This is a genomic window from Lyngbya confervoides BDU141951 (assembly GCF_000817775.3).
Classification (GTDB): Bacteria; Cyanobacteriota; Cyanobacteriia; order Thermosynechococcales; family Thermosynechococcaceae; genus Lyngbya; species Lyngbya confervoides.
Window position 1 is genome coordinate 1 of the sequence record NZ_JTHE03000091.1, and the last position, 57,671, is coordinate 57,671.

At 54.0% G+C, this 57,671-nt stretch carries 47 protein-coding genes and 2 rRNA genes (1 of these 49 running past the window's edge); 22 read left to right on the plus strand and 27 right to left on the minus strand.

Features of this window, described 5'->3' with window-relative positions:
* Both QQ91_RS15595 and rrf read left to right on the plus strand, forming a co-directional pair.
* Positions 1-465, plus strand: a 23S ribosomal RNA gene (locus tag QQ91_RS15595); the annotation flags it as partial.
* 116 nt (positions 466-581) lie between these two features.
* Positions 582-698 (plus strand): 5S ribosomal RNA (rrf, locus tag QQ91_RS15600).
* Between the two features lie 69 nt (positions 699-767).
* Here rrf and QQ91_RS21860 read toward each other — a convergent pair.
* Both QQ91_RS21860 and holA read right to left on the minus strand, forming a co-directional pair.
* Entirely contained in the window at positions 768-1,268 is a 501-nt protein-coding gene (locus tag QQ91_RS21860; protein ID WP_166275967.1) for a DUF4168 domain-containing protein, read from the minus strand.
* A gap of 156 nt (positions 1,269-1,424) precedes the next feature.
* Positions 1,425-2,429, minus strand: a complete 1,005-nt coding sequence (holA, locus tag QQ91_RS15605; protein WP_166275969.1) for a DNA polymerase III subunit delta — start codon at positions 2,427-2,429, stop codon at positions 1,425-1,427.
* Between the two features lie 110 nt (positions 2,430-2,539).
* Here holA and QQ91_RS15610 point away from each other — a divergent pair, with 110 nt between their 5' ends.
* A complete protein-coding gene (locus QQ91_RS15610) occupies positions 2,540-3,154 on the plus strand; it encodes a precorrin-8X methylmutase (protein ID WP_166275971.1) in 615 nt (204 codons plus the stop codon).
* Between the two features lie 7 nt (positions 3,155-3,161).
* Positions 3,162-4,427, plus strand: a complete 1,266-nt coding sequence (cbiE, locus tag QQ91_RS15615) for a precorrin-6y C5,15-methyltransferase (decarboxylating) subunit CbiE (protein ID WP_166275973.1) — start codon at positions 3,162-3,164, stop codon at positions 4,425-4,427.
* On the opposite strand, the gene QQ91_RS15620 is transcribed toward cbiE, so the two are convergent.
* Entirely contained in the window at positions 4,406-4,780 is a 375-nt protein-coding gene (locus tag QQ91_RS15620; protein WP_166275975.1) for an AbrB/MazE/SpoVT family DNA-binding domain-containing protein, read from the minus strand. The two genes, cbiE and QQ91_RS15620, sit on opposite strands and share 22 nt — an antisense overlap.
* A 540-nt stretch (positions 4,781-5,320) precedes the next feature.
* Between QQ91_RS15620 and QQ91_RS15625 the strand changes: the two genes are divergently transcribed.
* The gene (locus tag QQ91_RS15625) at positions 5,321-5,524 is read left to right on the plus strand and encodes a CAB/ELIP/HLIP family chlorophyll-binding protein (RefSeq protein WP_166275977.1); all 204 of its coding nucleotides are present in this window, start codon (positions 5,321-5,323) and stop codon (positions 5,522-5,524) included.
* A 99-nt stretch (positions 5,525-5,623) separates the two neighbouring features.
* Positions 5,624-6,967 (plus strand): helix-hairpin-helix domain-containing protein, encoded by a 1,344-nt coding sequence (locus QQ91_RS15630; RefSeq protein ID WP_166275979.1) that lies wholly within the window; start codon positions 5,624-5,626, stop codon positions 6,965-6,967.
* A gap of 11 nt (positions 6,968-6,978) precedes the next feature.
* Here QQ91_RS15630 and QQ91_RS15635 read toward each other — a convergent pair whose 3' ends face one another.
* A complete protein-coding gene (locus QQ91_RS15635) occupies positions 6,979-7,446 on the minus strand; it encodes a tetratricopeptide repeat protein (protein WP_166275981.1) in 468 nt (155 codons plus the stop codon).
* 54 nt (positions 7,447-7,500) lie between these two features.
* Positions 7,501-8,211: a rhomboid family intramembrane serine protease gene (locus tag QQ91_RS15640; protein WP_166275983.1), complete on the minus strand. Its 711-nt coding sequence runs from the start codon at positions 8,209-8,211 to the stop codon at positions 7,501-7,503.
* Positions 8,212-8,389: 178 nt separating this feature from the next.
* Between QQ91_RS15640 and QQ91_RS15645 the strand changes: the two genes are divergently transcribed.
* Positions 8,390-10,294 carry a DUF3685 domain-containing protein gene (locus tag QQ91_RS15645; RefSeq protein WP_166275985.1) on the plus strand — a complete coding sequence of 635 codons (1,905 nt, stop codon included), beginning with the start codon at positions 8,390-8,392 and terminating at the stop codon, positions 10,292-10,294.
* Here QQ91_RS15645 and QQ91_RS15650 read toward each other — a convergent pair.
* The 8 genes from QQ91_RS15650 to folD form a co-directional block, all read right to left on the minus strand.
* Complete coding sequence (locus tag QQ91_RS15650) at positions 10,291-10,743, minus strand: hypothetical protein (RefSeq protein ID WP_166275987.1); 453 nt, start codon at positions 10,741-10,743, stop codon at positions 10,291-10,293. The two genes, QQ91_RS15645 and QQ91_RS15650, sit on opposite strands and share 4 nt — an antisense overlap.
* A gap of 152 nt (positions 10,744-10,895) precedes the next feature.
* Positions 10,896-12,020 carry an RNA polymerase sigma factor RpoD gene (gene rpoD / locus QQ91_RS15655; RefSeq protein ID WP_166276262.1) on the minus strand — a complete coding sequence of 375 codons (1,125 nt, stop codon included), beginning with the start codon at positions 12,018-12,020 and terminating at the stop codon, positions 10,896-10,898.
* Positions 12,021-12,550: 530 nt separating this feature from the next.
* Positions 12,551-13,219, minus strand: a complete 669-nt coding sequence (locus QQ91_RS15660; RefSeq protein ID WP_166275989.1) for a polysaccharide deacetylase family protein — start codon at positions 13,217-13,219, stop codon at positions 12,551-12,553.
* Positions 13,220-13,221: 2 nt separating this feature from the next.
* Positions 13,222-15,822: a DNA polymerase III subunit alpha gene (locus QQ91_RS15665; RefSeq protein ID WP_166275991.1), complete on the minus strand. Its 2,601-nt coding sequence runs from the start codon at positions 15,820-15,822 to the stop codon at positions 13,222-13,224.
* A 145-nt stretch (positions 15,823-15,967) separates the two neighbouring features.
* Entirely contained in the window at positions 15,968-17,026 is a 1,059-nt protein-coding gene (gene fni, locus QQ91_RS15670) for a type 2 isopentenyl-diphosphate Delta-isomerase (RefSeq protein WP_166275993.1), read from the minus strand.
* A 71-nt stretch (positions 17,027-17,097) separates the two neighbouring features.
* Positions 17,098-17,562, minus strand: coding sequence for a divergent PAP2 family protein (locus QQ91_RS15675; RefSeq protein WP_166275995.1), 465 nt, complete (start codon positions 17,560-17,562; stop codon positions 17,098-17,100).
* A 42-nt stretch (positions 17,563-17,604) separates the two neighbouring features.
* Positions 17,605-18,495, minus strand: coding sequence for a geranylgeranyl diphosphate synthase CrtE (gene crtE, locus QQ91_RS15680; RefSeq protein ID WP_236095914.1), 891 nt, complete (start codon positions 18,493-18,495; stop codon positions 17,605-17,607).
* Between the two features lie 155 nt (positions 18,496-18,650).
* Positions 18,651-19,523 (minus strand): bifunctional methylenetetrahydrofolate dehydrogenase/methenyltetrahydrofolate cyclohydrolase FolD, encoded by an 873-nt coding sequence (gene folD / locus QQ91_RS15685; protein WP_166275999.1) that lies wholly within the window; start codon positions 19,521-19,523, stop codon positions 18,651-18,653.
* A gap of 399 nt (positions 19,524-19,922) precedes the next feature.
* Between folD and QQ91_RS15690 the strand changes: the two genes are divergently transcribed.
* Positions 19,923-21,992, plus strand: coding sequence for a bifunctional serine/threonine-protein kinase/formylglycine-generating enzyme family protein (locus QQ91_RS15690; RefSeq protein WP_201277138.1), 2,070 nt, complete (start codon positions 19,923-19,925; stop codon positions 21,990-21,992).
* Between the two features lie 532 nt (positions 21,993-22,524).
* On the opposite strand, the gene QQ91_RS15695 is transcribed toward QQ91_RS15690, so the two are convergent.
* Positions 22,525-24,153: an NAD(P)H-quinone oxidoreductase subunit 4 gene (locus QQ91_RS15695; RefSeq protein WP_201277139.1), complete on the minus strand. Its 1,629-nt coding sequence runs from the start codon at positions 24,151-24,153 to the stop codon at positions 22,525-22,527.
* Positions 24,154-24,572: 419 nt separating this feature from the next.
* On the opposite strand from QQ91_RS15695, the gene QQ91_RS15700 reads away from it, so the two are divergent.
* Together QQ91_RS15700 and mrdA are read left to right on the plus strand one after the other, a co-directional pair.
* On the plus strand, positions 24,573-26,951 hold the full coding sequence (locus QQ91_RS15700; protein WP_166276271.1) for an endonuclease MutS2: 2,379 nt from the start codon (positions 24,573-24,575) through the stop codon (positions 26,949-26,951).
* A 124-nt stretch (positions 26,952-27,075) separates the two neighbouring features.
* Positions 27,076-28,902: a penicillin-binding protein 2 gene (gene mrdA, locus QQ91_RS15705; RefSeq protein ID WP_166276001.1), complete on the plus strand. Its 1,827-nt coding sequence runs from the start codon at positions 27,076-27,078 to the stop codon at positions 28,900-28,902.
* Between the two features lie 85 nt (positions 28,903-28,987).
* On the opposite strand, the gene QQ91_RS15710 is transcribed toward mrdA, so the two are convergent.
* Positions 28,988-29,329, minus strand: a complete 342-nt coding sequence (locus QQ91_RS15710) for a cell division protein SepF (RefSeq protein ID WP_166276003.1) — start codon at positions 29,327-29,329, stop codon at positions 28,988-28,990.
* A 512-nt stretch (positions 29,330-29,841) separates the two neighbouring features.
* Here QQ91_RS15710 and hflX point away from each other — a divergent pair.
* Positions 29,842-31,440: a GTPase HflX gene (hflX, locus tag QQ91_RS15715; protein WP_349306871.1), complete on the plus strand. Its 1,599-nt coding sequence runs from the start codon at positions 29,842-29,844 to the stop codon at positions 31,438-31,440.
* A gap of 541 nt (positions 31,441-31,981) precedes the next feature.
* Here the strand turns inward: hflX and QQ91_RS15720 are convergent.
* The 8 genes from QQ91_RS15720 to lepB all read right to left on the minus strand — a co-directional run bounded on the left by QQ91_RS15720 (position 31,982) and on the right by lepB (position 39,694).
* Positions 31,982-33,544, minus strand: coding sequence for an endo-1,4-beta-xylanase (locus tag QQ91_RS15720; RefSeq protein ID WP_166276005.1), 1,563 nt, complete (start codon positions 33,542-33,544; stop codon positions 31,982-31,984).
* A gap of 203 nt (positions 33,545-33,747) precedes the next feature.
* On the minus strand, positions 33,748-34,554 hold the full coding sequence (locus QQ91_RS15725) for an energy-coupling factor ABC transporter ATP-binding protein (RefSeq protein ID WP_166276007.1): 807 nt from the start codon (positions 34,552-34,554) through the stop codon (positions 33,748-33,750).
* Positions 34,551-35,339 (minus strand): cobalt ECF transporter T component CbiQ, encoded by a 789-nt coding sequence (gene cbiQ, locus QQ91_RS15730; protein ID WP_166276009.1) that lies wholly within the window; start codon positions 35,337-35,339, stop codon positions 34,551-34,553. The genes QQ91_RS15725 and cbiQ overlap by 4 nt, the downstream gene beginning before the upstream one ends.
* An 11-nt stretch (positions 35,340-35,350) precedes the next feature.
* A complete protein-coding gene (cbiM, locus tag QQ91_RS15735; protein WP_166276011.1) occupies positions 35,351-35,995 on the minus strand; it encodes a cobalt transporter CbiM in 645 nt (214 codons plus the stop codon).
* Positions 35,995-36,438, minus strand: a complete 444-nt coding sequence (locus QQ91_RS15740) for a carboxypeptidase regulatory-like domain-containing protein (RefSeq protein ID WP_166276013.1) — start codon at positions 36,436-36,438, stop codon at positions 35,995-35,997. Before QQ91_RS15740 ends, cbiM begins: the two co-directional genes overlap by 1 nt.
* On the minus strand, positions 36,435-37,238 hold the full coding sequence (locus tag QQ91_RS15745; protein WP_250833377.1) for a DUF4382 domain-containing protein: 804 nt from the start codon (positions 37,236-37,238) through the stop codon (positions 36,435-36,437). Before QQ91_RS15745 ends, QQ91_RS15740 begins: the two co-directional genes overlap by 4 nt.
* Positions 37,239-37,842: 604 nt before the next feature.
* Entirely contained in the window at positions 37,843-38,910 is a 1,068-nt protein-coding gene (locus QQ91_RS15750) for a D-alanine--D-alanine ligase family protein (protein WP_166276017.1), read from the minus strand.
* 148 nt (positions 38,911-39,058) lie between these two features.
* Positions 39,059-39,694 carry a signal peptidase I gene (gene lepB / locus QQ91_RS15755; RefSeq protein ID WP_166276019.1) on the minus strand — a complete coding sequence of 212 codons (636 nt, stop codon included), beginning with the start codon at positions 39,692-39,694 and terminating at the stop codon, positions 39,059-39,061.
* Between the two features lie 346 nt (positions 39,695-40,040).
* On the opposite strand from lepB, the gene ilvD reads away from it, so the two are divergent.
* The 4 genes from ilvD to QQ91_RS15775 all read left to right on the plus strand — a co-directional run bounded on the left by ilvD (position 40,041) and on the right by QQ91_RS15775 (position 45,220).
* Positions 40,041-41,729 (plus strand): dihydroxy-acid dehydratase, encoded by a 1,689-nt coding sequence (gene ilvD / locus QQ91_RS15760; RefSeq protein WP_166276021.1) that lies wholly within the window; start codon positions 40,041-40,043, stop codon positions 41,727-41,729.
* A gap of 57 nt (positions 41,730-41,786) precedes the next feature.
* Positions 41,787-42,926: an FAD-dependent oxidoreductase gene (locus QQ91_RS15765; RefSeq protein WP_166276023.1), complete on the plus strand. Its 1,140-nt coding sequence runs from the start codon at positions 41,787-41,789 to the stop codon at positions 42,924-42,926.
* A gap of 109 nt (positions 42,927-43,035) precedes the next feature.
* Entirely contained in the window at positions 43,036-43,917 is an 882-nt protein-coding gene (locus QQ91_RS15770; protein WP_166276025.1) for a M48 family metallopeptidase, read from the plus strand.
* Positions 43,918-44,335: 418 nt separating this feature from the next.
* On the plus strand, positions 44,336-45,220 hold the full coding sequence (locus QQ91_RS15775) for a hypothetical protein (protein ID WP_236095915.1): 885 nt from the start codon (positions 44,336-44,338) through the stop codon (positions 45,218-45,220).
* A gap of 70 nt (positions 45,221-45,290) precedes the next feature.
* Here QQ91_RS15775 and QQ91_RS15780 read toward each other — a convergent pair whose 3' ends face one another.
* The 3 genes from QQ91_RS15780 to ubiE all read right to left on the minus strand — a co-directional run bounded on the left by QQ91_RS15780 (position 45,291) and on the right by ubiE (position 48,539).
* The gene (locus tag QQ91_RS15780) at positions 45,291-45,761 is read right to left on the minus strand and encodes a phosphate-starvation-inducible PsiE family protein (protein ID WP_166276027.1); all 471 of its coding nucleotides are present in this window, start codon (positions 45,759-45,761) and stop codon (positions 45,291-45,293) included.
* A 111-nt stretch (positions 45,762-45,872) separates the two neighbouring features.
* Positions 45,873-47,576, minus strand: coding sequence for a bicarbonate transporter BicA (gene bicA / locus QQ91_RS15785; protein ID WP_166276029.1), 1,704 nt, complete (start codon positions 47,574-47,576; stop codon positions 45,873-45,875).
* 198 nt (positions 47,577-47,774) lie between these two features.
* A complete protein-coding gene (gene ubiE, locus QQ91_RS15790; protein ID WP_166276031.1) occupies positions 47,775-48,539 on the minus strand; it encodes a bifunctional demethylmenaquinone methyltransferase/2-methoxy-6-polyprenyl-1,4-benzoquinol methylase UbiE in 765 nt (254 codons plus the stop codon).
* Between the two features lie 126 nt (positions 48,540-48,665).
* Between ubiE and QQ91_RS15795 the strand changes: the two genes are divergently transcribed.
* The 5 genes from QQ91_RS15795 to QQ91_RS15815 all read left to right on the plus strand — a co-directional run bounded on the left by QQ91_RS15795 (position 48,666) and on the right by QQ91_RS15815 (position 53,778).
* Positions 48,666-51,212 carry a cyclic nucleotide-binding domain-containing protein gene (locus tag QQ91_RS15795; RefSeq protein ID WP_166276033.1) on the plus strand — a complete coding sequence of 849 codons (2,547 nt, stop codon included), beginning with the start codon at positions 48,666-48,668 and terminating at the stop codon, positions 51,210-51,212.
* Between the two features lie 9 nt (positions 51,213-51,221).
* Entirely contained in the window at positions 51,222-51,581 is a 360-nt protein-coding gene (locus QQ91_RS15800) for a YkgJ family cysteine cluster protein (protein WP_166276035.1), read from the plus strand.
* A gap of 15 nt (positions 51,582-51,596) precedes the next feature.
* On the plus strand, positions 51,597-52,031 hold the full coding sequence (locus QQ91_RS15805; protein WP_250833378.1) for a TMEM165/GDT1 family protein: 435 nt from the start codon (positions 51,597-51,599) through the stop codon (positions 52,029-52,031).
* 88 nt (positions 52,032-52,119) lie between these two features.
* Positions 52,120-52,410 carry a TMEM165/GDT1 family protein gene (locus tag QQ91_RS15810; protein ID WP_166276037.1) on the plus strand — a complete coding sequence of 97 codons (291 nt, stop codon included), beginning with the start codon at positions 52,120-52,122 and terminating at the stop codon, positions 52,408-52,410.
* A gap of 24 nt (positions 52,411-52,434) precedes the next feature.
* Complete coding sequence (locus QQ91_RS15815; RefSeq protein WP_166276039.1) at positions 52,435-53,778, plus strand: glycosyltransferase family protein; 1,344 nt, start codon at positions 52,435-52,437, stop codon at positions 53,776-53,778.
* A 102-nt stretch (positions 53,779-53,880) separates the two neighbouring features.
* Here the strand turns inward: QQ91_RS15815 and QQ91_RS21680 are convergent, their stop codons facing one another.
* Complete coding sequence (locus tag QQ91_RS21680) at positions 53,881-56,397, minus strand: EAL domain-containing protein (RefSeq protein ID WP_166276041.1); 2,517 nt, start codon at positions 56,395-56,397, stop codon at positions 53,881-53,883.
* A 244-nt stretch (positions 56,398-56,641) separates the two neighbouring features.
* Here QQ91_RS21680 and QQ91_RS15835 point away from each other — a divergent pair, with 244 nt between their 5' ends.
* Positions 56,642-56,941, plus strand: a complete 300-nt coding sequence (locus QQ91_RS15835; protein ID WP_166276043.1) for an acylphosphatase — start codon at positions 56,642-56,644, stop codon at positions 56,939-56,941.
* Between the two features lie 98 nt (positions 56,942-57,039).
* Positions 57,040-57,671 carry the 5' portion of a class I SAM-dependent methyltransferase gene (locus QQ91_RS15840; RefSeq protein ID WP_166276280.1) on the plus strand. The gene runs 88 nt beyond the window's last position, so the window shows 632 of its 720 coding nt (coding positions 1-632); its start codon is at positions 57,040-57,042; its stop codon lies beyond the right edge, outside the window.

A 57,671-nucleotide genomic window follows, 5' to 3' on the forward strand; every position in this document is an offset into this window, starting at 1 on the left:
GTTACTCTAGGGATAACAGGCTGATCTCCCCCAAGAGTTCACATCGACGGGGAGGTTTGGCACCTCGATGTCGGCTCATCGCAACCTGGGGCTGAAGTAGGTCCCAAGGGTTGGGCTGTTCGCCCATTAAAGCGGTACGTGAGCTGGGTTCAGAACGTCGTGAGACAGTTCGGTCCATATCCGGTGTAGGCGTAAGAGTATTGAGAGGACTCCTCCTTAGTACGAGAGGACCGGGAGGAACGCACCGCTGGTGTACCAGTTATCGTGCCAACGGTAAACGCTGGGTAGCCAAGTGTGGAGAGGATAACCGCTGAAAGCATCTAAGTGGGAAGCCCACCTCAAGATGAGTACTCTCATGGCGATAGGCCAGTAAGGTCACGGGAAGACGACCCGTTGATAGGCGTCAGGTGGAAGTGCAGTAATGTATGAAGCCGAGGCGTACTAATAGACCGAGGGCTTGACCTCAATCATTGCAACAGATGACTTGGTGTTTGTGAGTAAAAACCAGAGCGAGACTTTCGATAAAGACTAGCTATGCAGCCTTCAGGGTTCTGGAAAGAGAGAAGGAATCCGAAAAGATTCCTGGTGTCAATGGCGTCATGGTCCCACTCCGACCCATCCCGAACTCGGATGTGAAACGTGACAGCGGCGACGATAGTTGGGGGGCAGCCCCCTGTGAAAATAGCTCGATGCCAGGGTGTTTTTAAATAAAAGGAAGTGAAAAATGTTGTTCACTTCCTTTTATTTTGCTTTCTCCCTCCTGTTCTTTAAAAGCAGCTTGGAAAAGAGAGGCCTTGCTGCTGGCATTTCATGGCAGTGATGATCCGATTTCTGAGATTGCTGTCAGTTTGGATTCTTGAGGTGATTGAGTTGTAAACCCCGAGAACTTGATACTTATTGAGGATGTTTGCAGACTGACTTTTATAGCGATCGCAGATACTCTCGACTGAAGAGGGAAGGTTGCTTTGGTTGCAAACCTGGGGAGGTTTGCTGCTACCCATAATACGCTTTACCTCATCCAAGAGTTGTTCTCGAATGGGGTCAATTTCTAGAACCGCCGCCGCATATCGCCAAACGATATCGTTTGTAAAACTCTGTGCATATGCTTGCTGAGAAAAGGTAAGTTGAGTTTGATGTCGGGAAAAGGATAAAGAAGGGATAACGCCTGAGAGGAGGCCAGATAGACTGAAACTGCTGATCAATAGCGCTTTAATCCAGGGTTTCAGTGGAGAGTTTTGATGATGGCTGGTGTTCAGTGCCCTGGTCATAAATGTGCATACCCCAAACAAGTCTTGTCAGACAGTGGTCACTGCTGTCTGATGTGTATTTAAATTGATTTGCTTTCTGCCATAAAAGTTCCAATGGGCCACTAGGTTTTTGAGAGAGCCAGGACCAGTAGGCTCTCTTGAAAGTGCAATTGAGACCTATTGGCATTGAATTGCCACCTCAATCACGGCGGTTTGGAAGGTACTTTGGGTCGGGGCACCTTGCTTGAGGTTTAGTTCAAGTTGGTGTAGCCGGATCAAGCTCAGCTTTAACTGCCGTACGCTTAAGTGTTGGATTTCGCGACGTAAGAAATATAGGCGTTTGGGATTCTGGATTTCAGCTGCCTTGGCAATAACTGTATTTTCTCGCTCTCCCCTGGCCTCCAATGCTTTTATCCAAGTCCAGGTCCGAAACTGACGAACGAGGGTGGCGATAATCCGAAGCGCTGGTTCGTTATGGCTCAGGAGCGATTCTAAAACGAGGAGGGATGTCTCCACATCTCCATCTCGGAGTGAGTTTGCCAGCTCTAGGCTGGATTGGGCAGAGCTAGGAACTAAATCCTTGACCTCTTCTAGGGAAATTGTGGAGCTAGGGTGAGGGCTGATCCTAGAAGCTATGAAGAGCTGAATTTTCTGAAGTGCATTGTGCAGTTGACGGGTGTCATTTCCCAGCGCCTCCACCAGGTAGTCGACTATTTCAGAGGAAAGGGGGATATGGACGGCTTTAGCACTGTCTTGGACCAGTTGCGCAAGCGAATCGGTCTGCCAAAGGGGAATCGGAGAGAATTCTTTGATTTGTGCATATTTCTGCAAGAGCTTAAAGATTTTGCTGCGACCATCAGGCTTGCTTGAGCAGGTTAGCAGTAAGTGAACGTCGTCTCGGAGAACGGGCAGCGTCCGTTCCAGTTCCCCCAGAAAGTCCGAAGCCTGTTGCGAAAGTGGAGGATTCACCAGCCACACGACGCGCCCACCGTTCCCTAAGGGGGGGGTGACGGCTTGGTTCAGTCCCTGAATATAGGCGGTAACTCCATCACCACTTTTGTTCTCTTCAATGGTGTCAAAGTTGAAGGTTTTCCAGTTGGGATCTAGGGCCTGACGGCATAGGGACTCAACGGCCTGATGGAGACGAAATTCATCAGCTCCCCAAAATACGGAAACCGGCATGGCGTTAATCAATGGGGTTCTAGATCTATGCAGCGTGGCGACGGGAGGGAGACAAGGTAGGATAGACTGAGGCGTTTGAGCGCGTTGAAGACAGGCTTAGGGCGAAACTATTGCAACTGCATCCGATTGTTCAGCAAAGCTTTGCGATCATTGATCGTGAATTTGGCGATCACCATTTTAGTGCAGCGGAATACAGGGTAGTGCAGCGAATTATTCACAGTACCGGAGACTTTGAGTTTAAGCATCTCACGCATTTCAGTCAATTTGCAATTTCTCAGGCCATTGCGGCTCTAAGCTCAGGAACCCCTATTGTGACGGATGTCAGTATGGTGGCCCAGGGAATTCGCACCATGGTTCAAGCCACCTTCAAAAACCCAATCATTAATGCGATTGCCGGGGTGCAAACCCCGCTACCGGGGCGAACCCGTTCAGAAACCGGAATTTTACAGACCTATGGCCAGTATCCCGATGCTGTTTATGCGATTGGGAATGCCCCCACTGCTCTGCTGAGTCTGTGTCATCAGCTCCAGTCAGCGTCCGGAGGGCTGCCAGCGGTGGTCATTGGAGCCCCGGTGGGATTTGTTTCGGTGCTGGAATCAAAACAATGCCTGGCCCAGACGCCAGTGGAGCAAATTCGGATTGAAGGACGAAAGGGTGGATCGGCGGTGGCCGCTGCGGTGATCAATGCGTTGCTCCACCTGGCCTGGAATGAACAGTCGCGCTAATCTGGCAATGACTCTTATCCATGTGGTTGGACTTGGCCTGGCTGGCCGCGAAGATTTATCTCCAAGGCTGCAGGTGCTGATCCAGCAGGCAGACTTACTCATTGGGAGCAAGCGTCACCTTGCCAACTTTCCAGATGTTGCTGCGGAGCAATGGTGTTTTGGCGATTTATCAGAGGTATTGTCGCGGCTAAAGACCTATCTTCAGCTCCACTCCACTCGAACAGCGGTCATTTTGACCACCGGAGATCCCTTGTTTTTTGGGTTGGGCCGATTGCTTTTAAGCTTTTTTTCCGCTGATCAGTTAAGCTTTTACCCGGCGCTGACCTCGGTGCAGCTAGCCTTTAGTCGTCTCAAGATTCCTTGGCAGGATGCCTGCTTTGTCAGCGTGCATGGACGATCCTTTGAGGAACTGGCAAACGCAATTCAGCAGGGACGGCAGAAAATTGCCATTCTAACAGATCCAGTTCATTCTCCCTCCGCAGTTGCGGCATTTATCGCATCTTTAGAGACTCCCGTGTGCTATCAAGGTTGGGTCTGTGAAAACTTGGGATCGGCAGAGGAAATCGTTCGGCCATTGGAGATATCCCCTGGATTAACGGGGGCCTATGCTGCACTGTCTGTGGTTATTTTGCTACGCCAAGGAGAGGCTGTTTCTGGTGAGAACTTGCCCCTATTGGGCATCCCAGATCATCAATTTTTGAGCTTTGCAGATCGTCCTGGTTTAATGACCAAACGCGAAGTGCGGCTATTGGCTGTAGGGGAGCTAGAGCTGCAAGCACAGCAAATTTTCTGGGATATTGGGGCGGGAACGGGATCGCTGTCGGTGGAGGTGGCGCGTACTCTCGGCTCAGGTCAGGTCTATGCCATTGAAAAAAGCGCTGCGGGAGCGATGCTGATCCGCCAAAATGCCCGGCGCTTTGGGATTGAAAACCTGCACTGTATTCAGGGGCCGGCTCCTGAGGTGTTGCGCAATCTCCCCAAGCCGGATCGGGTGTTTATTGGCGGCAGCGGTCAGGCCTTGACTGAGATTCTACGGTGCGTTGCGGATCGGCTTAGCCACGACGGGCGAATGGTGTTGGCAATTGCCACCCTCGAGCACCTCAGTCAGGCCAGCCAGTGGTGTCGCCAGAATCAGTGGCCGGTTCGAATTTTACAGGTTCAGCTGTCGCGGTCGGTGCCCGTTGCTCATTTGACACGATTTCAGCCCCTAAACCCCGTGTACTTACTGCAAGCTCGCCCTCCTGATTTCCCCTACTCTTCCGCACCCACCTGAATGAGGTGGATGTGCTTGTACCCCAGCTTAATCTCAAATTCATCGCCCGGTGCCAGGTTCATCTCTTGGGTATAGGTCGAGCCGATGACAATCTGGCCGTTTTTATGGACGCTGACGCGGTAGGTGGCCTCCCGCCCCCTCCCGTCTTTACCTGACTCCGGGTTGAGGGTTATCCCGTTTGCCTCAATAACGGCATTTAAAAATTCTCCTATATTGACGCGAATCCCATTATCTTTTGTGACGGCATAGTACCCACATTCCCGAGCCTTTTCACGGCGAGATAGGTGACTTAACTCTTTAACTTTATTGATTAACGCTTTACCCGTTAGCTTTGGTTTTTCTTCAGCAGTCATGAACGATCGATTCCTGTTTTAGGCAAATATACTGAGTAAAATGGAAGTTCATAAAGAGGCTGATCCACTCAGACTTTCAACTTATGATTCCCAAACCACAGTGTATCAAACTCTAGAAAGCTGAGAATATTTTTATTGAAAACGCTTGATACAATTCGAACAAAATGCGATTTTTCTGAATGATTAACCTGTTGGATCTGAAGGCGTTAGGATTAGTTGACCGCTTCGTCAAGAATTGAGTTTGACGATTTTTTGTTGGTCGCTATATTTTGGGTGGAACAGAAGATCGCCCAGCAGATTGAGATTACACGGACCTTACAGAGTTTATCCTTGTTCGCAATTCCCCTCCTGAATCTGGAGAGAGCATGAAGCAAGGGGCAGGAGAGGCGGGTTATCCGGCATGGAGATTGGCCCCTAGCCCCATTAACGAGGTTGGAGGTGTGGGAACGGGGATGATTCTGATCGCTCCAAAACGCCAGTCCATTTTCTGGATCCTAAGCGATAGGATAGGTGAGAGAAAATCTATGCCGAGGTTTCCCCATGTCTGAGCTGCCTGTGATCCCTGAACTGTCTGCCCAAGATAGTCCTCTAGAACCCCACGATGAGTTGGCGACGCCTTCATTCGGCTGGAATCCTTATGCGGAAGTCATCAACGGTCGGTTTGCGATGCTCGCAATTTTAGGGTTGATCTCCATCGAACTATTCACAGGCCAGGATTTTTTCTCCTGGCTAGGAATTCGATAGTCTCCGGCTTCCCCAAGCCTGAAACCGGTGCTTGGGACCTTGTTTTTCCTGCGGCGTTCAGGCTTTTGTAAATTTCAAACTGTAGGACAGAAACGATCTGTGAAAATTATCTGTCGACGATCCCTCGGTCAGCAGCCGGTCTACGATATTGGTGTTCCGGTACTTCATAATTTTCTGGTGCGCGGAGGATGGGTTGCGGCCAATTGTTTTAATAAGTCTCACTCCACCGCCTATGGATATGTGACTTATCAAACCGCCTATTTAAAGGCCAATTTTCCCGTTGAATATATGGCAGCCCTCTTGACGGCTAATAGCGGAGACCAGGACAAGATTCAGAAATATATCGCAACCTGCCTGAGCATGGGAATTGAGGTGGAATCGCCAGATGTCAATCGTTCAGGGGTGGATTTTACCCCCACCGACGACCGGATTTTGTTTGGATTATCTGCGGTTCGAAATGTTGGGTTAGGCGCCATTGAGGCGATTTTGCTGTCTCGGGAACAGGAAGGACCGTTTCATTCCTTGGCTGAGCTGTGCGATCGCGTGGATCCGCGTATTGTGAATCGCCGCGCCCTTGAGGCACTGATACACAGCGGTGCGCTAGACGTATTAGAGGCCAATCGGAATCAACTCATTCACGATTTGGATTTGGTGCTGGACTGGGCACAGTCTCGAGCAAAGGACCGGGCGGTGGGGCAGGGAAATCTGTTTGATCTTGGCACGCAAACGGGAGCCAGATCCCCCCAGGGGTCCTATGAATCTGCGCCAAAGGCGCCTCCTGTGGAAGATTTTCCAGAACCTGAAAAGCTCAAGCTAGAAAAGGAACTCCTGGGGTTTTATATCTCGAATCATCCGCTGCGAGAAGTTGAGAGACCGGGGAAACTCATGGCGCCTATGGGTTTGGCTAATCTTGAGGAGGTGCCGGAGGGAGTCACCCTGAGCGCGATCGTTCTAATTACAGAGATTAAACCCATCGTGACTAAAAAAGGGGATCGCATGGCTATTGTGCAGCTGGAAGATTTGACGGGTAAGACAGAAGCCGTGATCTTTCCCAGGGTATTTGAGCGAATTGGGCACTACATCGAAACGGATCGGCGCTTGATGATTTGGGGAAAGGTGGATCGTCGAGATGAACAGCTGCAAGTGATTGTTGAAGATGCCGAACCCATTGAAGATGTGCGGCTAGTGATGGTGGAAATCCCGGCCCTAGAGGCAGCAAACATTCAAAAACAGCAGCAACTTAAGGAAATTCTGCGAAGCCAAGCGGGGGATCACTCCGGAAAAGTGGCCGTTGTGGCAAAAATTGTGGCGCAGAACCAGTCCCAGCTGGTGCGTCTAGGAATTCAGTTTCGCGTTGAAGATGAACAGGCAACGGTTCAGGCTCTCAAATCCCAAGGATTTGAAGCGAAGGCTGCCGTGCTCTTAGACGCGACAGCATCCTAGCCTGGTTCCCCCTAGAGCTGTGCCATACACTCCAAGAGCAGCTTTTGGTTAATTAAGGCGTGGGGTTGTATTTCTAAAGCGCTTTGAAAGGCCTGAATGGCCGCTGGGATGTTTCCAGTTGCCGCGTAGGAAAGCCCCAGACCATGGAGCGCTCCAAAATGATAGGGAACGAGAGCAAGGGTGGCTTTGCAGTCCTCAATGGCTTGCTGAAAGTCTTGTCTTAGATAGTGAAGGACAGCGCGCCGATTCCAGGCCTCAGCAAAATCTGGGTGAATGTCAATCAGATCATTGAGAATCGCTTCGGCGGCTTTAAAGTCACCCCTGTCCAGATGGGACTGGCTGCGCTGGAGTTGTTCCATCCCTGTTAATCCTTTTTGCCAAAACCAGGTTTCCCACAGCGACTCGGTGGCTTGATTGCGAAGATCGGCATCGGAGCTCTGGAGTTGTGCCAAGAGCGTGGGAATTTTGGAGAGGTTCATAAACGATGGAGAGGCTTCGGCTTAATTAAAAAACTTAAAACTATTACAGACCGGTCAATCGCGCGATCGTCGATGGTCTGAAAACAGACCCAGCAGGGGGCCAAGGACCGCACCAAAAACAAAACCGCCAGCATGTGCCCAGTAGGCAATGCCCCCCCCAGACATGCCAACATTGGTGGTGACCTCAAGACTGGCAACGCTATAAAAGGCCTGCTGAATAAACCAGAATCCCAAAAAGAAAATGGCCGGGACTCGCGCCGTCCAGAATAGAAAACCAAGGGGAATGAGGGTGGTAATTTCTGCCTGAGGGAATCGGAGGATATAGGCTCCCATCACGCCAGCAATGGCACCGCTCGCGCCCAGAGAAGGGGTGGTAGAAAGCGCACTAAAGTACCACTGAGCGAGTCCTGCCAGAACGCCACAGGTCAAATAGAACACAATGAATTTTAAGTGGCCCAGCTTATCCTCAACATTGTTGCCAAAAATCCATAAAAAAAGCATATTCCCGGCGATGTGGAGGAACCCGCCGTGGAGGAATTGGGAGGTGATCAGGGTAATCCAGGCAGGGAAGGGGAGTCCAGTGGGTAAGCCCTGGAAACTACGGGTAAGAAGCTGAGGAACTACGGCCCAGACCTGGAAGAAACTATTCAATTCCTCGCCAGTCAGGCTTAACTCATAAATAAACGCCAAAACATTGAGGCCAATGAGACCGTAGGTGACAACTGGAACAATATGAGTGGGGTTGTTATCGCGCAGGGGAACCACAGGTGCTTTTATCTCAGATTAAGGGGCGATAGAGAGGGGAGAAACACGAAAATGCCTGAATGCTGAATGCTCCAATTGAAAGTCTATGGTGTAGTTTTTGGAGAGGGCGTAATTTTCCTTACACTATATAGCAATCTCAAAAAGCCGATCCTGTCCTGTCTACTGGCCTGTGTGTTGAATGCCGCGATCCGTTTCTGAAGCTTCTGTTCCGCTGCCCATTCGCATCATGCTGGTTGATCGAGATGTGACCTTTCGACTGGGCCTGAAAACCTGTCTAGATTCAGCACCTGAACTGCAAGTTGTCGCTGAGTTTGGACGAGCCAGCGAGGTGCCAGGGCGTCTAGAGGCACTTTCTGGCAATGGGAACACAGTCCCTGTGGATCTTCTGGTTTGGGCCATTGATGTGCGACAGGGGGCGGCTTCAAGCTATTTAGGGCTGCCCCAGTTGCTGCAATCGCGCTATCCGACCTTACCCATTTGTGTCTTACTCACCCATATCGATGACCAACTGCTGGGGGACCTCTGGCAGCTTGGAGTGGCGGGTTGCTGGCTCAAAGATGCCAGTCCGATGGCTCTGGTGGAGGCAATGTGTCAAATGACGCTGGGCCAGTCTGTCTGGGACGTGCGGCTTCTGCAGCGGATTCCCCTATCTCGTGCGGATCAATCGCAGCGATCGGCACAACGGCCTGCCGGGATCCTGCGTCAAGCTTGGATACGTACGGGAAACAGGGGTCTTCGCGAGATTAACCGGGAACTGGCTGATCTCGATCAGCTTTTGGCTGGACCTGGGTTGGGCGTGTGGGAACGACTCGTCCTGGAGGGGCGTTTTCGAGAAATGAAAGCTGCCCGCTGGTGGATGCAACAGATGTTGGGGACGCCGCCACCCGTTGACCGGACGGCGGAGCTATGGGACTGGCCCACGAGTCGATCGGGAGAGCCGCTGACGGGGGCGGCGGATCTGCGTGGGAGGGAGTCGCTACAGGGGGAGGGAATCATCCTGCCGCCACAGACAATGGGAAACCCTGAGTCTGAACTGGATCTATCCATAGATAGAATGGGAGAAAAAAGATTAATCTCTGAAAATCAGTTCCAAAAAACTAAAAATACGCTGATATCAAATGTTGTGGCAAAACTTACTGGCGCTCTCCTAAATCTGACCTCTGAGCCACTAGAGGTGGACATACTGATGCTGTCTAAGCGACAGGAGCTGCTGGTTATTATTTTGCGGGGAATTGAAGAGGCCTTGGAGGATCTCCGCTACTCCCAAGTGACCCCGGAGCAGCTGGCCCTGCAGCGATCGCGTATCCTTCGAGAACTGTGGCAACAGGCGGTTGCTGATTTCTACGGGAAATATGCAATCCTGCCTCAGGGGAATGCACCGTTGACCCGTCGCGAGCAGGTGCCACTGGTGCCGCAGTTGCTGGAAAGTTTGACTCAGGTGGAAGCGGTGTTGCTAGATCGCATTCCGATGGTGCTGGAACTGCTGGCCCATCTACTCTTTCAAGTACCGCTGCTTGTTGAGACCCGCCAACTGCCCATGGGATCTCCAGAGGCATTGGCCCAGGCCCAGGCCCTCCTGGAAAATTGGATTCTGCGTCTAGCCAATGCAGTGGTTGCGCCCCTCCTGAATCAATTTGGAACCTCCGAGTATGTGAAGCAAAACTTTTTCGACCCTCGCTGGATTTCCACCCGTGAGATTGAGCGATTTCGCAATGCCCTGGCTTGGAAATATCGGATGCAGTCCCTATTCACGGAGCCGAAATATATCTTTGAAAGTCAGGTCCCGCTTTTGGTGCTCAGTGAAAGTGGCATTCGAGATCAAGATCTCTACAGTCCCCGAGATGAAGAATTGCGTCAGCTGCGGGGCGTTCCGCTGCTGGTCACCCTGGCCTTGGAAGCCAGAGATGCGATCGCTCCTCCCCTGCGGGCGACCGTGACCTGGGTGGGTCGAGGCGTGGTTTATCTTTTGACTCAGGTTGTGGGTCGAGGCATTGGTTTAATCGGGCGCGGAATTTTGCAGGGAGTTGGCACCGCCTGGCAGGAAACCCGCGACAGTCGGCGATCTCCAGGGCGCCATCGCTAAGATGCGGGCTTTTGGTAAGAAATACCGCGATATTTGTAGACGATTGTGGCCATATCCTGGCGGGAGGCCTTTGGGGCTGGCTGGGAACCTTGCTGAACTGACAAGGAAGCAACAGTATGCTCTGCCACAGGTTCCAATTGAGCCTGAGGTAACCCCTGAGTTGGAGAATTGACGGGAATCCAGGGGGTAGCCTCCACCGCTTCGGCTTGCACATCAAGGGTCACCACCTTTTGCTGCGTCAAGGGGGCAAGATGACGGTGATGCTTGCTGGAGGCGCGGTTGATCACAAAGACCAGTAGAAGACAGACTTGTAATTGCCAGGGCGATTGCAGAAGGCACAGCAAGCCGCTCAGCACCTCAATAGCTGCTGCGATATAGGATAAATCCGCTTCGGTTCTGGGGCGAAGGTAGCTAGCAGTTAGAAAAAGAGCCCAGGATAGGATAAACATGGCAGCAAGGGATCAACGGTGAGCAAGCCAAGGATTTGACCTCCATCTCGTTGCTATTAAAGCATTGATCGTCCAACGCCGCCCAGAATTGGACGGCGTTGGATAGCACTTTGGGGACCTAACCGCTCCAGTCGGCTGAGCAGTGGGAAGGCTCAACGAATGTATTCTTTCAAGACACTATTGCTGTTGGGGTGACGCAGCTTTCGCAGGGCCTTCGCTTCAATTTGACGAATGCGCTCGCGCGTCACGTTGAAAATTTGGCCAATTTCTTCCAGGGTCTTCATGCGGCCATCATCTAGACCATAGCGCAGCTTCAAGACATCTCGCTCTCGAGGGCTCAGGGTGTCCAGGACGCTTTCCAAATCTTCGCGCAGCAGGCTTTTAGACACCTGATCTTCAGGGGTTTCTCCGTCGGACTCAATAAAGTCTCCAAGCCGGGAATCCTCCTCCTTGCCGATGGGAGTTTCCAGAGAGATGGGAAGCTGGGCAGACTTGGCAATAAAGCGGAGCTTCTCGATGGTCATTTCCATGCGAGTGGCGATCTCCTCTTCCGTTGGCTTGCGTCCCATTTCCTGGGAAAGCAGCTTGGTGGTTTTCTTAATCCGGGAAATAGTTTCGTACAGGTGGACGGGGAGACGAATGGTGCGCGACTGATCCGCGATCGCGCGGGTAATGGCTTGACGAATCCACCAGGTGGCATAGGTGGAAAACTTGTAGCCCTTTTCATGATCAAACTTTTCCGCTGCCCGAATTAATCCGAGGCTGCCCTCTTGGATGAGATCTTGAAACGAGAGGCCGCGATTCATGTATTTCTTGGCAATGGAAACCACCAAGCGCAGATTGGACTGCACCATCTTATCCTTAGCGCGTCGTCCCCGATGAAGGCGAATGCGAAATTCCTGTGCTGGAATATTGACAGCCGCAGCCCACTCCTCTAAATTTGGCTCACGGTCGAGCTGATCATAAAGCTCGTCCTGGACGCGCTCAAACTCTAGCAGCTCAGCAATCTTGCGAGCCAGTTCAATTTCTTCGTCAGCGCGCAGCAAGCGAATTCGCCCGATCTCTTGCAGGTAAAGGCGGATGGAATCTTCGGTGTAGTGTTTTTTCTTGGCTTGCCCACGGCGTTTAGTGGTACGGGTTTTACCAGCAGCCTTGTCCTCCTCGCCTTCTGCATCGGATACAGTGGCGACAGCATTGGACTTGCTATCCGTTAACAGAGAGTCGAGTTCACTCTCTTGTGGCTGGATGGCCTCCAGTAAATTATTGGCTTGGGTCATGCCGGATTCCTCATACTCCCTAGTGAGCAACAGTAAAAAGATGCTTGAGATCATCGGCTTTTAACCTGGACCAATGATCGTACGGACGCAAGCTGTCTAACGCCAGCCGCCGATTCCGAGATTGGAATCAAACCTTGGCTTTCCGTTCAAGATATAACGTTCACTGATAGGCGTTCAGCTCTATCTTGCATTCTATAAGGTTAGACAGCGAGTTGGAGCCTGACCCACCGAAGTCTTCTAGATAAAAGCCTTGGTTTTGCGGCACCTTCTCAGACATTATGGCGCAAACTTTTATGAATGGGCAGAGTTGACATTCCGCGGATTCGTGGGTAGGACAGGTCTTTAACGGCGTAAATTCGAATCGGATCGCCGGGAGGTGTTTTCACAGGGTGAGCAACAAAATTTAAAAAACAAAGGGTCGAAAACCCAGTGTTTTGGTGGGTAATCCCAGTGCGGCAAGCCAGGGCTCTGTTTTTCTTTGATAAGAAATAAAATTTCCCTGGGCCACAGTAATTAACAGTTGCTATCGTTCACCGCTGCTGTCGCCAAAATTCCTCCACGGTTAAACAGGAAAATCCCTGGGTTAGCAGGTGGGGCAAGAAGGCCTGGGTGCTCTGGGCTACCTGTGCTCCTCCTGATGGGCCATCGTGGAGCACAATGATAGACCCATTGCGGGTGTGCTTCAGAACGCGCTGCGCTACACAGTCAATGCCAGGGGTTGTCCAATCCACAGGCACCACTGACCACATGCAGGGCCGATAGCCCCAAGCCCTGATCTGCTGCGTTGTCTGCCTCCAGCAGATGCCGTAGGGAGGGCGAACGTCAATAAACTGGGCCGGATCCCCACCACAGGCGCGAGCAATTGCCTGCTGGGTTCTTTCTAGCTGGTGCCGAATCTGGGTGGGCGACTGCCCCAGAAAGGACCGGTGCGTATAGCCATGCAGTCCAATCCAGTGGCCAGCTTCATACACCTGGCGGGCCAGGGTTGGATGGCGATCGACCCAGGCTCCAAGCCAGAAAAAGGTGGCCTTTACTTGGTATTGAGCCAGGACCGCCAGCAGGGGCGGCGTATAGTCGGGATGGGGACCGTCATCAAAGGTCAGGGCAACCTGGGGACGACGGGGATCGCCCTCCCACAGACAGAGCGGGAGCTGGGCGCTCAGCCAGCGGTGTAGAGGGGGAATGAGGGGCGCAAGCATGACTAACTCGCGGCTGGGAGTCCCCCATCTGAGAGTTGGGGGATTTGCTGGAGGGAAAGACCGCGGGCAAAGATTTCATCAATGGGCAGCATTTCCCCTGAGGTCACCATAAAGCGATGATCAGGCGTCGCGCGTAGAAGGGATCCATCCTCTAGTTCATACTCGTAAATGTGGCGATCGCCCCGATGGTGCCACTGGGCAATGGGCTGGGCCAGTAGGTTCCCCTGCGGAGTGACAGAGAACACATGGCAGTCCAGCTCGTGGTGCACAAGGTCTCCCAGCCGGACCCATCCGTGTTCGAGGGTGAGCAGTTCGGTGTCGGCACTGAGGCAATATTCCGCAAACAGCACCATCTGATCAAACAGCTCTTCGGCTGTGGCCTTGGCAACACCATTCTTCTCGGCTCCTTCGATAAAGATGGCGCGGTGCTTTTGCATCTCCGACATCTTCTTTTTCCCCATGGCCCGGCGCAGCAGGTCCGCCTGTCCCAGGGAGTAGCCCGCCATATCCTGGGCAATCTTCATGATCTGCTCTTGGTAGACCATGATGCCGTAGGTTTCATTTAGGATAGGTTTAAGGATCTCGTGCTGGTAGTCAATGGCCTCGCGACCATGCTTGCGGTTAATAAATTTGGGAATGAGGCCAGCATCCAGGGGGCCAGGACGGTAGAGAGCTAAAATTGACGAAATATCCTCTAAATTTGAGGGTTTAAGATCCCGAACAACTTGGCGCATGCCGGAGGATTCGAGTTGAAAGACGCCCTCCAGCTCACCGCGACCTAAGAGTTGAAACGTGGCCGGGTCATCGAGGGGGACATCGTCGGGATCGAGGTCAATGTGCTTATTCTCCTTGATAAGATCGGTGGCTTTCTGAATCATGGTCAGGTTCTTTAACCCCAGAAAGTCCATTTTCAGGAGCCCTAGGGACTCTAGGTCCTCCATGAAATATTGAGTGATGACCGAACCATCGTTATTGCGTTGTAGGGGCACAATTTGATCGAGGGGTTCCGAGGCGATAACCACGCCTGCGGCATGGACCCCAAAGGTTTTATTGGTGCCCTCAATGCGAATAGCCATATCCACCCAGTGCTTAACATTGGGATCGCTGTCGTATTTTTCTTTAAATTCTGGAGCGGGGGTTTCATCGGAGATCATCACCTTCAGTTTGGCCGGCTTGCCGCGAGAGACAGGAATGAGTTTTGCCATCTTGTCGGATTCGCTGTAGGGAATATTCAGCACCCGCGCCACGTCCTTGAGGACTGCCTTGGAGGTCATGCGGTTAAAGGTGATGATCTGAGCCACCCGGTCTTCACCGTACTTCTGGGTGACATATTCAATCATTTTGTCGCGCTGGGCGATGCAGAAGTCGGTATCAATATCCGGCATGGATTTGCGCTCGGGATTCAGGAAGCGCTCAAACAGGAGGCCATGATGGACCGGATCAATGTTGGTAATCCCCAGGGCATAGGCAACCAGGGATCCGGCTGCCGACCCTCGACCTGGACCCACCGGGATATTGTGGTCGCGCGCGTATTTGATGTAGTCCCACACCACTAGAAAGTAGGTGGAAAACCCCATCTGCTGGAGCATATTTAGCTCATACACCAGGCGTTCCTGATAGACCGGATCGACGGAATCGCGGGTGGGCCATTTGCCTTCGCCGCGATCTAATAGTCCCTGCCAGGTGACTTCTTCTAGATAGGATTCGGGGGTGTGGGCGGCAGGCACCTCAAAATCTGGGGATTGCGGATCGCGGAAGAAGTCATAGGTTTCAATTTTGTTTGCCACTTCCAGGGTATTGGCGATGGCGTCCTCAATTACCTCCGGGGGCAGGTGATCGCGAAAGAGTAAGGCCATCTCTGCGGCGGATTTCAGATATTCGGTGCCGCTGTAGCGCAGGCGCTTGTCTTCGGTCACCAGTTTGCCGGTTTGAATGCACAGGAGGGCATCGTGGGCCTCGACGTCGTAGCAGGAGATAAAGTGGGAGTCGTTGGTGGCAATAATTTTGATTCCCAGCTCACGGGCAATCCGCACCAGATCGACATTGACCACGCGATCTTCCTGGGATCCGTGATCTTGAATTTCCAGGTAGTAATCGTCCCCAAACAGATCCTGGTACCAGCCTGCAATGCGGCGGGCAATGTCCGGTTTTCCCTGCATAATAGCCTGGGGCACCTCTCCTCCCAGGCAGGCGCTGGTGACAATTAAGCCTTCATGGTACTGGGCCAGCAGATCCTTATTGATACAGGGACGAGAGAAAATCCCTTTGCCCTGGACCCCGTGGAGATGGGAGAGGGTGGTGAGCTTGACCAGGTTGCGATAGCCCTGGGTGTTTTTAGCCAGTACCACCTGGTGATAGCGAGGACGACGCTCCTGCTTGGTGATGTCGCCGTTGATGACGTACATCTCGTTTCCAATGATGGGCTTAATGTTTTTTCCCTGGCAGTTTTTAACCAGACCCACAGCACCATGCATTACGCCATGATCCGTCAGGGCGATCGCGGGCATACCCAATTCCACCGCTTTGGCGACCAGGTTTGGGAGCTGGCTCGCGCCATCGAGCATGCTGTAGTCGCTGTGAATATGTAACCCAACAAAGGACATGGTGCAATCAGCCGTTTTAATCTGACCTAAGCCTACCCTGTCTGGCGGGGGAATCCCAATAGAATACAGCCAGATGCAGAGAGAGGGAGGAGTAAGGGCGTTTTCGGCAATGATCCGCAAAGGCCCCCAGCCGACCCCGGCGCGATCAGGTCACGGGGGCACCGGAAGCCGTGGGGCACAGGGTCTTGGAGGTTTGCAGGTCCGTAATGGTTCGGCTGCCTGTACAAAACAAGGTGATTTTCAACTCCTCCAGAAGCACCGAAATCAGCCCATGGAGAGCGGCTTCGGAGTCATAGGCGGCTTTCAGGAAGGGCGTAGCCATGCCGCCCAGGTTGGCTCCCAGGGCGATCGCCTTGGCGACATCCAGACCGTTTCGCAGTCCGCCGGAGGCAATCAAGGGAATTTCAGTATCCTGCTGACGAATGTCCATCAGGCAATCGGCCGTGGGAATTCCCCATTCGGCAAAGGTCTGTCCCAAGGTCTGCTGACGATGATCCTGGCCGCGCTCGCCTTCCACCTTGGCCCAAGAGGTGCCCCCTGCCCCAGCCACATCAATGGCTGCGACTCCAATCTCCTTGAGTTGCTGGGCAAGGGGGGCAGAAATACCGTTTCCGACTTCCTTGACAATGACGGGGACAGAGAGCCTCTGGCAGAGATGGGCAATTTTGCCCAGGAGGCCATGGAAATTGGTGTCGCCACGGCTCTGGATACATTCTTGGAGCGGATTTAGATGCAGAAACAGGGCATCGGCCTCGAGCAGATCCACCACTTGCTGGCATTCCCCTAGACCGTATCCGTAGTTGAGCTGGACTGCTCCGAGATTGGCAAACAGTGGAATATCGGGAGCCAGGGATCGCACCGCAAAGGTGCGATGCACATCTGGATGTTCAATGGCGACTCGCTGAGACCCGACCCCCATGGCAATGCCAAAGGTCTGGGCCGCGATCGCTAATCGCTGGTTAATTTGCTCTGCGAGGGCTGTTCCGCCAGTCATGGAAGAAATGAGCAGCGGGGCTTGCAGGGGTTTCCCCAGAAAGGTCGTCGTCAGCGAAATATCTTGAAAGTCCAGCTCTGGAAGCGCAGTGTGGCGAAAGTAAAAGCGCTCTAACCCCGTGGAAACCTGTTGACACTGGACACGATCCTCCAAACAGAGTCGGATATGATCAGCTTTTCGAGTTTGAATGGAAGGGGGTGAACTGGTCATGCTTGACGTTAAAAGAGGGTTTGAACCCGGGAGTTTGCAGATCGGGGGAACAAATTTCCTATTCTTAAAGGTTAACCACTCAGACCCAAGGGTGCAAACAACCAGGCAATAATTACCCCCAAAACTGAACCCATAATCACTTGCATGGGAGTGTGCCCCAGAAGTTCCTTCAGCCGTTGTTCGTTAAATTCTGGATGTTCCTGGAACAGTTCATCAATCATCTGGTTCAAAATGCGTGCCTGTTTTCCCGCGGCTTGACGCACCCCGGCAGCGTCATACATGACAATGATCGCAAAGATTGAGGCCATGGCAAATTCAATACTTTCCCATCCACGGCTGAGGGCTACCCCAACGGCTAGGGCCGTTACCAGCGCGGAATGGGAGCTGGGCATGCCTCCCGTGGTGACCAGGATGCGAAAGTTGATTTTGCGGTGGATGACGTAGTCAGTCAACAGCTTGAGAACTTGGGCAACTAAGCTAGCGGACAATGCGGCAAACAGAACCCAATTGTTTAAAACGTTCTCGACATCCTGCATTGTCTTGATTCCTAACTGTTTTGACGAGCATGGCGGTCCGATTTAAGACTTCCGAGCTGTAATGAAATCCGCGATCGCCAAGAGCGGTGCTGCTTGAGAGCCAAAGATATCCAGGGCAGCCTTGGCTTGAGTAATTAACTGGTCTGCCTGCACCTTGGATTCCTCTAATCCCCAAAGGCTAGGATAGGTGGTCTTTTGGGCCGTGAGGTCTTTTCCAGCCGTCTTCCCCAGCTCTTCGCTGGTGGCCGTGATATCAAGGATATCGTCAATAATTTGGAAGGCCAGCCCAATATTTTGGGCAAAGGTTTTGAGGCGAGCGATCTGCTCCTCATTCGCGCCGGCCAGATCGGCACCGGAGAGTACAGAAGCTTCCAGGAGCGCGCCAGTTTTGTGGGCATGGATAAAATTCAGGGTTTCGACGGTAACATCGGGTTTCCCTTCACAATCGAGGTCAACCACCTGTCCTCCCACGAGTCCTGCGGCGGAAACGGCGTGACCTAGGCGGGTGACCACCTTCAGCAGGTGTCTGGGATCGACATTTTGGGTTTTGATGGTGAGGTACTCAAAGGCGTAGGCTAGCAGTCCATCCCCCGCTAGGATGGCAATATCTTCGCCGTACACCTTATGGTTGGTAGGCTTGCCGCGTCGGAAGTCGTCGTTATCCATGGCGGGGAGGTCGTCATGGATCAAGGACATGGTGTGAATCATTTCCAGGGCGCAGGCGGTGGGCATGGCCATTTCCAGGGTGCCGCCGAGGAGCTCACAGGTGGCAAGGCAAAGAATAGGGCGTAGCCGCTTGCCGCCTGCCAGCAGGGAATAGCGCATGGACTCGTAAATTTTCTCGGGATAGGCGACGGGGAGCGACTCGTTTAGCTTCGCTTCCACGAGGGCCTGGCGATGGGCAAGGTAGTCTTTTAAGTTAAACGATGGCATACCGTCAGCTCCTGAGGGGAAAGACGCTACGTTCAGACTGTCTGCGGAAATCATCCTAATTTCTGGCTGCAAGTTGGCGGGGTAAGCAAGGCCCCATGGGGCTTCCCTATTGTATGATGCTTTGGCTTGATTCCAGGGAGCCAGAGACGGTGGGTTTAAATCTGCTGAGCATAGCGCTGGACGGTGTTGCTCAGCAGCATGGTCACGGTCATGGGGCCAACGCCGCCGGGCACGGGGGTAAGATGGCTGGCGATCGCGCCCACGGCTTCGGTCTCCACATCGCCAACGAGCCTGGCCTTGCCGTTGGGCATTTCAATGCGATTAATCCCCACGTCAATGACCGTAGCACCGGGCTTGACCATTTCGGCGGTGACAAAGTTAGGGCGACCGATGGCGGCCACCAGGATATCGGCGGTGCGGGTGAGTTCGGCCAGCTGTTCGGTTTTAGAATGGGCGATGGTGACGGTGGCATTGGCTTCCAGGAGCATCAGCGCGATGGGTTTGCCCACCAGAATGCTGCGACCCAGGACCACGGCCTTTTTGCCCTGGATGGGAATCTCGTAGGCTTTGAGGATTTCCATACATCCGGCGGGGGTGCAGCTGCGCAGGCCCGCTTCGCCGCGCACTAGGCTCCCCAGGTTCATCGGGTGCAGGCCATCGGCGTCTTTATCGGGGGCGATCGCATACAGTAGTGCATTTGCGTCCAGGTGATCGGGCAGGGGCAGTTGCACCAGAATGCCATCAACCTTGGGGTTGTGGTTGAGTTCCAGAATGGTTTGATGAACCGTTTCCTGGGAGACATCGGCGGGGAAGTGATGGCCGAAGGAGGCGATGCCAATTTTTTCGCAGGCCCGTTCTTTGTTGCGCACGTAGGCAGCACTGGCGGGATTATCCCCCACCATCAGTACCGCAAGACCAGGGGGGCGACCGATCTGGGGCTGCAACTGCTGGATCGTTGTGGCGAGCTGCTGCTGGAGTTTGGCGGCCAGGGCTTTGCCGTCCAGGGTTTGGGCTGTGGGGAATGCCATGGAGATCAGGGATTAAGGTGGGCTCTTAGGGGTGAACTTTGTTCATCGTGGCGATGGATGAATCAGGGGATGTTGCTTAAAAGGCCGTAGATTGTTACCGGCCAAGGGTCGAATTTTCGTTGGCGTGTTGCTGAGGTTCAACCGGACATCTCTGACGATAGGCTAGCTTTGTTGCTAGATCAACTTGCAATTACTTCGAACTATAGTCTCCCTGCTTTGCTGCAAGGCATTGCAAACGTCAGACCGAGGTGAGACAGAGTTGGCGCTTGTGATGACTCTATCTAAGGTTGTTGCTGAGGTTGTTGCTGAGGTTGAGCGTCTTTAGCAAGAGATCTTTAAAGGGTTTACTTGGTATGATCGCGGGGAATTAGGGCTGTTATAGGTTGATTTTGGGGTCTAATGCAGTACTGCCTGAAACTGAACTGCGAAAAGCCAGAAAATGGGGATGGGGCTGAGGTTTGTTTCAGTTGTGGCACCCGACTGCTGCTGCGCAATCGCTTTCGGATTTTGAAACCCTTGGGTGAGGGTGGGCTCGGCAAAACCTATCTAGCCCAGGACTGCGACAAGATGGATGAGCCTTGCGTGGTCAAGCAATTGAAATATGAGTCCCACGGTACCCAGGCAAATAAAAAGGTGATTGAGCTGTTTTTGCGCGAGGCGCAGCAGCTTTACCAGATGCGCGGGCAAGCGCAGATCCCGGATTTGATGGCCTACTTTGAGGATGAAGGCTACTTTTATCTGGTTCAGGAACTGATTGATGGCGAGGATCTGTCGCAGGAAAAGGAGCGAGGGCTGTTTGATGAAGCGAAGATTCGAGTCCTTTTGGCGGATGTGCTGCCAATTTTGAGCTTCATTCACCAGCGCGGCGTGATTCATCGCGACTTGAAGCCGGCCAACATCATGCGGCGCAGGCAAGATGGCAAGCTGATGCTGATTGATTTTGGGGTGTCGCGGCAGCTCTCGCAGGGATTAACGAGGGTGGGGGGAATTACGATTGTAGGCACCCCAGGGTATGCGCCGTTTGAGCAGATGACAGAAGGACAGGTGGATCCTGGGCCAGCGAGCGATCTGTATAGTTTGGGTGTGACCTGCTTTGAGCTGATGAGCGGGATTGTGCCCTATCCACTGATGCTGCAGGAGGGCTATCGCTGGGTGGAGAATTGGCGGCAGCGTGTGCAGCAGCCGGTGAGTGCGGAACTAGCGGGCGTGATGGATGGGTTGCTGAAAATGCGTTCTCAGGAGCGGTTCCAGACGGCGGATGCGGTGTTAGGAGCGCTGAATGCCGAGGCGAGTTTAGCGGCCTATCGCCAGCATTTGGCGGAGTACGCGCAGGAATATCGCAAGATGGCGGCGGCGCAATGGCCGCTGTCGAGCTATTTGCTGGAGCAGTTGGGACGGATGCGAGCGGCTTGGGGGCTGCAGCCGGAGGACGTGGAGCGGGTAGAGCGGCCAATTCGCGATCGCGTTGAGGCGGCGTATCAGGCGCGAACGGCCCAAGAGGTGGAGGCTTTGCCGCAAGAGGCTGAGGGACAGCAGCGGCAGCAGGAGATTAGGCAAGCGGAGGAGCGACGGCGGCGGCGAGAACTTGAAGCGGAGCGACAACGGGTTCAGGTCTTGCAGCAGGAGCTTGAAAACCAGAAAAAACAACAAACCAATGCTCCTGTGGCCTTGAGTTTGCAGTCTTTTTCATTTGAGACGGTTAGATCAGAAAAGAAATTTTTAGTATTTGGTGAGTCTGTTAGTAAGCGAGTAACGCGATCGGCAGAATTTTTCCGTGAAGATTTAGGGAATGGTGTCACGCTCGATCTGGTGATGATTCCGGGGGGAACTTTTGTGATGGGATCGCCAGAATCAGAAGCGGGGCGAACCAGTGCTGAAGGGCCGCAGCGGGAGGTGACGGTACCTGCCTTTGCGATGGGGAAATACCCAGTGACCCAGGCGCAGTATGAGGCGCTGATGGGGAATAATCCATCGAACTTCAAGGGGGCGAATCGACCTGTGGAGCGGGTAAATTGGAATGAGGTCGTAGAGTTTTGCCAAAAGCTTTCGAGCTTGGCGGGAAAGACGTATCGATTGCCGAGCGAAGCGGAGTGGGAGTATGCCTGTCGGGCAGGGACAACAACGCCGTACTTCTTTGGCCAGACGCTATCAAAGTCTCAGGCCAATTTTAGCTCTGCGGCGACGACAGAGGTGGGCTCATTTCCGGCAAATGATTTTGGCCTCTATGATATGCATGGCAATGTATATGAATGGTGTTTAGATCCTTGGCACGAAGACTATCAAGGCGCACCGACCGATGGAAGTGCTTGGGTGACAGGGGGAGACTCGTCGCGGCGTATCCTGCGGGGCGGCTCCTGGACCGACTTCCCTAGGTACTGCCGTTCGGCGGATCGCGTCAGGCTTGATCCGGGCGATCGGCACAGCGTCTTCGGTTTTCGGTTGGCGTTGTCTGCTTCGAGGACATCCTAGCCCTTTGCTCTTTGGCTCTTTTACCCTTTTCCCAGCACTTTTTGGGTGCCCCCCTGCCCCCCGGTTCCGGGGGGGTCTGAACAAGGCGATCGATCAGAGGTTTTGATCTCCCTAGAATTTGGAATCTGGTGACTACACGTCACAAACTTGGAATCGCAGCCGGATGCCCCCTGAACGTGGGGGGAGGAGGCACAATGTAGAGAGTTTGTTCAAAAATCTACAGTTACCCCCTTGGAGGCGATCTAGCATTGCGATCGCATGATTAGCAAGTCCGGCTACCGGAGGCGATTAAATAAACCTGCCCCACCCCCGGCATCGCTATTGCCTGGGCAAAGGTGGCCATCAGTCATCCTAAAGAGTGCGTAATGTGGAATATCATGGCGCCCGTGATCGCTTGCCTTGTATCAGACTCAACAGGCCTTGGCAGCGGCGAATCCTAGGACAAAAAAAGCCCTCCTTGCAAAGCAAAGAGGGGGAGAGGATGAGAATGTTATTCGGACCGAGCGCACCGAGACAGATTTTCGAAATAATCCTAGGGTGACAGCATTCCCAGCACCGTAGATTTCGACTGCATGGAAAGACTCGGTGCTGTCAGGATCTGGGAAGCTAGTTCCGGAGCCTGAGCCATGCGCTGCTGGGCCACCACGGCAATTTGATCCTGAAGCTCTGCGACCACTTGGGTGGTCTTGACGTCATAGGTTTGCATGGCCAACTTGGGGTAAAGACCAATGCCCACCATGGGCACCATCAGACAAAGCGCCACAAAAACCTCGCGAGGATTGGCATCTAGCCAAGCGGTATTGCTCTCCTGGCCCCCTTGGTTATCTTTACCGTAAAACACGCGGCGCAGCATAGAGAGCAGATAAATGGGGGTTAAAATTACGCCCACCGCCGCCAGCAGTAGCAGGATGACCTTAAAGGATTGACTGTACACATCGCTGCCGGTGATTCCTAGAAAGATCATCAGTTCACCGACAAAACCACTCATCCCAGGCAAGGCCAGGGAGGCCATGACGCAGGTTGTAAATAGGGCAAAGGCCTTGGGCATCACCTTACCCAGTCCACCCATGTCTTGGATTGTCAGAGTATGAGTGCGTTCGTACGCCACGCCAGCCAGGAAGAAAAGGGCCGCCGCAATTAAGCCATGGGAGACCATTTGCATCACCGCACCGTTCATTCCCACCTCGGTGAAAGCCGCTAAGCCAAGCAGCACAAAGCCCATGTGAGAAATAGAAGAGCAGGCGAGACAGCGCTTGAGATTCCCTTGTCCAAAGGCATTGAGAGCGCCATAAACAATGTTCACAACACCCAGGATTGCCAACACCGGCGCAAAGTGAATGTGGGCATTAGGCAGCATTTCAATGTTCATGCGGATGAGGCCGTAGCCCCCCATCTTCAGGAGGACTCCAGCCAGAATCATTGAAACTGGAGCAGATGCTTCACCATGGGCATCGGGTAACCAGGTGTGGAGGGGAAAGATGGGCAGCTTAACGCCAAAGGCAATCAGAAATCCAGCGTAGGCTAGCATCTCTAACAGCATTGGGTAATGCTTTTGGGCCAAGGCTGCCATGTCCAAGGTAAAGGTGTCGCCGGAAAAGGCCAGGGCCAAACCAGCAACCAGGATAAAAATGGAAGCAGCGGCGGTGTAGAGAATGAACTTGGTGGCCGCGTACTGACGCTTCGGCCCTCCCCAAATGGAGATGAGCAAATACACTGGAACCAACTCCAGCTCCCACATCAAGAAAAACAGGAGCATGTCCTGGGCTGCAAAAACGCCAATCTGGGCGCTGTAGAGCACCAGCATTAGAGCATAAAAAAGGCGTGGTTTTCGCTTCACGTTCCACGCCGCAAACAAAGCCAATGTATTGATAAACCCGGTAAGGACAATCAGTGGCATGGACAGGCCATCGACGGCCAGGGACCAGTTCAGCCCAATTTGAGGAATCCAGGCAAAGGACTCAGCCATTTGGAAGTTTGCGATGCCCACATCGTAGTGTGTCCAAAAGGCATAAACGGTCATCGCTAGATCAATTAAACCTACGCCGAGGGCATACCATCGGAGGGTTTTGCCGTCACGGTCCGGGAGGATAGGGACCGCAAGGGCTGCGATCGCCGGAAAGGCAATGAGGAGAGTCAACCAGGGAAATTGTTCTTCAATCATCGAAGCAAGCCTGCGCCATTTACAGGGTCTGAATCAAAACAGTTCATCGTGGACGTAAAGAGATTTGAATTTATGTCTGGCAAAATTAAAATCACCTTTAGCGTACCCAGTCAGGAAGCGTGGCAGTCGTTTGAAGGCTAGACCTTGCACCCCGATCGGGTGATAACTAGGAATATATACTTAATCCTAGCGTTTTGCAATTTATTAAAACATGTTAACTTTTGTGAACGCTTCGATTTTAGCGTTGTTTCTTTGAGACCGCCAGGGGGTGGCGTCAAAATGAATCAAGTTGCCAGGGGATGAATCCAGGGCATGAATAAAGGTGTCAAGGATCGGCTTTTCCCGCAGATCCCCCGGTCTTCGCTTGTTAGGATGGCAATAACCCTGCAAGAAATTCTGGCCAAGATTGGGATGACAGCATAATGACAGAGAAGACACTTGAACTCATTGAGTGGCCTCAGCTTTGTCAACAGGTTTCCACCTTTGCCAGTACGAGTTTGGGGGCAAGGGCGGCCCAGCATCTGCCGTTGGCCACCGAGCCAGCCGGAAGTCAGGCGTTGCTTGCCCAAACGCAGGAGATCGTGGCCCTCGAGGTTGATTATCTGGCGCCTCTAAAATTTGAGGGCATTGCGGATATCGGTGAGTCCCTAGCGCGAGCAGAGCGGCAGGGAGTGCTCTCCGGGCTAGAGCTGTGGCAGATTGCCACTTCCCTGGCCGGGGCGCGATCGCTCCGGCGCACCATTGATCAATATCCTGACCTGGAAACCCTGGGGGCGCTCATCGCCCCACTGCGAACCTACCCTGAACTAGAAAAGCAGATCTGCCACTGCATCGATGAACAAGGGGAGGTCATGGAGCGTGCCAGCGAGAAGCTGGGCGCCCTGCGCGCTGAACGTGCCCGCACCTATCAACAGCTTCAACATACCTTGCAAACCATCATCCAGCGGCGTGCTCCGGCGCTCCAGGAACCGCTGATCACCCAACGGGGCGATCGCTTTGTTCTACCTGTCAAAGCAACGCGTAAAGATGAGGTTCCCGGCATTGTTCACGATATTTCCACCAGCGGTGCAACGCTGTATATCGAGCCACGCAAAACCGTAGAGATGAACAATCAGCTCCGTGCCCTGTTGCGCAGGGAGCAGATGGAATGTGAAGCCATCAGGCGGGATCTATCGGAGCAAGTGGCAGCTGTTAAGCCAGATCTAGAACAACTTCTCGACATCGTGACGATCTTGGATATCGCCGCGGCAAGGGCACGCTACAGCCTGCATATTGGGGGCTTCTGTCCAGTCTGGAAAGAGGCCACTCCAGGCCCAGCGGTGATGCTGCGTCAGCTGCGTCACCCCCTTTTGGTTTGGCAGGCCCAGCAGTCTGAAGATGCGACTGTGGTGCCCATCGATTTGGTCATTCAACCTCACACCAAGGTCGTTGCCATCACCGGACCTAACACCGGCGGCAAAACCGTCACCTTAAAAACTCTGGCCCTCGCGATCACCATGGCTAAGGCCGGGTTGTTTATTCCCGCTAGGGATCCGGTCACCCTGCTGTGGTTTGATCAGGTGTTGGCTGACATCGGGGATGAGCAGTCGCTCCAGCAAAGCCTGTCCACCTTTTCTGGCCATGTGAAGCGCATTCAGCAGATCCTCACCCAGGCGACGTCTGAATCCCTGGTGCTTCTAGATGAAGTGGGAGCCGGTACCGATCCGAGCGAGGGGAGCGCCCTGGCAACGGCGCTGCTGCGCTACTTAGCTGACCATGTGCGACTCACGGTGGCCACCACCCACTTTGGTGAGCTGAAAACCTTAAAGTACCAGGATGACCGCTTTGAAAATGCCTCCGTAGAATTTGACGATCGCAGTTTGTCCCCCACCTATCGCCTATTGTGGGGAATTCCAGGGCGCTCGAATGCACTGATTATTGCGGAGCGACTGGGCTTTAACCCCGATATTATCGAGCAGGCTCAGCAACTGATGGGGGGGAAAAGCGATGAATTCAACCAGGTCATCTCCAGTCTTGAACAGCAGCGTCGAGAACAGGAGGAAAAGGCCCAGGAAGCCGCCCAACTCCTCTCAAGCAGCGAGAATCTCTACCGACAGCTGGAACAAAAAGCCGCTCAACTACGGGATCGTGAGCAATCTCTCAAGCAGCAGCAAGAGCAGGAACTTCAGCAAGAGCTGGCGGCAGCCAAGCAGAACATTGCCCAGGTCATTCGCAAGCTTCAGCGAGGACCCCAGACGGCGCAGGCAGCGCATCGAGCCACCCAAACCTTAGAGGCCATTGCCCAAACCCTACAGCCCCAAACGGCAACGCTCCAGCCCCAGGGATTTAAGCCGCAGGTGGGCGATCGCGTTCGTCTTCCAAAACTCGGCCAAACCGCAGAGGTGATTGCCCCGGTTACCAGTGCCGGTGAGGTGACGGTGCGATTTGGCCTGATGAAAATGACCCTGGGACTAGAGGACGTTGAATCTCTATCCGGGGAGAAAGCTCAGCCAAGCCCAAAATCGCCCCCCAAAAGGGAATCGCCGCCTCCTGATCCTGCGTCCCCAGACGCTCCGATGATTCGCACCTCTAAAAATACCCTGGATCTGCGTGGACAGCGGGTGGCCGATGCTGAGCTGGCCATGGATGAGGCGATCGCGCAAATTCAAGGCCCCCTTTGGATCATCCATGGACACGGGACGGGCAAACTCAGGAAAGGCGTGCAGGATTATCTTAAGGCCCACCCGCAGGTGGATCGCTTTGAATTTGCAGCTCCCGCTGAAGGGGGACGCGGCGTGACCATTGCTCACTGTCGCTAGGGATCAGTGGGTGTGTTCTAGGCCCGTCATTGCTGAGGATTACCCACCATGGCGATACGGGAGAGTCTTGCATTACCATGTCGGCTGAGGTGTATATCATCGTAGAGTTTCGATTAGAGTTTCGATGGTTCAGCCCCAACCTGCCCTTGATCGGCAAAAATATCGGATTACTTCTGCCCGTAAGCTAGGGCTAGACAACCTCCGAACCTTCGTGGTTCTGGGGTTTATTAGTCTGCTTCTGTTTGGATTGATTACTCCTCGCCTCTTCTTTCTACAGCTCGTTAACGGTGCTCGCAATCGGGAGTTGGCGGAAGAAAATCGCATTCGTATCATTCCTGAGGCCCCCGAGCGCGGCAAAATTTTTGATCGCAAGGGCCGGATTCTGGCCGAAAGTGAATTTAACTATTCCCTTTTTGTGTGGCCCGAGGCGACAAAACTTCGGAAATGGCCAAAAACCCTGGAGATTTTGACCCGAGTTCTGGATACCTCTGCCCCAGATCTGCTCGAAAAAGTGAGAACGGGCGATCCGAACTCTCGCTATCTGTCTCGCGTTGCTCAAAATCTCACCTTTGCCCAGGTGGTGGCCCTTGCAGAGCGGCGCAACGAACTGGTGGGAATTCATATCGGTAAAGAGCCGGTCCGATCCTATCCCCATGGAGAGTTGGCGGCCCATGTGTTGGGCTACACCGGAGAAATTAGCGAAGCCCAGATCCAGGCCTGGAATGAATCGCCAGCCAGCCAGGCCGAGGACAAGGGAAAGTATCGACTGGGAGACATTGTTGGCCAGCTTGGCGTTGAGTATACCCATGAACCCCAGCTCCATGGTCTTTGGGGGGGGCAGCAGGTGGAGGTCAACGGATCGGGGCAAGTTGTTCGCATTCTGGGCGAAAAACCCGCACAGCCCGGTCAAAATCTCACCTTGACCCTGGATCTCGATGTCCAAATGGCCGCAGAAAAAGCCCTGGGCAATAAACTCGGGGCCATTGTTGCCCTTGATCCTCGTAATGGCGCTGTGCTCGCCATGGCGAGCCGCCCTGCCTTCAACCCGAACTGGTTTTCTAAATCAATGACGGAAGCGGAATGGCAGTCCCTTCAGGGCAAGACGTACCCCTTTGTGAATCGAGCCACCCAGGGCTTTCCGCCCGCAAGCACCTTCAAGGTGATTACTGCAATCGCGGGATTAGAATCGGGGACCTTTAAGCCCGACTCTATTTTGATGACTTACCCAGCGGTGCATGGGGTGGGGGATTGGAACCGGGCTGGGTTTGGGGCCATCGGCTTTGTAACGGCCCTACAATGGAGCAGCAACACCTTTTTTGGTCAGGTGGCTGTGAAGTCGAAACCTGAAACGGTCATTGATTGGGCACGCAAGTTGGGGGTTGGAGAACCCACTGGGATTGATCTGCCCGAGGAAGCCTCCGGCTTTATTCCCACCCCCGATTGGAAAAAAGAGCAAATTGGGGTGGATTGGTTTCCAGCTGATTCTGTGATGATTGCCATTGGTCAAGGCGCGGTGCAAATGACGCCGCTTCAGGCTGCGGTGGTCTTTTCCGTTCCAGCCAATGGCGGATATCGCGTCAGGCCCCACCTGGTGGCATCGGCTCCAGATGTCAAGCCTGTGCCTCTGAACTTAAAAGACAGCACCTTAAAGGTCTTGCGCACCGGTCTGCGGGCGGTGGTGACCAGCGGGACTGGGACGGCTTTAAATGTGCCCTCTATTCCGCCATCGGCAGGCAAGAGCGGCACGGGGGAAGATCCTCCCCGACAATCCCACACCTGGTTTGGATCCTACGCACCCTTTGACAAACCAGAAATTGCCGTCGTAGCCTTTGGCGAGAATACCGGAGGCGGAGGCGGATCCGTGGCCGGTCCGATGGCTTTACAGGTCATGGAGGCCTACTTTAAAAACAATCCTCGGAAGCCTACAGTTCAGGCAAAACAACCCAATTAACGCCTAAACTCAAGTTGCCACAACCCCTAGGACCAGGGCTGTTTAGGGCAACCGCGAAGGGCTGGAACGCTGAAATTCAGCGATTTTATGGAAGATGACGCGCCATGTCGGTAGCCAAGGTCGGGTCCGTCGCCCAGCTTTGGCAGGTGTCTTCAATGCCTGGGGTAGACACGCGAATATTGGGGGGGCAAAACATGACCACATCTCGGCCAATTTTGACCTGCTGACCCGCGATCGCACAGAGGCATCCTGAGGTAAAGTCCGTCATGCGCTGGGCTAGATCGGCGGGAAGGCTCTCTAAATTGAATAACACCACCTGGCCCGACTTCAAAATTGAAACGGCCTGCTCAACGCATTCCCAAGACTCTGGCTGCATCGTGTAAACGTTGGGGAGAGCCTTTTGAGTAAAAAATAAATTGCTAGTCATTTTTTTGTGAATTTTTATGGATTTAAATGCTCAAAACCTGCGCCCTGTCATGAAATACCGACCTCGTTTGTATCCACACCCCGGCGGTTAAGCCATAAACCCCCAAACTCCTGAGGTTTGCTCAATGATACCCCCAGGACTGAAAATATAGGAAAAACAATATCTGAACCCCCCCTCTTTAGCCAGAGGGCTGCTGGATAGATTGGCCCTCCCCTCCGCTGCTTCCAGAACCGGGAAAAGGGGGAGGAGTCAAGGCCAAAGTCCTCTCTCAATTATTGAGAGCAGAGGTGAGGGTGAGGGCCACGGCCGCCATTCGCTGGATGAAAGATTGGCAGTAGGATATCCGTAGGGGGGTGCCACCCTTGGCAAGGGATGCTAAGGGGTTGCGGCCTTCACTGTTTGTTTAGGAGTGCGGTTTTATCGAAGCTATCTTTGGCCAGTTACAAGGCCTTAAATCCAGCCAGCTAAAGCAGCTCCGTCGCCTTTACCATCAGCGGGTTCCGCCCAATTGTGTGGTTACGCCCGAGCTGACGCAGCGTTTGGCGGCTGTTAGTGCCGATCTGCAAGAATCCGTCTGTCTCTATCTCAATCGTCGCGGTCAGGTGGTCCGGGTTGGGGTGGGCACGCCCATGCAAACTCAAATTCCCCCGCTAGATCTCCCGCGCTATGGTGCTGAACGGCTTAGTGGAATTCGCTGTATTGCCACAACGCTGAAGGTTCAGCCGCCTAAGGAATCGGACCTGGCTGCCATGGCTCTCCAGCGTCTAGATGTTATGGCCCTCGTGACCCTTTCAGGATCTGGCTTTGAGCGCCGGGGGGGCGGTGCCACCGGATACGTGGGACAAGTGTACTTGGCCCACCTCACCGCACAACCGGATGCACCCTGGACCGTCAGCGTAGCCCAGAGCTTAGACTGGCTGGCTGAGCAAGATTTCCTGGCGCTGGTGGATGAAATTGAGGCCGCGTTTGCCAAGCTGGCCATGCGCTTGCCCCATGCCGACACAGCAGGTGGCGATCGCGTTTTGGCGGTGAGTTTGGTATCTCAGGATAGCTCAGACCCTCAAGCTCAACGGATCCTGGCTGAAGTACAGCGCCTTGTTGAAAGTGCGGGCGGCACGGTTCTAGAAGCCGTTCAGCAAAAACGCAGCCACCCCCATCCCCAAACGGTGATTGGAGCCGGGAAGGTTCGTGAGGTGGCGCTGAAGGTGCAAACCTTAGGCGCCAATCTTGTCGTGTTTGATCGAGATCTATCTCCGGTACAGATTCGCAATTTAGAGGCGCAGTTGGGAGTGCGTGTGGTGGACCGCACCGAAGTCATTCTGGATATCTTTGCCCAGCGCGCCCAAACTCGCGCCGGAAAGCTGCAGGTGGAGCTGGCACAGTTGGAATATTTGCTGCCCCGGCTGACGGGTCGGGGGCAAGCCATGTCCCGGCTCGGGGGCGGCATTGGCACCCGTGGACCAGGCGAAACTCAGCTTGAAACAGAGCGTCGTACTATTCAGCGGCGACTGAATCGCCTTCAAAAGGAGGTGGATCATCTTCAGGCCCATCGATCGCGCCTGCGGCAGAAGCGACAAAACCAAGGCGTTCCCTCCATTGCGGTTGTGGGCTACACCAATGCTGGCAAATCAACCCTGCTCAACGTCTTGACCAATGCCGAAGTTTATACTGCCGACCAGCTTTTTGCCACCCTAGACCCCACCACCCGTCGACTCAATTTAACCGCAGATCAAGCAGATCAAGATCTACATTCTTTGGTGCTGGTAGACACCGTGGGGTTTATCCACGAGCTGCCTCCTTCGCTGCTAGATGCGTTTCGAGCCACCCTCGAGGAGGTCACGGAGGCCGATGGCCTACTGCATGTCGTGGATCTATCCCATCCCGCCTGGCGCGAGCACATTGAATCTGTCGAGCAGATTCTTGCGGAAATGCCCACCGTGCCCGGCCCGGCCCTCCTAGTCTTTAACAAAATTGATCAAGTGGATAGCTCTAGCTTGGAACTGGCCAAGCGACTCTTTCCCCAGGCTGTCTTCATTGCGGCCCAGGAACGCCTAGGCCTAAGCACCCTCCGTCAGCGCTTAGTGCAGCTTGTTACCTATGTAACCTCCTAGAAATGCCCACCCTCACCGCGGTGACTGCACGCCATGGCTGGGCAAATATGAAGGATGATTTACATTTAAGAAGTTGCTACTTTACGGGATACAAACTTTGTTTTCAGAGCCTTGGCACTCTTTAGATCGCCTCCTATAGTAGTAACTGAAGCAAGTAGCTTCCCTGGCAGATTAGACAGCCAATTGAACACAAACAAAGAGGTAAATGCGCTGTTGCAAGTACGATCTGTCTCGTTCAAACCCAATAGCACCCTACTCAAGGGCTGAGAAACCTCCACTGTAGAGAAGGGAGTCCTATCCAAAGCTGAAAGGCAATGTGGCTTTGGCAATGCTCCAGAGAGGATCCGAGAAGATGAGGTTGGTTTAGCTTAGAGAGGCAGGGTGCTATTGTAATGATTATGCCCTAACCATTATGCTCTAACTGTTGAAAGCAGCCTGCTTTAAAGCTGTTTTCTGAGGCCGTTTGCTCAGAAATGGCCTCCATAGACCTCACCACCAGAGCAATGATTGCATGGCTTTGCCCCAACGCTGATGGGTAAGCCTATTCTAGAAGCCGGTGCCTTAACGCTTGCAACCGCCCAAAAGAGTCCTTAGGCCTCAGATCAGCCTGGAGTAGGCCACCGTGGGGCCAAAAACCACCGTCGGCAAAATCCCACCAGGTGACGGCATGGATGAAGGGTTTGCTGTAGCAAAGCGTATAAAATTGCTCCACCCAATCGGCTTGAATTGCTTCTGTCCAGGGTTGATGCCAAAGTCCCGGCACCGTCTTAAAGTGGCTGCTTAGATCGGGGGTTGTTGCCGAAGAGACGCCCAGCTCAGTGATATGAATTGGCCTTCCCAATTGACCAAAGCGCTCCAGGAGTCGGTTAATTTCAAACATATCCTGACTGGGATAGTAGAGCTGTAAACCGATAATTTCAAAGGGAATTTCGGCTTCTAGACAGCGTTGGAGATATTGATAGGCACTCTTCTTGGGCAGGGGGTAGGCATGTTTGGGAACATATTCTGCCCACAGGCAGCAAGCATTAATAATACGCTGTACCTTTGGGTATCCTGCGGCTGCGGCTGCAGAGGCTAACCGAGTGATCTCCAGGAACTGATCGGGGGAATAGTTGAGGATATTGGCCCAGTCAATGTCATGGGCCTCGTTGATCAGGTCGTAGTAGGGAATCCGATGGCCATAGTGGCGGGTAATCTGGGTCACTCGCTGCTGGGTGCGATCGCAGAGTTGATCGTAGGATAATTCCTTGATCCAATCGGGGACGCCTGCTTCGTGAAACCAGACGAGGGGATGACCCTTAGGCGTAATCTTCGCACCTTCTAGCCAGGATAGGGCGCGATCAATTCGGGCAAAGTTAGGCTGGCCCGGTTGGGGTTCAAAGGACCGCCAGTAAAAGGGTAAGGTGGCAAAGTTAAACAACGCTTGAAACTGGCGGTCGTAGCTGTCTCCAGCCTCGGGGTGCCCAAAGAAGTTACATCCCCAGAGAAACTCCGGGCGGGGAGGGTGTTGGGCAATGTGCTGGCGGGCCTGTTCATAGACGGCGAGTTCTCCAGCCCACAGTCCCTCTCGCAGAGATTCGCTGGCTAACATTGCCTGTTCCCTCCGGGAGGATGGTGTTTGGGCCTGCTGCAGTTTCAGGGATGCCCGTTGCAATCGAGATTCAACCTGATCCGAAGGCCGATAGCCGCGACTGGCCCAAGTGGCGATTGCGGCCCGGACCCGATATATGCGGGATTCGGCGCAGGCGAGATTTAGATTTAACGGAAAATCTGGGGGTTGATAGCCTCGACCTTGATTATCTGCATAGAGGGTAACGTTGCCAAAGCCTGGGATCGCCTGATAAAAGGCGATCGCCACGGGCTGCGACGGCAGCTGGGTCCACAGCTTGCCATCCCTCACCGTACGCGGCGGATTTGGCAGGGGATCATCCTGAAGCGAGAGAAAATAGGTCTGGTTCAGCACCTCTTGGGGCATGGGAACCCCCTGGGCAGTCCAGGCCTCGATCAGCTGCCGATTCCCGCTAAATGTCAAAGCTGGACGCGACCCCAGAAGAGTGGCAGCGCTGGCTCCGGTGGTGAGCTGTAAAAAGTGGCGACGATCCATTGCATTTTGAGCCGATATCGAGCATCTCTTCCCGGGTTGAGAACTCCGGGGCTTGGGGTTAGGATACCCAGTGAACGGGAGGGTTCCCCCCAAAGACGATCGGGGGAATCCCTGCAAGCGCCCTTTGCGGGGTGACAGGATCTGCTGCTGTGGTCCGGACCCCCTGGGTAGATCTTGCCTGAGGACAGGATCTCAGGGCTCCCTTAACTCAGCGGAGCGTCGCAAGGATGGGGATGGGGAATTAAGGAATGGGGCTTTTCCAGCCCATGGGCCTCCATGAGGGATTGATTCCGCATGACTTGGCGAATCTCTCCATCTGCGACAACGACGCCGTCGTCAACCAGGATGACTCGATCGCATACTTCCAACAAAAACTCCAGGTCATGGGAGGCAATCACCAGCGTTTCCCGCGATCCCTGCAAAAAGTGGATCAGGCGGCGGCGAGTGCGGAGATCCAGACTCGCGGTTGGTTCATCGTAGAGGACAATCTTGGGCTTCATCGCCAGAAGTCCTGCGATCGCCACCATCTGCTTTTCTCCCCCAGACAGGTGATGGGGGGGGCGATTGGCCAGGGCGTGGGTTCCCGTCAAATCCAGGGCCATGGTTACACGCCTTTTGACCTCTTCCTCGGACAGGCCAAGGTTAAATGGCCCAAAGGCAATGTCGTCCCAAACGCTGGGGGAAAAGAGCTGATCCTCGGGGTCTTGAAAGAGCAGGCCCACCTCAGAGTGAAAGGTTCCCGGTTGGACCTGCTTGCCAAACACATGGATAGTGCCCTGGTGGGCAGGCAGGAGTCCACAGACGAGCCGAAAGAGAGTAGTTTTTCCACAACCGTTATGGCCAATGAACCCCACCCGCTCTCCTGCTTTGATCCGTAGAGAAATGTTCGCTAAAATAGACCGCTGCTCTGAGTAAGAAAAGCTTACTTGTTGGAGATCAATGGCGCATTGAGATGAATTTGAAATCTGGAGTTCATGATCAACGCGGGAGGTCTGGGAAGAGGTGATCATAGGCCTGATAACATCCATTGTGCAACGAGTAAACATACAGTCATGAGGAGACTCAATGGGGTTAGGGGGACTGAGCTTCCCCTTCCCCTCTGAATCTGCTGGCGATGATGAAGTTGGCGAGTTTGACCATAGCCGCGCAGCTTCATGGCTTGATACACCCGCTGGGACTGGTCATAACTACGCAGCAGTAAACTGCCAAATAGGGCAACTAACCACTTCCAGCGCCGATGCAGGGCCTGGGGAGTGCTCCCATACCCTCGCAGGGTCATGGACTGTCGCATGGTGGCGAGCTGATCGGTCATTTCAAATAGATAGCGGTAGGTCAGTAGCGCCATATCCGTGAGTAGGGGCGGCACCTTTAGCGATCGCAATGCGCCGACGATTTGCAAAAAAGGTGTTGACCCCAGGAGAATAAAGCCGAGAATTACAATCGCCAAAAACCGACCTGCAATTAAAATCGCGCCTTGCAATCCTTCGGCTCGTAGGGCCAGCCACCCCCATTGCCACAGAATGTCCTGACCTGAGGTCCAGGGCAGCAGCAGCACCGTCCCTAAAATCAAGAATCCTGGATAGGGAAGCCGACGCAGCAAGTATTGTAAAGGAAGCTGGGCGTAGAGATACAAGCCCAAAACCATCCCCAGCACCCAGGGCAGCAGAATTAAGTGCTGCACCATCGCAATGGCAAACATCATGGCAAGTAGACAGAGCAGCTTGGAGCGAACTGGCCATTGATGGACTGCAGAGGAGCGTGGAATAAAAAAGTCGTGATGTAGGGCAATGACCACTGTGCCCCTCCTTAGCTATTAATCAACTCGGGCTTAATACGGCGCAAAAATAGCGCCGTCATCGTAGTGACGCCGCCCTCAATAAACATCAATGGAATATGGGCAATGAGCAGCAGCGAAAGTGCCTGCTCCTCAGAGGCAATGTCTAAATCTGCTGGCAAGGTCAATAGGATCAGGCTAAAGAAAATGATCGCAGACAGCCCTAACCCAGTTGCTCCAGCCAAAAAGGAAAAAAGCCCAAATCGCCACGACTCCTTTAGCAGCCCCCGCACCGAATGACGAAGCTGATATACGCCATAGGCCACGAGGGATGGTCCCCCGATCATCACCGCATCGACCCCCAGGGTGGTCAGCCCCCCGTGGCCTAAGAGCAAGGCCTGGAGCAATAGCCCCACCAAAATTGCGGGCCAGGCGTACCAACCTAAAAGGGCTCCCAGTAAACCATTGAGAACTAAATGGACACTTGCCGGGGGCAGGGGCAGGTTAATCGAAGATCCCACAAAAAAGGCGGCGGTGAGCATGGCCGCCTTGGGTAGGTCCTCAGATGAGGACGCTGTGCGCCGGATCTGACGCAGCACAAACCAGGTTATGCCGCCAGCAATCCCATAGCCGCCGACACATACTTGCGCTGGGAGCAGCCCATCGGGAATATGCATCAGGTCTGTCTCCTGCGGAAATAAAGGGCGGTGCCAACACAGCCCCAAATGACGGAACCAATAATAATCATTCGTTGCCAAACAATGAGCTGGTCGGTGGATGGGTCAACAACGGTGGAGGTTTCTAGATCCACCGGGATCACGGTAATATCTCCATGGCCAGCTTGGCGCACGGCAACTTCCCAATTGCCAGATTCAGGAGGGACAAAGCGATAAACTCCCTGACTATCGGTGGTGCCTTTCAGGTAAGGACTATCTGGGTTTTGGGGACTGTAAACCTGGACCTGTGCAGCCTTCATGGGATCACCACTGTCATAGGTGGCCTGGACTTCCACCGTGAGGCGGGTGCGCGTTTGCAGTTTGGCGCCGTGGGCCTGCACTGCAGGGGACACAGCAGCGGTGCTCAGTCCAATCAGACCCAGAATCAACCAAACCCCTCTCATGCCAACTGTTCCGCAGCACAGTGTCCTTCACCCACGTGACCAAGATTGGCCATGATGTCGTTTAATTGCTGCCAATTTGAGGAAGACAGCTGGGTCTTCAGGGTCTGTGAGTCCGCTTCCAGGCGATTATTCTCAGCTAAGTCTGCAAAGGGCTGGAATCCTAGAGCTTTTTGGTTGATCTCTGCCGTGGGGCCCGCCTCAGCATCCCCAAACAGGTGATCAAAATGGAAGGTGGACTCTAATTCTGTCGTGGATCCGGGATCTAGAATCCCTCGACGTGTATCGCCCACAAAATCACCGCACACAAATCTCAGCTTAGGGTCCATCTTTAAGGCAAAATCAACGGTGGTTCCGGCTTTTGTGGCTTGGCCGACGAGCATAAGGGAGTAGCCCTTGGCGGGCCCCGACGGGGCCGGGACCAAGGTCCAGGAGAGAGCATTGTAGCGCCCCGAGGCAGCCTGTTGAGTCCCCACTTGCACAGGATCTGCGGTGGCATCGCCAGCGGCAAGATCAACGGTGGCAGGTTCGGGAAGCGTTACGGTCTGCTGTGCCTGCGGCTCGCCTCCAGAGGCGGCATCGAAGGGAGGGTCGCTCTGGTAAGCCACAAGCTGACCCAGGGTGGTATAAACATGGTCAAAGTCGATTTGCCAGCCATCCTTGGAAACAAACCCTTGACGGACAAAATCCTCGCCATTGGCCACAAAGGTAAGGGTTCCTTTGTCCTCTGAGGAACTGGCCGTCCTGGATTGAGGATCTGAATTTTCAGACCCTAAATTTTCGGAGTTGGTCGGGCTGGTCACTGGGGATGTGCAGGCCGCAAGACCAGCCGCTAGCGCTATCCACCCTATGCTGGTTTTTAAGCTTATGGGGTAAACGTGACGGACAATGGGCATAAGATTGGGGCCATGGAGCAATTTACCTTTTCAGTAAACAAACTTGTGCTTTCAAAATTCAATCCTACAGGGGGGCATATTTATCCAATCTACGGATTCATTTAACTCTTGACAATTAAAATCCAATACTGATAGCAGGCAACCTTCTGGACCAGTGTGCTGCTCATTGCCTCGACCGGGAAGCCTAATCCCAAGCATCAGGGATCTTGATCCAAAATCTCCATGGGTGTTTTGCCTGCGCTCGGATAACCTCCGTCCCTTCTGATCTGGAAGTTTGGCTCTGGAAGTTTGGCAAAGAGCCCGCAACGTCCCTTTATATTTAACATTATGATCATTTCCAAGGCCAGCTGTCCCCTAGATCATTGCCTTTTATGCAGACTTATGACGCTGGCGTGATCAATCATTACATGTTTTAAAGTGGGTGGTCGGGGAGTCGCTGAGAACCGGGACCCTCTAGATCAAAAAAACTTCTAGCACCCAGTCGAAACGCAACTCCCCTGGATTTTGGTGCCTAGCATTCCTGGGGAGAGGGATGACGATCCTCTTGGGCAAACTGGAGAAGCTGATCTACAAGCTGATCAAAGGGAACTCCAGTGGCCCTCCAAAGTTGAGGATACATACTGGTCGCGGTAAACCCTGGTAGCGTATTGATCTCATTAATTAAAATTTCTCCCGTGGCTTCAAGATAGAAGAAGTCCAATCGGGACAACCCTGCCGCATCAATGGCCAGGAATGCCTGAAGGGCCATTTCCTGAATGCGCTGGGTGATTTCCGGGGGAAGATCCGCAGGAATGGCCAGATCCGCTTGGCCAGCCGTGTACTTTGTTTCGTAATCGTAAAAGTCGCTGCTAAAGCTGATTTCGCCCAGAACAGAGGCTTGCGGGTGGTGGTTGCCCAAGACTGCGCATTCCACTTCCCGCGCCATCACGCCGGCCTCAATGATCAGACGCCGGTCGTAGCTGGCCGCATTGTCCAGCGCTGCTTCGAGTTCTTTCCGAGTGGTGGCCTTGGAGATCCCCACGGAAGAACCCAGGTTCGCAGGCTTAATGAAGCAGGGATAGCCTAGTTCGGTTTCGATGCGATGGCACAACTTTGAAAAAACGCAGGGATCGGACCAGATTTGTTCTCGGGTGGCGGCCAGATACTTGACCTGGGGCAAGCCAGCCGCGGCAAAGGCCTGCTTCATCGCTAACTTGTCCATGCCCATGGCGGAGGCCAGGGGGCCTGAGCCTACGTAGGGAACCTGCATCAGTTGTAATAGGCCTTGAAGGGTGCCATCTTCGCCATTCGGTCCATGGACAATGGGAAACCAGACCTGCACATCTGCCACTTCTGCAGGAAAGACCCAGCGTTGGGTCTGAGTCGCGCTGGGCAGCGCCGTTCCCTGATCTAACACTTTTTGGGCAACCCCGGGCGCCTCCCAGACCCCATCTTTACGGATGTAAAACGGCTGCACCTCGTACTTAGAGAGATTCTCTCCTGTTTGCAGCGCCAGGGCGATCGCCCTGGCAGAGGCAATTGAAACCTCATGCTCCCCCGAGCAGCCCCCAAACAGTAAACCCACCGTCACTTTCGACACCGCAAAGCCTCCCGATTGTCCCTAGATCGACAGCAGAGTTCCCCGCCGCCGCTTGAAATTCTCATCAAAATAGCATCTTTACCCTGGCAATGGGATGGATAGGAGGCGGGCGCACAACAGGAAACGACAGACCCTTTATCTCTTTAGCCTAGAGACGCGCTTGATCTGAGATCAAGCCAACCCGAGGAATAGGCCAAAAGCGAAAAACCGCCCGCCCCACCAGGTCACTGCGAGCCACTAGCCCCCAGCAGCGGCCGTCAAAGCTGTTCTGACGATTGTCGCCCAGGACCAGATAATGCTCGTTAGGTATGGTTTGTAGCTTCTCTAAATAGGGGTTTTTAACCCCACTGTAAACGCAAGTTTCCACGGAGGTGGACCGCTCGTCTGCTGTGTAGGCTTCATCCAAGACCTGGCCATTAATCAAGACCTGGCCCTGGCGAATCTCCACATTGTCCCCCGGTAGCCCAATGACGCGCTTGATAAAGGCGTCCTTAAATCCCTGGGATCGCAGGGCATCGGTGGGATTAAAGACGACAATATCGCCGCGGTCCGGTTCTCCAAATCGATAGCTTACCTTGTCCACAATCAGGCGGTCATTAATTAACAGGGTGGGTTCCATCGACCCGGAGGGAATGTAGCGAGCTTCGGCAACAAAGGTGCGAATGCCAAAGGCCAATAACAGACTTAGTCCAATGGTTTTAACGGCTTCAATCCCCCAATTTTCGTCCTGGGATGCGTTCTGTCGGACCGTTTGTTTGGGTTGAGTGGATTTGTTTTGCGCCATAGAGTGAGGAATGTAGTGATGCGTATTTCTACAATAGTCTAAACGACAGTCTAAACGACCGTCCCAAGACCTGCCTTAGCGGATCTCCACAAAGCATTCAGGAAACGCTTGATGTCTGCGATGGGGATTTTTAGCTGGTCTCCCAAGCGGGTTCCCAATCGCGCCGTGATTCTGAGACAATAGCCTAGGTGAGCTTTGCAGATGCAGGGGAAGCGGAGCGGTAAGACTGGCGGCATGATCGCTACCATGCCCACAGCACTCTGCCCACAGCGATACCTCCACCCCCACTCCCCTGTAGGATACCCGTTTGAAATTGAACTAAGGACATCGGATAAGGACATAGAGTATGTCGGATAATTTGAGAAGCCAAGCGATCACCCGAGGGGTGCAGCGATCGCCCAACCGAGCCATGCTGAGAGCGACGGGGTTTCAAGACCCGGATTTTTCGAAGGCCATTGTGGGGATAGCCAGTGGCTACAGTACTATTACCCCTTGCAACATGGGCATTAATGCCTTGGCCGATCGGGCAGAGGTGGGGTTAAGGGAGGCCGGGGCCATGCCTCAGCTCTTTGGCACCATTACAATCAGCGATGGGATTTCCATGGGGACGGAGGGAATGAAATATTCCCTGGTGTCTCGGGAGGTCATTGCGGATTCCATCGAGACGGCCTGCATGGGCCAGAGTATGGATGGCGTCCTGGCAATTGGTGGCTGCGATAAGAATATGCCCGGTGCCATGCTGGCGATTGCCCGCATGAACATTCCGGCCATTTTTGTTTACGGTGGCACCATTAAGCCCGGTCATCTGGACGGGGAAGATCTCACCATTGTCAGCGCCTTTGAGGCCGTAGGAGAATATAGTGCCGGGCGTATTTCCGAAGACCGACTGCTGGCGGTGGAGAAAAACGCCTGTCCCGGGGCTGGATCCTGCGGCGGCATGTACACCGCCAACACCATGTCCTCCGCCTTTGAGGCCATGGGCATGAGCTTGATGTATAGCTCCACCATGGCCGCTGAGGATGAAGAAAAGGCTGATAGCACGGAAAAGTCAGCCTTTGTACTCATGGAGGCTATTCGTGCCCAGCGTCTGCCCCGAGAGATTATCACCAAGGACTCGCTGGAAAATGCCATCAGCGTGATTATGGCGGTGGGTGGGTCGACCAATGCGGTTCTGCATCTGCTGGCGATCGCCAAGGCCGCAAAAGTGGACCTGACCCTGGATGATTTTGAGCGAATCCGTGGGCAAGTTCCGGTTCTGTGTGACCTGAAGCCCTCGGGCCGCTATGTTGCCACCGATTTGCACAGAGTCGGTGGGATTCCCCAGGTCATGAAGATGCTCTTGGTGCGCGGGCTGCTGCATGGAGATGCCCTCACCATTAACGGAAAAACCGTGGCAGAGAATTTAAAGGATATTCCCGAAACTCCTTCCCCAGATCAAGACGTGATTCGCCCCTGGGATCGTCCCATGTATGCCCAGGGTCACCTGGCAATCCTGCGCGGAAATCTAGCCTCCGAGGGGGCCGTGGCTAAAATCTCCGGGGTGAAGAATCCGAAGATTACAGGACCTGCGCGTGTGTTTGAATCGGAGGAAACCTGCCTCAAGGCCATTCTAGACGGCCAAATTAATCCGGGGGATGTGATTGTAGTTCGCTACGAAGGGCCGAAGGGGGGACCGGGGATGCGCGAGATGTTGGCACCGACTTCGGCCATCATTGGCGCAGGGCTTGGGGATTCCGTGGGGCTGATTACCGATGGCCGGTTTTCTGGCGGCACCTATGGCATGGTGGTGGGGCATGTGGCCCCCGAAGCTGCGGTGGGGGGCACGATTGGCCTGGTGCAGGAGGGGGATCAAATTACCATTGATGCTCCCAACCGATCTCTGGATCTGCATGTTTCAGAGGCAGAGCTGGCCCAGCGCCGGGCGAATTGGGTTAAGCCGGAACCGCGCTACCGCAAGGGAATTTTGGCCAAATATGCCACCCTGGTTTCTTCGAGTAGTCAAGGTGCCGTTACGGACCTGGATTTGCCCTTGTAAATTCAAGGCGCTGGTCATGGTTACCATGCTCGCTGTTACTCCCGGACTTTTGCTGCCATGCAGGTCATCATTATTGGTGCTGGAATTGGCGGGTTGACCACGGCAATCGCGCTCCAGCAAAGGGGAATTGCCGCCACTGTTTATGAGCGATCGCCCCAACTGCGAACCTCAGGGGCTGGCATTAGCCTTTGGCCCAATGCCAGTCGTCTCTTGCAGCGCTTAAACCTGCTAGAGGCGCTCCTTGGCCAAGGCGAGCAGATTCTGCACACGCAAATCTGTAGTTCCCAGGGACGCCCCCTCACCCAGCTAGATCTCACCACTTTTCCTGATCCCGCCTTTTGCATTCAGCGATCTGTTCTGCTGCAAACCCTGGCGGCGGCATTGCTCCCTGGCACCCTTCACTTGGATCATGACCTCACCCAGGTTGACCGGGATCACCAGCAGGTTACGGCTCGATTTCGCCAGGGCCAGGACGTGACGGCCGATTTACTGGTTGCCGCCGATGGCCTCCATTCCACCGTGCGATCGCAGTTTTGGGCTGGCCCGGCGCCCCAATACCAAGGTTACCTGGCGTGGCGGGGTGTGGTGCGCCAGCAGAAGATCTCAGACTGGCCATCGGGACTGGCTCGCCAATACTGGGGCGCTGGGCAGCGGGTCGGGTTGCTCTCGATGGGGGGTGATCAGATGTACTGGTTTGCCGCCCTCAATCACCCAAGCCCCCAGCCAAATCTGGATGGATTAGATAAACTCACCTATCTCAAGCGGCGGTTTCAACACTGGCACCCACACGTCCAAACCATCTTAGAAAACACGGCCTCTGCAGATTTGTTGGTGCATCCCATTGAAACCAGTCCGCCCCTGCAGACCTGGCACCAGGGGCGGGTGCTGCTTTTGGGAGATGCAGCCCATGCCATGACTCCAAATCTAGGACAGGGGGCCTGCATGGCCATTGAGGACGGGGTGTGCCTGGCCCAGAGGCTGCAATCTCAGCGATCCCTCCCGGCGGCGCTTGTTAGCTATGAACGCCAGCGTCGTGGACGGGTGCGATGGGTACAAAGGCGATCGCAGCGACTAGGGCAGGTGGGGCAACTAGAGCCTCCCCTGTTGGCCCATCTGCGGAATCTGGCCCTTGCGCTGGTGCCCGCCCCCCTTACCCGGCTGACCACCTTCGACCCCTTATTTAGTCACCGTCTCTAGGCCCTGGGCTAACGGTTGTCGGTTTTCTCATCGGTCTTCGGATAGAACAGGTTAAAATTTGCCTAAAGTTTGCCGTTTGGGCCGCGTCTGATCCGCCTCATTTTGCCCCATGTCCAGAAAAGTGCTCGCCCATCTAAAGCCAACGGCCTACGAACATCCCTCTGATCGGAATGCCCTAGATTCCCTGGAGCGGATGCCCGGAATTGCCCCACTGCTGAAAAAAGTGAACGAAGAGGGGATAGACCGCGTTTTGCGCCTCCAGTGTTTGGGGAGCGCCATTCGCGTCAGCGCCAAAAATTTCCCGGACCTCCATGGGCCGTTCCAGGAGGCCTGTACCCTACTGGGTCTTTTCCAGCAGCCAGATCTCTACCTGCTGCGGGGGGCCGGGCATATCCAAACCTTTACCTATGGGGTAGATCAGCCAATTGTAATGATTAATCTGGAAGGAAAAGAGCGCCTGAGCGCCGATGAGCTAGTTTATTTGTTTGGTCACGAGCTGGCCCATATTAAAAGTCAGCATCTGCTCTACTACCAAACGGCACTGGTGCTGCCGACCCTAAAGCATCTCTTGAGTACCACCACCTTTGGATTGGGGGGGCTGGCCACCAGCGGCATCGAGCTAGCGCTTTACAATTGGCTGATGATGGCTAAATGTACCGCTGACCGGGCGGGCTTGTTGACTTGTCAGAGTGTAGAGGTGGCCCTGTCAACACTTCTGAAGTTGTCCGGGCTAACCGCAGACTTGATCAACGACGTTGTTTTGACGGAGTTTAAGCAGCAGGCCGAGGAGTTCAGCCTACCCAGCGATCGCCGGTTAGATCACTTAGCCAAAACCGTTAGCTTCGTAGAACACCAGTTTCCCTGGTCAGTTCTGCGGGCCTCGGAGTTGCTGAAATGGGTGGAATCAGGGGCCTACGATCAGATTTTGAATGATCCAGGTCCAAGTGCCCTAGATCCTAGTAATCACTGGGGTTTTCTAACCTCATGGTAACGCCATTGCAGGCTGTGATTGAATTCTGATATGCCCGCAGCGAGTTCGGTTAAAAGAACCTAATCAATTTAGCCCTCCGTTCCAGGGGGGTGATAGGGTAATCAAGGGTGTTTCAGGTGTTATACGGGCCTGATGATTAGCCTGGTTGAGGCTGAACCAATCATTGATGATCTGCCCAGGTTTTCGCAATTTTTTCCCTGGATACGGTTTACAGGAACCTGGCCAAACTCGTATAATTTGCCGATGTTTGTCGTTCAATATTGTGATCGAAATCATCGGTCCCATTGAGACGGATCATCAGGTGCTCATCGTCAATCGGTGACGATGCTGATGTCAGTATTGCCGCGTTGGATGACTGAAGGGCGCTAGCGCTGTTCAGTTATCGACTATTTTCACTCACTCACAGCTTGTGTTCAATATGATTCCTTCCCCGGTTCACGCTCAGACATTTGCCCGCCGCTTAAAATCTCTCTTGCTAACCGGTACCCTGGCAGCCCTGGCCGTAGGGATGATGCCCAGTCTTGTGCAGGCTCGTCCCAACGGTACCTGGCTCTCTAAACCCCAGATTTGGTTTCACATCTCCAACAACACCCTGGATCAGGTGATGCAGCGAATCCGCGCCCAGCGCTATCAGTATGTGTTTTTAGATGTGCGTAATGTTCCTGACGAGGATCAGCGATTAGTGACTCAGAAAATTCGTGAGCATCAACTGGTTCCCATTGTCTGGGTTCAATCTCCTCAACTGCGACGGATGTCGATCCCGCAGCTCATCCACGAAGCTCGCTATGCCGATGGCATTCAAGTGGACGACCACTTTTTTACCCACTACTCGGCCTACCATTTTCGTCAGCTGCGTGCCCAGTACAATAAGCCAATTTTTTGCAGTATCCAGCCGTTTCAACGGAACATTGTGCCCTCCTCTGGCTGTAACCAGCTAGATGTCCAGTGCTACGCGCCCCAATCTTTTCAGCAATGCGTCGGACTCGCCGACCAGCTCAGGGCTGTCACCAGCTTATCGGCTGACAACACCCTGCGCTATCAATCTCAGCTGGGAGGCCGCTATTACAATGTCTTTCTCTGGCCCCATAGCCATGAGTTCCATGCCGCTGCGCCGCCTGCTCCCATGGTGGTTTCTCCCTTAACGGCAACTACCCCGGTGGAAACAGGCCAGACGGAAACTGTCCAGGTAGATACTGCCCAGGCAGATACTGCCCAGGCAGATACTGCCCAGGTAGGCACTGCCCAAACGGAACGGAACCCTGAGATGAAAACAGCGGCCAATCCCCAACCTCTGCCCTTCTAAACCGGCTTGGAGAATTTATCAAAGAGCGCACCCCCCCCCGGTGATGGGTCCTAAGCCCCCACTGCCCTTCTCAGGAGGACTGATTGCGATTCATCATGCGAATGAGCCAGTAGCTCACGGAAAGGGCAAAAATCGCAAAGGCAAGCGCAATTAAGTCTGTCTTTGAATATTCCTTGGGATCAAAAATCACGATTTTTCGGGCAACCGCAATGATGGCCGTGGTGACCACCAGCTCCACATGCAGGATATGCTTTTTTAAATAGGCCGTGATGTTTTCTAATAGCTCCAGCGCGATCAAGATATTTAAGAACAGGCCAAAAATTTCGATGAGCGTGCGATTAAAAAAACCAACGCGATCGCCCGTGAATAAATCATTCACAAGAATCAAGATTAAATCAAAAATACTGACGGCAATCACCAGCACTAGGGCTACCGACAGTATTTTTGAAACACAATTTTCTAAGCCGTGAATGAGGCTGAGAAAGCTGCTATCACGCCAAAGATGAGAAAGTTTTACCTTGAGTTTTCTACTGCGCGTCATCTAAATATCCTGATACCCGACACCCGATTATTTTCTTCATTGAACCATTCAAACAGAGCAGAGATCGGCATTGACTCCATCATCCACCCTGGAAAGTCTAGGCCCACTGGGTCAAGCTAAACTGGGTGAGGCTGTAAAGGATCCAGATCCACCATCGGTTTGTTCTTGCTCGGCCACTGCCAGTCGCAGGGCTTCCACACGGCTGGGCAACAGGTGATTCTGGGGGATTTTCCCCAGAATACCCACCTTTTCAAGACGTTGTTTGATTTTTCCAGCTGCCCCGACAATAAAGACCGTTACGCCTAAATCTTGCGCATCTTGGATCGTATTTTCAATTGCCAGGGATGCCGTCACCCCCAGCATGGGCACATCGCTTAGGTCAAGAACGAGCGCCTTTGCCTGAGATACCGCCGCATGCTCCCGAGAAATGGCCTTGGAAACCCCAAAAATCATGGGACCGCTCAAATAAAACAGCAGGACTTTGCCCTCGCCGCGATCCAGCAGTTCTTTTTCTTCCTCCGATAGATCTAAATCGTCATCGGCATCGCTGATGGCTTTGACGGTATCAGCATGGAGATTGGAAAGGCGCTCAATGGTCAAAATATTTGCAATGAAGACCCCGACCCCCACTGCCACGATTAAATCCACAAAGACCGTGAGGATCATCACGCCGTACATAATCAGCGTGCCCCGCAGGGAAATGTGATGGGCACGTTTAAGAAAGCTCCAGTCCAGAATATCGAGGCCCACCTTGAGGGCGATCCCAGCCAAAACCGCCATGGGAATTGGGCCGGTAAAGCGAGCCGCTCCCAGAACCACCACCAATAAAATCAGCGATCGCGTGATGCCAGATACGGGAGTTTGGGCACCGGATTGGATGTTGACAACGGTTCCCATGGTGGCTCCCGCTCCTGGCAAGCCTCCGCAGAATCCGGAAAAAATGTTGGCTAGCCCCTGACCAATCAGTTCCTTGTCGGATTTATGCTCAGTGCGGGTGAGACTATCGGCAATAACCGCCGTCAGCAGGGTATCAATGCAGCCCAGCATGCCCAGCATGACTCCATCGAACAGCATGGTGGTCACCTGACCGGGCGTAAAGTAGGGAATCTGAAAGTTGGGAAGTCCCACACGGATTTCGCCAATGTCGCTGATTCTAGGCAGGCTGTCTACATTCGAGAAGAAAAGGAGGGAAACAGCGGTGCCCACAATGAGCGCCACCAGTTGAGGCGGAACGACGCGTTTGATTTTTTTGGGCGTCAAGAACAGGATAGCCAGGGTTATCGCCCCAAGAATTAGGGCGATCGGGTTAATCCCGGTGATCATGTCGGGCAGATTCTGTAAAATCCCGATCACGCCGCCCTTGGGAGCCTTGTGTCCCAGGAATGGCGGAATTTGTAGCAGAATTAAGATGACGCCAATTCCAGACATGAAGCCGGAAATGACGCTATAGGGCATGAGGGTGATGTAGCGACCCAGCTTAAACACCCCAAAAATGACCTGGAATAGCCCTGCCAGCATGACCACCGTAAAGGCCATGGTGACACCATAGGTTTCATCAGCGGCGGTGAGCTGAGAAAAGACTGCGGTGAAGATCACCGTCATCGGACCGGTGGGCTCTGAAATTAAGGTGGAGGTGCCTCCGAACAGGGCGGCCACCAGTCCCACACAAACCGCACCGTAAAGTCCCGCCACTGGACCTGCGCCAGAGGCGACCCCAAAGGCCAGAGCAATCGGAAGAGAGACGATGGCTGCCGTGAGGCCCCCAAACATATCTCCCCGAAGATTTTGAAAATGAATGCGATTCAGGATTTCCACATTCCAAACCTCATAAACTTAAATCAAAAAGAGTACTCAGGGCGATCGCAATTTTGAATAGAAATAAATCTATTGATGCGAATTAAATGATTGTTCTATATCAATAATCACAAAAAACCTATCATTTTCCGATCCCCGCGTACAGAGGTTAGCCCCGGAAATTGTCATGGGTTTTGTGGAGCCCGTTATCGTCCCCGGCTAGTTAGCGCTAATTTCACCGGGGCCGATGCCCACCGGCGAGTCAGATGTTCCTGGGGGACTTGCTTTTTGGCACACCAGCACACCCATCAGCCCTAGGGCTGTGAGATAGTAGGTCGTTTGGGCAAATCCAGCGGCCTGGGCCAGGGATTCCTGTTCGCGGCCCAGGGGAAAGCGCTCGATACTGGCTTCAATGTAAGCATATTCAGATTCGCAGCCGAACCGGGTGGCTAGGGGGACCACCAGCTGATTGAGGAAAAAGCGCTGGACTTGCTGCACCCCTGCATGGTCAGAGTGACAAAAATCTAAAATAGCGGCCCTGGCCCCAGGCTTGAGCACTCGATGGATCTCCCGTAGCGCTTGAGGAATATTGACCACATTGCGCAAGCCATAGCCCATGGTGATTGCGTCAAAGGAGAGATCGGGGTAGGGAAGGGCCACCGCATCTCCTAGCTGCCAGGTTATGCGGCGAGCAATCCCTTTGCCCGCCACACGCCGCTGGGCGTTTGCTAATTGCGCCGCTGAAAAGTCAAGGCCGGTGACCCAGCCCGTGGGACCAACCTGGCGCGCCAGCATTTGGGTGAGATCGCCGCTCCCACAGCATAGATCCAGGACGCGATCGCCCGGTTGGGCGCCAGACCAGTTGACGGTCATCTGTTTCCAAATGCGATGCTGCCCCAGGCTGAGCCAGTCATTCAGGGGATCATAAATGGGGGCGATTTGATCAAAAATCCGTTGAACCTGTGCTGAGGAAGGCGCTGCCATCGGGAACCCAGTAACCAGTACAGTCTGCATCGTACCGGTTTTGATGGTGCCTGCGCGTCGCCAATGAGAAACTAGGGGTAGGCTGGCCTCGTGGGAACATCGCCCATCGGGGCCAGGAGAACCGCAATGTCTGAGGTTAAGTCGGTGGATCCCAATCAAGTCCTATGGTTTAAGGAGCGCTCGGCCCTGACGGATCTGCCCGAGGCGGTGATTATTGCGATCGCGGCCAAGGCCCGCCTGATCCGAGTGCAGGAAAACCGGCGACTGGTGCTAGAAGAGACGCGGCCCAAATCCCTGTACATTCTCTACCAGGGACGGCTAGAGCAATATCGCACCAGTCGTGTTGGACCGGCCCAGGCCAGTTCGCTGCTGCCTGGCGCCGTCCTGCATCTGCTGGAGCTCGTGGTGAATCAACCGGCGCAGTATACGGTGATTACCCTGACCCAATCGAGCCTCTGGGAGGTGACGCGCGAAGATTTTCAGGGGATTGTGGCAGAACATGCGGCCCTGACCCAGCATGTTTCTCAACAGTTAGCGGCCAATTTGGCGGCGGTTTCTTCCCAGCTAGCCTTTGAGCAGGAGCGGCAAAACATTTTGCGCCCCTATCGAGTGCCACGGGCAAAACGCGGCATTGTGGGAAACAGCCGCTACGCCAAACGCCTGCGCCAGGATATTCGAGATGCCAGCCGCAATCGCAATCCCATCATTATCTTGGGTGAACCTGGGCTGGAAAAGGATAACATTGCGGCCTTAATTCATTTCAGCTCTCCCTTCCGGCGATCGCCCATCATTAAGGTGGCTTGCAAAAATTTACAGGCCAGCGGCGCAGAGCTGTGGGGACGCTGGGGCGGCAAGCCGGGACTCCTCGCAGCCTTGGAGGAAGGCACCCTGATTTTGAACAATATTCAAGATCTTCCCCCAAAGCTTTGGCCTCAGCTCAAACATCTCCTCGAAACCCAGCGGTTTCTCCCGATCCAGCGTTCTGGATCGGCCAATCAACCCAGGGTTCCCCAGGAAAGCAAGGCCCGACTGATTTTGGTCACCGAGTCCGAGGCTGAGGTGGCTGAACTCACGGCCCTGGGGGGACATCTGATTAAAGTTCCGCCGCTGCGGGTCCGTAAATCGGATATTGAGGCCCAGGTGACCTACTATCTCAGCTTGATTGCCCAAACTCGGGGCACTCCCCGGCGGAGCATCACCCCGGCGGCCCTGCGGCGGCTTCAGGCCTACCGCTGGCCTCAAAATTTACGGGAGCTGGCCAGTTTGCTGGAGCGGGCGATCGCCCAGGTCCCTGGTAAGGAGGCCTTGAGTGAGGAGGTGTTTTGGCCGGCTGAGGTTCCCAGCCATCGGTTTCGTCTTAACCTGCTGGAGGTTTATCCCTGGCTGCGGAATTTTCTCCGCAGTGACTGGTGGCCCACGCGCCTCAACTACGGCTTCACCCTCCTATTTTTTGCCTTCGTTGTGGCGATCCTTTTCCTGGGACCGCAAGATCGCCTTCATAATGTGGGCTTAACCCTGTTTTGGGCCTGGTGGTGGCCGATCATCTTAGTGGGGTTTCCCTTTGTGGGACGACTGTGGTGTGCCGTATGCCCCTTCATGATCTACGGCGAGCTGCTGCAAATCCTCTCCCTGAAAATTTGGCCCCGTCAGCTCCAGCGCTGGCCGCGAGAGCTGGCCGATCGCTGGGGCGGCTGGTTTTTGTGGGGCCTCTTTGCCCTGATTTTTCTCTGGGAAGAGCTATGGGATTTGCCGAATACAGCTTACCTTTCTAGCTGGCTGCTGCTCTTGATTACGGGGGGAGCGATTGTTTGCTCCTTGATCTTTGAGCGCCGCTTTTGGTGTCGCTACCTTTGCCCCATTGGCGGTATGAATGGCCTCTATGCCAAGCTATCGATGACAGAGCTGCGGGCAAAGCAGGGAACCTGTGCAGCCGAATGTAGCACCTATCAGTGCTACAAAGGGGGGCCAGCCAACGGCGAAGGGCAGCAAACCCAGGGCTGTCCCCTGTACTCCCATCCGGCACAACTGGAGGACAATCGGGACTGCGTGCTGTGCATGACCTGTCTGAAGGCCTGTCCCCATCGGTCGGTGGAGGTCAACTTACGTCCTCCGGCCATTGAACTATGGACCTCCCATCAGCCCCGATCCTCCGAGGTGGCCCTGCTGTTGCTGTTGCTGGGGGGCGTTTTTCTTCATCGCCTTCCCGAACTTGAGCAGGTCTTGGGCCTCTCGTTTCCCCAGGATCACCTTGGGGTTCATGCGGGGGTGGCCCTTGCTGTCCTGGGCCTCGCCACGGCGATCCCAGGGGCCCTCCACGGCCTCTATCACCTGCTGCACCCGGACCCTCAGCCGTTTCTGAAACTGGCCTATGGCTATCTTCCCCTCACCCTGGGGGCCACCCTGGCCCATTACCTGTATCTCGGCCTGACGGAAGCGGGGCAGATTTTGCCCGTGGCCAGTGCCACCTTTGGCGGCCCGATGGCGCTGCCGATGTGGAGTGCCCACCCAGCCGTGATTGCCTTCTTGCAAGGAACCACGCTGGTGTTTGCCCTTCTGGCGAGCCTAGTGGTTCTTAAGAAAATCGCCCGCCAAACCTGGGGATCCCTGTGGCCCCATGCCCTGGGTTTGCTAGGCTTAACAGGAGTCTTTTGGCAAATTATCGTTGGCAGTTGAGGGCAATCTATGGCGACTTGGCAGTGTGTGAAACAGTGTGGGGCTTGTTGTCAACTGGATCCCGGCGATCGCCCTGACCTGGCAACCTACCTGACGCCCGAGCAGTTGGGGGAATATTTGAGCATGGTGGGACCGGACGGCTGGTGTATTCATTTTGACTCGCTGAACCGGGACTGTACAATCTATGAGGATCGTCCCACCTTCTGCCGGGTAACGGCGGACACCTTTGGCCAGATGTTTGGGATTGAGCCCCAGGATCTGAATGCGTTTGCCATTGACTGCTGTCGTCAGCAGATTGAAGCCATCTACGGCGATCGATCCCTGGAGAGCCTTCGGTTTGAACAGGCAATCGGTTTGGAAATAGGATAGAACCCATGAACCGCTGTGTCCCTCTATCGTGAGTCGATTGCGTTGAAGACTTCTCCGAACCCAGAATTCTCTGCCCCAGAGCCCACTGCCCCAGAATCTCTCGCTCCAGAATCTCTCGCCCCAGATCCCCCTGTCAGTGCGGCTGAACCCTCAGCCCATGGCATTCGCAGCTGGTTTAAAGAATTTTTTGCCACGTTTTTGACAATTTTTGCAGCGGAGTTTGGGGATAAAACTCAGCTAGCTACCTTGATGATGACCGCCGAATCTCACTCGCCCTGGGTGGTCTTTGCCGGAGCTGCCTCCGCACTGGTTATGACCAGTTTGGTGGGGGTGCTGGTGGGACGCTGGCTGGCCAGACATATTCCGGAGAAAACGCTGGAGATTCTTACGGGAGCGTCGCTACTGGTGATTGCTCTGCTGCTGTTGTGGGATGCTGTGCGGGTGTCCTAGGAACGGACCGGCTAAGGGGGACCGTCAGGCCCTAGGCCTTGCCCCCGCTCAAGGGACTTATCATTTCAAGGCAAATTGAGGCAAACCTATGGACTGGCAACTATTAGGCATGACCTTTGGACTGGTGTTCTTATCGGAACTGGGGGATAAGAGTCAGCTTGCGGCGATCGCGCTGAGCGGATCGTGTCGTCATCCCCGCGCCATCTTTTTAGGATCCGCAGCGGCGCTCGTGGTGGCCAGCTTTCTGGGGGTGCTGGTGGGGGAAGGTGTTGCTCAGGTGCTTCCCACTCAGGTCCTTAAAGGGGCTGCGGCCTTGGGCTTTGCCTGCCTTGGGCTGTCCATCCTCTGGCCCCACGGCAGGGACGATAAATTGATCTAGATCACAGCAAGTCCCAAGGAGACTATGGGCGATATCGGCGCAACTGGTCCTAGTCAAAAATACTGCGATCGCTATGGGGAACCCCTGGCGAGGCAGTTTATGGCCCAGGGCGCCGAGGGTTGCCCCCGCTGCTATGACTATGTTCTCTGTATCCCCGTCTATGATGAGTCCCCAGATTTTATTGCACCTCTGCTCAATTCAATCCAGGCAGACGTTTTGGTCATTTTGGTGTTTAATGCCCCCCAGGGGAGCAGCTGGACCCAGGTGCGCACAGAGCAGGCGTTCCGTACCCTGACCCAAAGCCAAGCCCCCCTGTCCTGGATACGCTGGAATTATCACGTTGATGTGCTAGCGGTGGATTGCTGTACGAGTGGGCGGCAGCTGCCGCTGCGTGAAGGGGTGGGTCTGGCCCGAAAAATTGCTGGAGACCTCGCCCTGGTAGCCATGGTCCACGGGAAGATTGCCTCGCCCTGGATTTACTGCACCGATGCAGATGTTCAGCTTCCGGCTCATTATTTTGAGGCCGTTTCGCCCACCGCAATGGCCGCGGCGGCCCTCTTTCCCTTTGTGCACCGGCCTCTCCATGAGCCGATTCTCCAATATGAAATTGCCCTACGCTACTACGTGCTGCAGCTTGATCAGGTGAAATCACCCTACGCCTTTCACACCATCGGTAGCTCCATGGCCATCCATGCCCAGCACTACGCGGCGGTGCGGGGCTTTCCCCGGCGGGAGGCCGCAGAGGATTTTTATATTCTCAACAAGTTGGCCAAAACAGGCCTGATTCTGCGCCTGAAAACTGAGCCGTTGGTGCTCTCCTCACGGCCATCCCATCGGGTCCCGTTTGGGACAGGGGCGGCCCTGAATCGCTTGCGTACAGATCCAATTCAGCGGCTTTATCATCCCACCACGTTTGAAATCTTGGGACAATGGCTCAGACAAATGGATCGGCTCTGGCAAGAGCGCGATCGCGTCCAGAGCTTGGGCCTGGAGGCTTGGTGGGCAGAGCATCCCCTGGACTGTGAGGCGGTACTGCCTCTTCTCCTTCAGCTTGGTTTAGCGAAGGTCCTGAAGCAGGCCTATCGACAATGTGGCGATCGCGCCCATTTTCTTTACTACCTGCAGGTTTGGTTTGATGGGTTTCGGACCCTACGATTTATTCATCTGCTGCGCGATTGGGGATTGCCCTCCGTGCCAATTTCGCCACTGGCGGCCTGTGATTCCCCGTTCGGATCATCCTGGTGCTGGCAGGGAAAATCCCTGCGGGACATTTGCGATGACCTAGCTAGGCAGGAAGCCCAACTTCCGATACAGATAGGCCCCCGGCAATATTTACAGACTCCAGGGCAGTCCATTGCAAGGGGGTAAATTCCAGGGGGATAAACTCAAAGGGGCACAGCCGTGAATCGGGTGCAGTTTTCTAAGATGGACCGCTAAGGTGGACTGCTAAGGTGGACAGCCAGCCTGATTCTAAGCACCTTGGCTGTCTGCCAGAAAGCGAGTGGCCTTCTCCGTACTGAGGGGAGGCGAGTAGAGATAGCCCTGGGCATATTCACAATTCATGGCCTGGAGTAGGGTTGCCTGTTTGCTGTCCTCTACGCCCTCGGCGACGACATCCAAGTTCAGATTATGGGCTAGGGTCATGATTGTTTTAACAATTTCATAGCTATCGTGATCGCCCATTTGAGACACAAAGGATCGATCAACTTTGAGGGTGTCGACCGGGAATAGCTGAAGATAGCTCAGGGAAGAGTAGCCGGTCCCAAAGTCATCGATGCTGAGCTTAAATCCAATTTCCTTTAACTGATGAAGTTTTTCAATGACCAAGTCCTCTCGATGCATAATGGCACCCTCTGTAATTTCCAACTCAATGTTCTCCGGCGGAACGGGATAATCCTTCAGCATCCGTTGCAAGATTGTGACAAAGTCAGGATTAGAGAATTGGCGTCCCGAGATATTGATACAGATGGACAGCGAGGGTAAGGATAAATCTTGATCGATCCATTGCCGAAGCTGTTGAAAAGCCGCCTTAATAATCCAGTTTCCCAGCGGGATAATCAGTCCAGTATCTTCAGCCAGGGGGATAAAGTCTGCCGGAGAAATGAGGCCCTTGTCAGGGTGGCACCAGCGAATCAGAGCCTCAAAGGATCGAATCTCGCCGGTTTTTAGGTCAAGAATGGGTTGATAATAAAGCTCAAAATCTTGATTTTCGATGGCCAGCCGCAGGCTATTCTCAATCTCGAGAATTTTCATGGCGTGGCTATGCATGGAGCTATCAAAAATGGCATAGTTGTCCTTGCCTTTGTGTTTAGCCTCATACATGGCCATGTCAGCATCTCGCAGCATTTCTTCTGGTTGCTCATAGGCTGGGTTGCTCAACACAATTCCGATGCTGGCAGAGGTGAACACCTCTCGGCCTGCCAGGGTATAGGAATTGCGCAGCGATTCTAAAATTCTCTGCGCCGGTCGAGTGGCTCCGGCGGTGTTCTTGACCTCTTTCAAGAACACGACAAATTCATCCCCTCCCAGTCGCGCCACCGTATCTTCTTCGCGCACACAGGTTTGAAGTCGTTGGGCCACCTCAATTAAGAGCTTGTCGCCAATGGTGTGGCCCAAGCTATCGTTGATGATCTTAAATCGATCTAAATCGATAAAAAGGAGCCCAAACTGCTTATGGCGATCGCGCTTGAGGCTTTTCATGGCCTGCTGAATCCGATCTAGGAGCAAGATGCGGTTGGCGAGCCCCGTCATGGAGTCATGCAAGGCGTCGCGTAGGAGCTGTTCTCGGGTTCGATAATATTCGGTAATGTCGGTCATGGAACCAGCCATGCGCAGGGGTTTCCCCGTTGCGTCGAAAACCGCAATTCCCCGGCATCGGAAGTACAAATAGCCGCCTTCCTGGTGCTTGAGGCGATATTGACATTCCAGGTAGGGTTTAGACCGGTCCAGATGCTGATCGATCTCCTGCTGAACGTAGGCACGATCCTCTGGATGAATTTGATTGAACCAATCATCAATGCGTTCAAAGGGTTCTTGTTCCCCATAGCCAATCATGGATTTCCAGCGGGGCGAAAGATAGAGCGTATCTTTTTCGATATCCCAGTCCCAGAGGCCATCATTCGCGCCCCGCGCGGCCAAGGCAAACCGTTCTTCACTTTTACGAACGGATTCTTCCATCTGACGTCGCTGGGTAATATCTGTAAAGTAGCAGCGAATCAGATTGCTCTGGGGAATCCAGTGAATGGACTGTTCGTAGGTTCGGCTGCCCACGGTGACTTCCCGAATCTCGCAATAGTCGTGACTGTAAGTTTCGACGCTGCAATGGAGTCCAGCTCGAACCGGGTGATCCAGCTGGTCGTACACCCCCGGAAAGTGTTTATTGGCAGAGGCGTTGAGATAGGTCACCGATCCATCCAGCTCCATTTCCAAAATGGGCTGCGGGGTCAACTCGGGAAACGAGGATAACCGAACCAGCGCCGCCTCGCTGAGATGCTCCTGTTCTTCCCCGGAGATGAGGGTGGGCTCATCTTGTGGATAGTCTGAGGGGGAGGCGCTACCGGGTCTTTGCAGATCTCCGACCTGGTAGTAGGTTGCCGCAACTTTGTTGCTGAACAAGATCACATCGTTATTTCTAAGGTCATGGGAATAACACCGCTTTCCATTAATCCACAGACCGTTTTGGCTGCGCTTGCCCTGGAGGTTGCCATCAATAATCCGAAAAAAGCAGTTGTGATTTTTAGACGTTGGAATCCGTAGAAGAATCGCATGTTGGCGCGAGACCACGGTGTCATCAATGACAATGGAGTTTGCCTGGTGACGGCCAATGGAATAGGAGGCCGCATCTAGGGTGATGATTTTCTCCCCTGCCGTGGTTTGCAGAATCAGGAGATGGCGCGCGGGTGGGTGGGTCACATTGATGGATCGCTCCGCCTGGGATTGGGAGCAGTCCAGGACCGTACGGGGTTCATCTTCCTCCCAGGTTTCCATGCTGCACTCAACAGATTTGCAACCGTCGATTGCCATTCAATCCCCCCATCGTTTTGTCGTTCACAGCTGACCCTTGATAAATCAGCAGAGCAGTTTGTAGGATTCATCACCCGCACCTTCTCTGCACTCTAGTATTGACCAAGGTCGAGGGTCTTTTTTACGTGGGAATACGAATTTAATGGGCATCTAGAGTTCAGAGAACTCACCTTCTAAAATGGCGGGGATGTCCCCCATGGAGAACGGTATGCCTCCTCACCCCTCAGATTCATCCCCCCACATTTGTCTGCGATCGCTGATATCAGGGCATGTCCAGGGCGTGGGCTACCGCTACGCCACCCAGGACAAAGCTCAGGCCTTGGGGCTTCTTGGTTGGGTGCGCAACTGTCCTGATGGGCGGGTAGAAGCCATGATTGAAGGCGATCGCGCCCAGGTGGAAGCTCTGGTGGACTGGTTTTGGTCCGGTCCCCCTGGCGCTCGCGTCAGCGAAGTGCGTACAGAATCTAAGCCCCTTCAGCAGTTCCAGCGGTTTGAAATTTGGCGCTAGATTGAAGGCGCCAGATTGGAGGCGCCAGATTGGAGGCGCTAGGTTGGAGGCGCTAAATTTGAACGGCACGTAAAAAATCGGACCTGCAGATGCCCAACATGACCTCCGTGGATGATCTAGAGCATCAGATTTTAAAGTCCTGGCAAGCCAACGCTGAACCCTGGACCCAGGTGGTTCGTCGGGGTCAAATTGCCAGCCGGATTCGGGTGACCAACGCCGCAATTTTGCAGACCGTTCTCCAGCAATTCCCTGGCACCGTACTGGATTTAGGCTGTGGAGAAGGGTGGCTCACCCGCGCGCTATCCCGTCGGGGGATTCAGAGCCTTGGCATCGATGCAGCGCCCGCCCTGATTGCCAAGGCTCAAACCCTCGGTGGCGGCACCTTTGTCGCGATGACCTATGCCCAGGTTTCCTCTGGCCAGCTTCAACAGACCTTTGATGTGATTGCCTGTAATTTTTCACTGCTTGGTTGCACCTCGGTGGACCAGCTACTTTTGGCCCTTCCTGGGCTTCTGGCACCGCAGGGGAAACTCATCATCCAAACGATTCATCCCCAGATCCTTCCTGAGCCTACCTTGGCGGGATGGCGGATGGAAACCTGGGAGGAGTTTGAGGGAACCTTTTCCCAGCCCGCCCCCTGGTACTATCGTCCCCTGGAGCAGTGGCGGGTCCTGTTAAAAAAGGGTGGGTTCGATCTCCCCCAGATCCTTGAACCTCAGGATCCCAGCAC

Bases quoted from the DNA above. Each gene is read 5' to 3' on its own strand.
- cbiE (WP_166275973.1), top strand. From the start codon at position 3,162: ATGACTCTTATCCATGTGGTTGGACTTGGCCTGGCTGGCCGCGAAGAT.
- QQ91_RS15675 (WP_166275995.1), bottom strand. From the start codon at position 17,562: ATGCAGGATGTCGAGAACGTTTTAAACAATTGGGTTCTGTTTGCCGCA.
- QQ91_RS21680 (WP_166276041.1), bottom strand. From the start codon at position 56,397: ATGGAAACCTGGGAGGAAGATGAACCCCGTACGGTCCTGGACTGCTCC.
- lepB (WP_166276019.1), bottom strand. From the start codon at position 39,694: ATGGCGCAAAACAAATCCACTCAACCCAAACAAACGGTCCGACAGAAC.
- QQ91_RS15800 (WP_166276035.1), top strand. From the start codon at position 51,222: ATGGCGACTTGGCAGTGTGTGAAACAGTGTGGGGCTTGTTGTCAACTG.
- crtE (WP_236095914.1), bottom strand. From the start codon at position 18,495: ATGCCATCGTTTAACTTAAAAGACTACCTTGCCCATCGCCAGGCCCTC.
- QQ91_RS15765 (WP_166276023.1), top strand. From the start codon at position 41,787: ATGCAGGTCATCATTATTGGTGCTGGAATTGGCGGGTTGACCACGGCA.
- QQ91_RS15835 (WP_166276043.1), top strand. From the start codon at position 56,642: ATGCCTCCTCACCCCTCAGATTCATCCCCCCACATTTGTCTGCGATCG.
- QQ91_RS15810 (WP_166276037.1), top strand. From the start codon at position 52,120: ATGGACTGGCAACTATTAGGCATGACCTTTGGACTGGTGTTCTTATCG.
- QQ91_RS15650 (WP_166275987.1), bottom strand. From the start codon at position 10,743: ATGTTTATCCTATCCTGGGCTCTTTTTCTAACTGCTAGCTACCTTCGC.
- QQ91_RS21860 (WP_166275967.1), bottom strand. From the start codon at position 1,268: ATGACCAGGGCACTGAACACCAGCCATCATCAAAACTCTCCACTGAAA.
- holA (WP_166275969.1), bottom strand. From the start codon at position 2,429: ATGCCGGTTTCCGTATTTTGGGGAGCTGATGAATTTCGTCTCCATCAG.
- QQ91_RS15815 (WP_166276039.1), top strand. From the start codon at position 52,435: ATGGGCGATATCGGCGCAACTGGTCCTAGTCAAAAATACTGCGATCGC.
- QQ91_RS15635 (WP_166275981.1), bottom strand. From the start codon at position 7,446: ATGAACCTCTCCAAAATTCCCACGCTCTTGGCACAACTCCAGAGCTCC.
- QQ91_RS15695 (WP_201277139.1), bottom strand. From the start codon at position 24,153: ATGATTGAAGAACAATTTCCCTGGTTGACTCTCCTCATTGCCTTTCCG.
- QQ91_RS15795 (WP_166276033.1), top strand. From the start codon at position 48,666: ATGTCTGAGGTTAAGTCGGTGGATCCCAATCAAGTCCTATGGTTTAAG.
- QQ91_RS15665 (WP_166275991.1), bottom strand. From the start codon at position 15,822: ATGTCCTTTGTTGGGTTACATATTCACAGCGACTACAGCATGCTCGAT.
- folD (WP_166275999.1), bottom strand. From the start codon at position 19,523: ATGGCATTCCCCACAGCCCAAACCCTGGACGGCAAAGCCCTGGCCGCC.
- QQ91_RS15645 (WP_166275985.1), top strand. From the start codon at position 8,390: ATGCCGCGATCCGTTTCTGAAGCTTCTGTTCCGCTGCCCATTCGCATC.
- fni (WP_166275993.1), bottom strand. From the start codon at position 17,026: ATGACCAGTTCACCCCCTTCCATTCAAACTCGAAAAGCTGATCATATC.
- rpoD (WP_166276262.1), bottom strand. From the start codon at position 12,020: ATGACCCAAGCCAATAATTTACTGGAGGCCATCCAGCCACAAGAGAGT.
- cbiM (WP_166276011.1), bottom strand. From the start codon at position 35,995: ATGCATATTCCCGATGGGCTGCTCCCAGCGCAAGTATGTGTCGGCGGC.
- QQ91_RS15780 (WP_166276027.1), bottom strand. From the start codon at position 45,761: ATGACGCGCAGTAGAAAACTCAAGGTAAAACTTTCTCATCTTTGGCGT.
- QQ91_RS15690 (WP_201277138.1), top strand. From the start codon at position 19,923: ATGCAGTACTGCCTGAAACTGAACTGCGAAAAGCCAGAAAATGGGGAT.
- mrdA (WP_166276001.1), top strand. From the start codon at position 27,076: ATGGTTCAGCCCCAACCTGCCCTTGATCGGCAAAAATATCGGATTACT.
- ubiE (WP_166276031.1), bottom strand. From the start codon at position 48,539: ATGGCAGCGCCTTCCTCAGCACAGGTTCAACGGATTTTTGATCAAATC.
- QQ91_RS15620 (WP_166275975.1), bottom strand. From the start codon at position 4,780: ATGACTGCTGAAGAAAAACCAAAGCTAACGGGTAAAGCGTTAATCAAT.
- QQ91_RS15770 (WP_166276025.1), top strand. From the start codon at position 43,036: ATGTCCAGAAAAGTGCTCGCCCATCTAAAGCCAACGGCCTACGAACAT.
- QQ91_RS15725 (WP_166276007.1), bottom strand. From the start codon at position 34,554: ATGATCACCTCTTCCCAGACCTCCCGCGTTGATCATGAACTCCAGATT.
- ilvD (WP_166276021.1), top strand. From the start codon at position 40,041: ATGTCGGATAATTTGAGAAGCCAAGCGATCACCCGAGGGGTGCAGCGA.
- QQ91_RS15775 (WP_236095915.1), top strand. From the start codon at position 44,336: ATGATTCCTTCCCCGGTTCACGCTCAGACATTTGCCCGCCGCTTAAAA.
- QQ91_RS15625 (WP_166275977.1), top strand. From the start codon at position 5,321: ATGTCTGAGCTGCCTGTGATCCCTGAACTGTCTGCCCAAGATAGTCCT.
- QQ91_RS15720 (WP_166276005.1), bottom strand. From the start codon at position 33,544: ATGGATCGTCGCCACTTTTTACAGCTCACCACCGGAGCCAGCGCTGCC.
- QQ91_RS15660 (WP_166275989.1), bottom strand. From the start codon at position 13,219: ATGCTTGCGCCCCTCATTCCCCCTCTACACCGCTGGCTGAGCGCCCAG.
- QQ91_RS15710 (WP_166276003.1), bottom strand. From the start codon at position 29,329: ATGACTAGCAATTTATTTTTTACTCAAAAGGCTCTCCCCAACGTTTAC.
- QQ91_RS15740 (WP_166276013.1), bottom strand. From the start codon at position 36,438: ATGAGAGGGGTTTGGTTGATTCTGGGTCTGATTGGACTGAGCACCGCT.